Below are 57,671 nucleotides of genomic sequence, written 5' to 3' on the forward strand. Positions count from 1 at the left end.
TTAGTTTTCTGAATCTCACTAAATTACACACAAGGATTATTCACATCATGTGGATAATTTTCTGTTTTTCCTCGCCCTTTATCGCTTAATCGCTGTTTATTGCATTCCTGTTACATTCATATAAAACTATACTTTTATATTCTCCGATGTATTGTTACAAATATTTTATGTTTTATCCACACTATCCACACCGGAGCACATATATTTTTTTATATCCCGTTTTATTGTAAAAAAAGAGTATCATCAAATATTATCAAACTTTGGGGTTTTTATTTTTTTCAGCGAGAGCTGGCTCTGTTACCGGTTTTTTATCGTTGTCAACATTTTTGTGTCTTCGGATGTGTATATGTGAATAACTTTTGTGGATTTCTTTAAAAAAAACGACCCGCCCCCTTGACTTAAAAAAATTTTTATGCCTGGCTGAAAAAAACATCACTTCCACGCCCGAAAGAAATCGTATAAATTTATTTTTTGGTCTTTAGCTGATTCATGATAAAATCTCTAGTTGGAAGAATCTCTATTTCATCTTCTGTTGGAGTGAACCGAATGGATCTAGACATTATTTGGAAAGAGTACTACAAGTACTGCATGGAAAAGCTTGGTACTGAGGACAAGACGGCGGAGATATATCTCCAGACATGCATGCCGCTCTCGCTTGACGACGGCGTGCTGACGCTGGACGTCGCCACCCAGTTTGCGATGGATCAGATAAACTCGAGATACCTCGCAAGAATGAGGGAACTCCTCATAGAGACCAGCTTCGGCACGGATGTAAGGCTCAGGGTATCTTCCGACCAGCCGGAGGATACGAGGGTCCAGGAACCCCAGCCCAAAGCCCAGCCGCCAAAGCCAGCATCCGGGCGCAACGGACTTAATCCGAATTATGTCTTCTCGACATTCGTCGTCGGAAAGTCAAACCGGCTTCCCCATGCCGCCAGCCTTGCCGTCGCTGAATCTCCCGGAAACACGTACAACCCCTTTTTCATCTGGGGAAAGGTGGGCCTCGGCAAGACCCACCTCATGCACGCCATAGGACATCATATTGAGGCAACAAACAATAACACAAAAATACTTTATGTCAGTGCCGAAAAATTCACCAACGACCTGATCACCGCGATAAGAAACAACACCAATCAGGAGTTTCGCGCGCGTTACCGCGAGCTGGATGTGCTGATGATAGACGACGTGCAGTTCATCGCCGGCAAAGAGCAGACGCAGGAAGAGTTTTTCTGGACGTTCAATACTCTGCACGACGCGAAAAAACAGATAATAATAAGCGCCGACCGGCCCCCCAAGGACATAGAGGGGATCGCCGACAGACTTGTGTCGCGCTTTGAATGGGGGCTCGTCACCGACATACAGCCGCCTGATCTTGAGACGCGCGTCGCCATACTGCAGAAAAAGGCCGAGATGAAGAAGTACATGAACATCCCGGAGGATGTCATTATGTTCATCGCGCAAAACATACCGAGCAACATACGCGAACTCGAGGGCTCGCTGAACAGGATCGTCGCCTGTTCGGACCTCAACCACGAGCCAATAAACATAGAGAACGCCAGCGTCTGGCTGAAGGACCTGATCAAGGAGCACCCGGTCGGAACGGTGAGCATCGGCCTGATACAGCAGATGACGGCGGAGGCCTTCGGCTTCTCCGTCGAAGAGCTGCTCTCCAAGAAGAGGACGGCAGACCTTGCCCTCGCGCGCCAGGCGGCGATGTATGTGGCGCGCAACAAGACAAACGAGGCGCTGATCCAGATCGCCTACGCCTTTAACAAGAAGGATCATACCGTCGTCATCCATGCCTGCAGGAAGATCGCCGAACTGATAAAGACCGACCTCAGGATACGCTCTTTTGTGGATAACATTGTGAATAAGTTATGATTTTTTGCGCAAAAATGGTGTGCTGATTTGTGGGCAGTTTTAGATTACGAATTTTCCACACAAAAATTGTGGATAATGTGAATAAGTTTGTGAATTAACAAAAAGCTTTTGCACATTGAAAAATTGCGTCACGGCGGGGCATAAAGTACTTTTCCACATTTCCACAGCCCCTACGACGACGAATACGATTTTATTTATAAATAAGGTGTATTAATAGGAGGGCTCGTCTATGAAGCTTACAATCAACAAAAAGCAGTTCCTTGCAAGCTGGGGTCTCGCCGAAAGAAGCACGTCCGCCTCCGGGTCGGTAAGCATTCTCTCGTCAATCCTCGTCAAGGCCGGCTTTGAGTCGGTACTGCTGCAGGCAACCGACATAAAGACGTCGATAATCTGCTTTGCGTCCGGTGTTACCGTAAATGAACCGGGAGAGGCCGTGTTTCCCATCAAGATGGTCAGCGACCTCTTTAAGAAAGCGCCGGGAGAGGAATTTACCGTCGAGGTGAACGAGGGAAGGGTCACGCTGAGAGCCGGCAGGAGTAAATATAACTTCTCAAGCTACCCCGTGCGTGAATTTCCCGCGCTGCCCTCCTCGGACAACGCCGGCGTCTTCTGCAGGCTGTCGGCGGCGGACCTCGCTAAGGTGATCGACGAGGGGACTCTCGCGGCCTCGACCGGCGAGGAGTTTCCGCTCTATCTCTCTTCGGCAAATCTGCAGATATCGCAGAACAGGCTGAGCATCATCTCCACCGACACGAGAAGGCTCGCTATTTCTTCCGCGCTGGCGGCCGACGGCGTCGAAGACGCGGCCGCGCTGCTGCCGATGAAGGGTGTAAAGGAGTTGCAGAGGATTCTCGGCTCGCTGAATCCGGAGACGGAGGTAAAGGTACTGTATGACAGCGCGCAGTTTTATTTCAAGACCGATACGCTCGAATTCACCGTCCGCCGCGTGGAGTCGAAGTTCCCGCCGTATGAGAAGATACTGCCGAAAAACAGCACTCTCAACGTCGTTACCGACAGGGGCTCCCTTATATCGGCCCTTGAGCGCGTCGACGTCATCGTGCGGGATTTTAACCGCATGGTGGTCCTCGACATCATCCCCGGCGCGGAGATCGTGCTGCTCGCCAAGGCCCCTGATTTCGGGCAGGCCAAAGAGGAGATAGGCGCCGAGGCCGAGGGCGAAAAGCTGAGGATCGCCGTCAATTCTAAGTTCTTCCTCGAGGCCCTCAAGGTCATGAGGGACCCGGAGGTAAAGCTTTCTTTCAACGGCCAGGCCGGACATATGGCGGTAAAACGCGGCGACAGCGACGATTTCTTATGTCTCATCGCGCCGATCAACCTCTCTGAGGAAGAACTCAGGATGTTTGATATGGAGCAAAACGGGACGGATGGGATTTAGCCGGGTTCGATTCAATAATTTTAAAAACCTTGAGCCCCGGGAGATGAGATGGTCCCCGGGGCTGAATTTACTGACGGGGGAAAACGGCGCCGGCAAGACGAACATCCTCGAGGGGATCAACATAATATCCGGGTGGGGGCCGCTTGAACGCGGCACGAAGGCCCTCTCCATGCCGACCTGGGGGAGCGGCTCGTCTGATGTGCAGCTGACGGGAGAGCTTGAATCCGGCGGGATAATCCGCGTTAAAATTTCGCGCCGCTACATGCTGCGGCTCGACGACAAGGCCGTTACCGCCGCCGATCTGCGCTGGAACATCCCCGTGCTGACCTTCCTTCCCGACGACATGTCGATCGTGGAGGGATCGTCGGTATTTCGCAGAAGGCTGCTCGATATGCTGCTGGCCCTGATACTCCCCTCTTACGCGATGAGGCTCGCCGAATACCGGCGCGGCGTCCGCCAGAAGGCCTTCTTTCTCAAGCGCGGCATGCCGGCGATGATCGCCGACCGGGCGCTTCTGCCGTTAGCCTCCTGGATATGGCGTATGCGCGAAGAGGGGGTAAAACTGCTCTCGTCGTGCCTCGAGGGGATGAGCGAATTAACGCCGGCCAGGATCACGCTCTCGCTGAAGAGGGGCGGAGCCGGTTTTGACGACGACTGCGAGGACGACTACACGAAGGCGGTCATCGCGAACAGGGGCCGCGAGGCGGCGGTAAGATTTCCCGTCGTCGGGCCGCACCGAGACGATATCATGATCACTGCCGGCGACAGGCCGGCCTCCGAGGCGTTGAGCCGCGGCCTCAGGCGCCGTACGGCGATAGCGCTGATGCTCGCCGCGGCCGACGGCGTAAAGAGAAAGATCGGCCGCGATCCGGTGCTTTTGCTCGACGAAGTCACGGCGGAACTTGACTCTTCCGGACGTTCGCTTCTCTTCGAGGCGCTGCTCTCGCGCGGGACTCAGGTGTTCGCGGCTACCGCCGAACCCTTCTGCGAGAATTTTCCCGGCCTCATTCACAAAGTTTCCGGAGGACGGATAACGGAAAGCCGCGAAAACCGATAAAACTACGGAATTTTTTTATATTTTACGAAAGGCGAAAGATGCGGATAAACGACAGATATGACGTAATAACCATCGGCGCGGGACACGCCGGATGCGAGGCGGCGCTGGCCGCGGCGAGGATGGGCGCGCGCACGCTGCTCATATGCCTGTACCTCGACAGCATCGCGATGATGCCCTGCAACCCCTCCATCGGCGGACCGGCCAAAGGACATATGGTGAGGGAAATAGACGCCCTCGGCGGCGAATGCGCGGCGGCGGCGGACGACGCCACGCGGCATCTGCGCTGGCTGAACACCTCTAAAGGGGCGGCTGTGCGCACCCTGCGCGCGCAGTGCAGCCCGAGGCGCTACAGCGATCATTACCGCGCGGCGCTGCTGTCGGAAAAGAACCTTGAGCTGCACCAGGCGCAGGCCGCGGAGCTCGTCATCGAGCGCGGCGAGGCGCGCGGCGTCAAAATAAAGACGGGACAGATATTTTACGCTGACTGCGTGATACTCGCCACCGGCACATACCTCGATTCAAAGATACATATCGGCATGACCTGCCATAAATCGGGCCCGCTGGGGATGGTAGCCTCGACGGAATTCGCGCGGAGCCTGCGCAAAAGCGGCCTCGAGATCGGGCGCCTGCGTACCGACACGACGCCGAGGCTGCATTTCGACACGATAGACTGGGATTCCCTCGACTGTCAGCGCAGCATCGCGGAGCCGCAGGCCTTCTCCCATTTTGGGCCGAAGCGGGTGTATGACGAGATGATATGCGGGCTTACGCGTACCAACGCGGAAACTCACAGAATAATCAAAAAATATTTTTCCGAATCCCCCCTCTATATGGGCAGGCTGGATACGGAAGGGCCCAGATATTGCCCCTCCATCGACGACAAGATAATGAAGTTCCCCGAAAAGGATACCCATCCCATCTTTCTCGAACCGATATCCTCCGAGGGCCGTGAGGTCTATGTCCAGAATTTTTCCACCTCGATGTGCCTTGAGGCGCAGTTTGAAAGCATAAAGACGATCAAGGGATGCGAACACGCCCATATCCTGCGTCCCGGCTACGCCATAGAGTATGATTTCGTCATTCCCACGCAGCTGAACCCCTGGCTGGAGACGAAGCCGGTGAAAAACCTGTTCCTCGCGGGACAGATAAACGGCACCTCGGGATACGAAGAGGCGGCGGCGCAGGGGCTGATCGCCGGCGTCAACGCCGCGCTGCGCGTAAAGGGGGAGGAGCCCTTCGTGCTGCGGCGCGACGAGGCATACATCGGCGTACTGATAGACGACCTCGTGACGAAGGGGACGGGCGAACCATACAGGATGCTCACCAGCCGCTGTGAATACAGGCTCCTGCTGCGCCACGACAACGCCGCCGCCCGCCTCTGCGGGGCCGGTCGCCGCGTCGGGCTCCTTTCAGACGAAAAATACGGACGCTTCCGCGCGATGGCCGAGGCCGGAGAGGCCGAAGAGATACGTCTTGAAGGATTGAAGATCCCTCCCACCGCCGAGGTCAACGAAAAACTGGCCGCGATATCCTCCTCGCCGCTTGACGAAGGGATATCGGCGAAAAACCTTCTGCGGCGTCCGGAGGTAAGCTGGGCCTTCATCGCCGCCCTTACCGGCTCGGAACTCGATCCTGAATACGGTGAAAAGATCGCGAACGAGCTCAAATATGAGGGCTATATCAGCCGCCAGCAGAGGCAGGTCGAAAAATTCCGGCGCATGGAACAGCTTAAAATACCGGCCTATATCGATTTCGGCGAGATCCGCGGCCTCTCCGCCGAAGGATGCGGAAAACTTGAAAAAATCAGACCGGCGACGCTTGGCCAGGCCTCGCGCATCCCCGGAGTGCCGCCGACCGATATACAGCTTTTGTGGGTCGCGATAGAGAACGGGCGCAGGAAACAGAATGAAAAAGGTTGACGGAGCCAGAGCCGCCGGCGATATATTCAGAGAGGTGACAAAGAGCGGGGGACGGCCCGCGGCCGACTCCGAAAGATGGGCGCAGCTCTCGCTCTCCGTCAAACTCGCCGAGCTGGAAGAGCGCTGGGAAGAGATCGCCGGCTCGCCTCTGGCGCAAAAGAGCCAGCTCGCCGTCTGTGAATTCGCGGGCGAGGTGATGACGCTCACAGTCAACGTCTCGGAGCAGAGCATCCTGTCGGCGGTGCGGTTCCGCCGCGCACAGGTTGAAAAGCGGCTGGCGGCGTTCTTCGGGTGCAAAAAGATCAAAGTGGACTTTCGCGTCGGGCCGGTAATACGGCATTCGCAGGCCCAGCCGCCCCTGCCGTCGTACAAAAGGCGCGCCCCCGTCGTCCTCTCCGAGGAGGACGTCGAGGCGGAGAAGCGGGATTTTGAGGAATCCGGCCTCTCCGGGGAACTTGCGCTGAGAATGGCGCGCGTCAAGCTTTCACTGGAAAAACTTTCGCGGAGATCGTCAGGTTAACGATAAATACATTTTTATACCTGTAATCAGACGGAAAATAATAATAAAGATATGTATTTTTACTCTTATATACACAAAAGGGATAGTTTATGATAGAATTAGTGTGGGTAATTAAAAAACAATATAAAAATCTAATAATGGAGGAATAGAAATGAAAATCGGAGAAGTAATGAGAGACGGAGATTTTAAAGCTGAGAAACATGTGCCGACGATAGAGGCCCCCGAGAAGGTAAAATTGGGAGAAGAGGCGCTCGTAAAGGTAATGGTGGGACAGGAGATCAAGCACCCGAACACCCCGCTCCATCACATCCGCTGGATCCAGCTCTATTTTAAGCCCGACGACGCCACCCCCGTCATCGAAGTCGCGAAGTTTGACTACAGCGCCCACAGCGACACGATGAATCCAGACATGCCGGGCTGCGCAGCGGCCGATCCGGCCAGCTGCGTAAAAGTCAAGCTGACAAAGTCCGGGACGTTCATCGCCGTCAGCTACTGCAATATCCACGGCCTTTGGGAGAGCGCGAAGAAGATCGAAGTCGAGGCGTAGCCTCTGATTTTTAGAGCCCGGTCATGGGCCGCGGCATTCCGTTTGGGATGCCGCGGCCAAGTCTTTTATAAAAAATATAAAAAGGGCTTTTCACAAAGATAAAGAATTACGGGGCCCGCACGTTATCAACATGTTAATCCACCATTATCTTCAACTTATCCACATCATCCGGCAAAAAAGGTACGCCTTTAGTCCCCTGACAGTGCAAAAATACGGGCTTGCCCACATATATGTACACATTTTGTGCATAACTCTGTAGATAAGTCGGTGTACAGATGGCGCGCTTTACTTTATTTTGCCGTCTCAGGCAAGCTGAAAATTATCCAAAGTTCCGATAAATTTTCACGGGAGGCTGAAGCGGACGCCTCGCGTTTATAAAAAAACCCCGCCGCTGTTTTGTATTCCAGCGGCGGGATTTTTTATATCGCTTTATCCGTTATGCGCGCTTTGCGATCGCGGCTCCGAGCACAAGCGTCTCTTTTCCGGTGTTCTCTATGCCGTGCGAGCGCCCCATGCGGCAGAGCATGATGTCTCCCGCCTTTACCTGCCGGCTTTCGTTCTCTTCGGTATATAGGCCCTCGCCGCCCATGACGAAGTATACCTCTTCGTTGTCGGCGTGCAGATGATAGCCTACGGACGCTCCCGGCTCCAGTTCAAGGCGGGTCGTCATTATAAAGGCGCCGTCCTGGTCCGGGATAGTTATCGGGAAGGCCAAAGCGTGTCCCTTTCCGCTGCCTCCCAGTTTTTCTCTCTTTATGCCCTCTTCCTGGTTTTTTAATATCATCTTAGAGTCTCCTTTTACATTACATTTTTGTTTCTCTCAAAGGAAATTATATTACCTTGACGGCAGATGTCTATTCATTTTTTGAAGGTAAAAGAGTTAATTATTATTGACTTTTAGTGACTATTATAGACGCGGAGCTGCGCGGCAGAATACGGAAAAGCTGCGAAGAGAAAATTGCGGCCGCTAAAAAATAAGACAGGCCGGCGGCGACAGTATCTCCGTATAGATGAAAGACCGGCTGCCGGCAGTTTTCGTCTTCGCGCGGCTCTCCTTTAATTTCAAAAGGCCCTCCGCGTGATAAAATTATCAGCGGGTTTTTAAAGAAAAAATCAGGCAGAGAGCAAAGATATCTGCCTGTGATCTGGTGCGGTCCGCTCATTTTTTCTATCAGGGGGAGAGAGTAATGCGTTCAAAGGTATATTTCACGAATATGAGGGCGACGCCGGAACTTAATCTGCTTCAGAAGCTCGCGAAGCTGATAAAGAGCGCCGGCATCGAAGAGATCGATTTCAAAAAGCAGTTCGCGGCGATAAAAATACATCTCGGGGAGCCGGGAAACATCGCCTATCTGCGCCCGAACTTCTCAAAGGTGGTGGCGGACCTCGTCAAAGAGCTTGGCGGTAAGCCCTTCCTTACAGACAGCAACACGCTCTACGTCGGCCGCCGCAAGGACGCGCTCGAGCATCTCGACGCCGCCTACGAGAACGGCTACAACCCGTTCTGCACCGGCTGCCAGGTGATCATCGCCGACGGCCTCAAGGGGACCGACGAGGCCTTGATCCCGGTAGAGGGCGGCGAATATGTCAAAGAGGCGAAGATCGGCCGCGCCATCGCCGACGCCGATATCGTCATCTCGCTATCCCACTTCAAGGGGCACGAACTGACCGGTTTCGGCGGCGCGATCAAAAATCTCGGCATGGGTTCGGGGTCGCGCGCCGGCAAGATGGAGATGCACAGCGACGGCAAACCCGACATCGACGAGGAAAGGTGCATCGGCTGCGGCCGCTGCGCGAGAAACTGCGCGCACAAGGCTATCTCGATCAAAGCCGGCAAGGCGCACAACGACCACGGCAAATGCGTCGGCTGCGGCCGCTGCATCGCCGCCTGTCCCTTCGACGCCGTGCAGCCCGACTGGGAGGGCTCTAACGACGTCCTCAACAAAAAAATGGCCGAATACGCGAAGGCCGTCATCCAGGGCAAACCTAACTTTCATATCTGCCTCGTCATCGACGTCTCGCCCTTCTGCGACTGCCACGCGGAAAACGACGCCGCCGTCACGCCCGACATCGGCTTCTTCGCCTCCTTCGACCCGGTGGCGCTCGACCAGGCCTGCGCCGACGCCGTGAACAAGGCTCCCGCGATATCCGGCACCTATCTGACGGACAAACTTCACGAAAACGGCGCCGACGCCGACCACTTCCACGCGATGCACCCCGACACTAAATGGCGGGTTATGCTCGAACACGCCGAAAAGCTCGGCATCGGCACGCGCGGATATGAGCTTATAGAGGTGTAAAAAATCAGAGGCGCGCACCGGCGATCGGCGATGCGCGCCTCTGATACATACATATAACATAATGCGCCTGTGAATAAAAAAGCAGGCGGGACAGGATTTCTTACAACGCGTCGAAGATTATCTTCGCGGCGATCGCGAGGAGGACGCCGCCTCCCAGGTATTCGGCCTTTTTGCCGAAGGTGCTCCCGAGGCGTTTGCCGACGAGCGCGCCGAAGATCGAAAGGGAAAGGGTGATGATCCCCGCAAGCACGGCGAGGGTCAGCGCCGAACCGCCGGTGCTCTCTATCGAAAAGCCCACCGCGAGGGCGTCGAGCGACGTCGCCAGCGCAAGCACGGCGACGCTTTTAAATGTCACCGACATACAGCTTTTGCCGCCGTTTTCGCAGTCCCGCGCCTCCTTTATCATATTGACCGCCACCCATATTATGAGCGCGGCGGCGATCCACGGCGTCCAGATATCGAAGAAGCCGCTCAAATGTTCGGCGATCTCGCCGCCGAGCAGCGGCATAAAGAACTGAAAAAAGCCGAAGGCCGCGCCGAGAATGAGGGCCTCGCGCAGCCGCAGCCGTTCATGGCAGAGGCCGATGCAGATCGAGACAGAAAAGGCGTCCATCGCGAGAGAGGCCGCGGTCGCTCCGAGCGTAAGATATTCTCCGAACATCATTATCTTTCCTGCCTCCTGAGCCAGCGTTTCCGATAGAGGTCGCACACCGATACGAAAAGTACGAGGATGAGCGGGCCGACGAAGATCCCCAGGAATCCCCAGACCATGACCCCGCCGAAGAGCCCCATTATTATCAGCAGGGTCGGTATCTCGCCGCGGCCGCTGCGGCCGCCGCTGATAAGGAACGGGCGCAGTAGGTTGTCGATCGTGCCCACGACCAGGAGGCCCCAGACAAAGAGGATCGCCGCGTTTTTAATGTCTCCCGTCAGGGCCAGGTATATGGAGCCTGGGACCCAAACGACAGCCGTGCCAGCGGGAAACATGCCGAAAAAGAACATCAGCATCCCGAAAAGCGCCGGGCTGCCGAGGCCGACGAACCACCAGCCGACGCCGCCGACGAGGGCCTGCAGCGCGACGGTGAGGATGATGCCGTAGACGATGGAGTTCAAAATGCTGCCGGTGCGGAAGAAGAAGGCCTCGTTCTCCTCAGGCGAAAGCGGGACCACGCTCTTCACGTAATTGACGATCTTTTCGCCGTCGCGGATGAAGAAAAAAGAGATCATCGTAGCTATCATCGCGTTGAGAATAAAGCTCGAACCCTGTTCGATAATATGGGCGGAGAGAGAACTGAGGAATTTCGCGGACCATTGGGCGAAGAACTGGAGGGCGGTTTTTACGGCATCGGAATTTTCCAGGAAGGAGGTCAGATAATCCGCGGCCCATAAGGGCAGCCACGCGGGGAAGTCAAAATCCCTGCCGCTGTAAGCCTGATGCTGTATCTTCGCGAGAAGCTGCGAGAATTTGGCCCCCATGCCGGCCGCCTCGCTTCCTAACGTCGAGAGCGCGTATAGGACGGGGACGATACAGATCAGCAGAAGCAGCGCCAGCGTAACGCCGGAAGCGACGCTCGGAAAGCGGTTCCGCATCAGCCGCCGGCTGATCAGGCGGTATATCGGCATCGATATGAAAGAGAGCACCGCCGCCCAGAGGATCGGCGTCGATATTGGAGCCGTTATATCCCAGGCGAGAAAGGCGAATAGCACAAAAAATATTATAAACGGCATATTGTCGCCGCCGAAAAAATTTACCGATTCTTCATGAGGTCTCATATAATAAAATTCCTCTCGATGTTATAATAAGATGCGGAGAATATTATACATCAACCAGATAGAGAAAGAGGTGGGTGTTTTGAGCATGCCGGCGGAAAATTTATATTACCGGGAAGAGGAAGGCCTTGTACTTCCCGGAAGCGCCGATAGATCGGAAACTGATATGTCATATGAAGCGGAACCGAAATCCCAAGCGGTCTTTAAAAAAGCGATAAAGGTCATAGCCGTGGGCGGCGGCGGCGGAAATGCCCTCAACCACATCATATCCCGCGGCATTGAGGGCGTTGATATGCTCGCCGTGAACACCGACATCCGTTCGCTTGAAATGTCGCTCTGCGATTCAAAGATAATCCTTGGAGAACAGGTCACGAAAGGGCTGGGCGCGGGGGCGATACCGGAGATCGGTGCGCGCGCCGCGCTTGAGTCGTTAAACGATATCCGGGCATACCTTAAAGGTACCGATATGGTCTACCTGGCGGCGGGAATGGGAGGCGGCACGGGAACGGGCGCCATCCCTATAATCGCGCGCGCCGCGAAAGAAATGGGCATCCTCACGGTGGCGGTCGTGACAAAACCCTTCTCGTTTGAGGGGAAGCGCCGCCGCCGCTATGCGGAAGAGGGGATCGAGAGACTGTTCCCCGAGGTCGACGCGCTTATCGTCGTGCCAAACGACAGGCTGCTCGACATCTCCCATCGGGCGACGCCGATCACGGAATCATTTTCCCTTGCCGACGAGATACTCCGCCAGGCGGTGCAGGGCGTTACCGACCTTGTCACGCGCCCCGGACTTGTGAACGTAGACTTTGCCGACCTTAAGACGGTCATGAAGGGCGCGGGACGCTCCGTGATGGGGATCGGCTCCGCAAGCGGCGAGGATTGTGTCATAAAGGCCGTGAAAAACGCGCTTGAAAGCCCGCTGATGGAATGTTCGATGTGCGGAGCGAAGGGCGTGCTGATGAACATCACTTACAGGGGCGAACTGCCTCTCTACGAAATAAGCCGCGCCGCGGAGCTTGTGGAAGATGTCATCTCCGACGACTCCAACTTTATCTGGGGCTGCGTCTCCGATCCGCTGATAGAAAATGATGTCGAGATAACGGTGGTCGCCGCCGGCTTCGACGAATCGCCGGCGCTGGACGTTATCCCGCAGGCGGCGAAAGAAGAAAAGCCCGCGGCCGCTCCTGAACCGGCGCTGACGAAGAGCGTCGCCGTGATTTATGAAGAGGCCGAAGCCGCCGCGCCGGCCAAAGAGACGGCCGAAACGGCGCCGGAGCCGCGGTATGAACGGCGCCGGCCGATTGAGCGGGATGCCCATGTCCCCGCCTGGCTGCTTGAGGAAGAACCGGCGGAGGTCAAGGCCGCCGACGGCCGGAGGCCGACGAACTACACAAGGCCCTCCGCATACGAAGCCTACGAAAACCCGACCTTCGTCCGCCGCGGAAACAGCCTGAAAAAGCCGCAGTAATCGATCAGCCCGCTCTCTTAAAAACGTTATCAGTCAAAAATACCGGAAGCTCTTTCCTTTATAAGGAAGGGCTTCTTTTTTGTTTTCGCCTAAAAGTCTTTTGCGGGCGGGTGATATAGGTCAATAAAAATCAAACTAATAATACACATTTATAGTGTGGATAGTGTGGATAAATCGGCGTTTGCTTTGGCGGCGCGGGTAAAAAACCTTGCCGAATGATATAATATAAGGGTTTCGTGAAGAAGAAACAGCCACGCCATTAAACGGAGGAATAAAAAATGTCCGTCAAGACAGACGCAGAATTTGATTATGAGATATGTTCAAGCAAGATAAGGCCGATAGCCGAGGCCCTCATAAAGAAATATGACGAGCTGCACCACATAGATCCAGACAAAATACTCTTCGTCGTCAATCACAAGAGCGCGGGAAGCAAGAAGCAGATGACGCTCGCGAAGACGACGAGGATCTCGCCAAAATGGACGGAGCTGATCTATCAGCTCGGCTCCTGCTCTTATTTTTATATGATAGAGTTTTACGCGAAGACGACGGCGACGATGGACGAGAGCCAGATGGTGGCGCTCGTATATCGCGAGCTGCGCCGCATCGGGCCCGAGGGCGAGATACTTACCCCCGACGTGCATGACTGGTGGCAGATACTGATGGGGCTCGGGCGCAAGTGGTTTTATCCCGACAGCACATGTCCCAACCTTCTCGACGACAACGTCGACTGGAAAAAGCTGATGGGGACCTACTACGAGGAGATACATCAGGGCGAATAGCGTCCCACAAAATCCACATATTTTCAACACATAAACGCTAAATATAGTCCATAAAACCTTCACATCGGCGGCCTATACTCTGTTTATCGAGATCAAAGCAGAGGATGGTGCTGATGATGAAGGTTTTTTTCAATAAGATTAAGAAAATCACAGTGATCGCATTGACCGTGACGGTCGTTTCGGCCGGGAGCGCCCTCGCCGCCCCCCGGGGCCCCTGGATGCAGCCGAATAACCCGGGACAGGCGGCGCAGCGTTTCTACCGCGCTCCGCAGCCAAAGCCGGCGCCTCATATCGCTTTTGCTCCCGCGCCGGCTCCGCGCCGCCACGACGGCGGCTCCGGCGACACTGCCAAAGCCCTTGCCGTCGGCGCCGTCATCGGAGCTGTCATAGGCAGCCTCGCCGCAAGTTCAAGATAGATGTTATAAGTAAAAGCCCGATTGCCGCAAAAGTCGTTTCGCATTATTTTTGCTGTGGCCAATCATAGACGACAGCGATTTCAGAAAGGTGAGGAGGTGTAAAAATGAGATTTCTAAACAGATCCGCGGCGGCGCTGACGCTGCTGCTCTTTGCCGCCGGCGGAGCCTTCGCCGCTCCGCCGGGGCCGCCTCCGGGCCAGAAGATGCCGATGGGGCCGGGGCCGGTAAGGATCAACGGCTCTATGCCGGCAATGCGGGGAAACGGCGGGCCGCGGCCGGGAGGCCCTGGCCCTCTGATGCGTCCGATGCCGCCCGGTCCCGGAGCGATGAGGCCTGGCGGGCCGCCGATGGGGCCGGGCGCGGTAAGGCCGGTGCCCCCGCGTCCCAACATGGGCCACGGGCCCATGCGGCCCCCTGTCGGCCCAGGACCGCAGCTTCCGAACTACCGCGGGCCGGGCTGGCAGGCGCATCCGCAGCCCTATTACGGTCCCTATCGTCACAGGGACAGGGACGACGACGATAACACTGGCAAGATCGTGCTCGGCGTCATCGGCGGCCTGATTCTTGGAGGGATATTGAGCAACGCGGCCGGCAGTTCCAATTAAGCGCCCGGCCGGGCGCGGGCCGGTGAAAAGCGGCAGGGAGCGGATTACGTCCGCCGCCCTGCCGCCCTTGTCTCTCTTCCCGCCTCCCGCGCCGCGGGAGATGCCGGAGCTTATCAGGAGCCCAGTTTTATCCTTTCGTACCGCGGTTCAAGTTTGTCGTCGGCGGTAATGGAGAATATTTCGAGTATCGGCAGCCGCCGCCAGATTATTTCCCCGCCCTCTTTCAGGGTCAGCTTGAGGTCGCTGAGTCCGAGTATCCCGTCTCTGCCGATGTCGCAGGAGGCGGAAGCTCCGGCTGCGAGCGGTCCGCTGAGCCTGTTCGGAGACCAGCTTTCCCTGCCGGTTTGAGATAGGAAGAGCCCCGTTATCTCGCGCCCGCTTTTATTGACTATCTCCAGCGGCGCGCCTCCTCCCGAGCATTCCGCGGCATAGAGCGTTCCCGCCGCCATGAACGCAGAGATCAGCGCCGCCGCCAATAAGATAAAAATTTTCCGCCGCATTCTTCCTCCGCCCCCTTCATTAAAAGTTAAAATCAGCGCCAGCGCTCGCGCACCAGCGGAACCTCATCCCATCTCAACTCCGTAAGAAACGACCGCTGCGCCATCTCCGAAAGCGGAGCCTCTATCTCGGCTCTCATCGAAAACGGCACCTCGAGCCGCATGACGACCTCGGCTCCGTATTCGACATTGACGCGCTCTTCGGAGAATCCCCACTTGCGCAATGTGGAGGAGAGCGTCTTTGAGTAGTCGTAGCCGCACCGCAGCAGAAGCGCGTTGCTGAATTCCATCTCCACGGCCCCCGCCCGCTCGATGGCGAGCTCGGCGGCAGCCTTGTAGGCGTCTATCAATCCCCGCACGCCCAGCTTTATCCCCCCGAAGTAGCGTGTGACGACGATGAGCGTATTGGTAAGCTCGTGGCGTTTGATCGCCCCCAGGATCGGGCGTCCCGCGGTGCCGGCTGGTTCGCCCGCGTCGGAGCAATGTTCGAGCGCCGCGCCGCCGCCGATGCGGTAGGCCCAGCAATGGTGGTTGGCCTTCGGGTAGAGCTCGGGGAATTTTTTGATCATCTCCGCCGCCTCGTCGGCGTTCAGCGCGATCCTCACGGAACCGATGAAACGCGAGCGCTTCTCGGTGAATTCCGCGTCGCAGTCTTTGCGAGGCGCGCGGAAGATGCTTAACCGATCGTCGGCCATATCGCCTTCAGCCTGGAATATGCCGAGGCGAGCGACTCCGAGACGACCCTGACCTCGCCGATGACCGGCATAAAATTCGTATCGCCGTTCCAGCGCGGCACGACGTGCATGTGCAGGTGCTGGTCGATGCCGGCTCCGGCCACCTTGCCGAGGTTCATCCCGATGTTGAAGCCGTGCGGCTGCATCAGGGCGGTGAGCGCCTTGACGGATTTCTGAACCAACGCCGTCATCTCGCCGAACTCCTCCGCCGAGAGGGAGGTGACGTCCGCGGTGTGCCGGTAGGGGACGACCATGAGGTGCCCGGGATTATAGGGGTAGGCGTTCATTATCACGAAACAGTATCTTCCGCGCTCGACGATCAGGCGTTTCTCGTCCTCGTCAAGCTTTGGAAAATTGCAGAAGATGCAGCCCTTCTCCTGCGGGTCGTTGTTGTCTGAGTTTGAAAGTATATACTGCATGCGCCAGGGTGCGAAAATTTTATCCATTACATATACCGTCCTTTCCCGCGATTCCTTGTGCGGAAGCTGCGGCTTCTCCCGCGTCATGCGCCGCGTTAAAACCCGCCGCGGAGTTGAATTCCGTTCGGAGGCCGGAAGAGCCGCCTCTCAGCGTCTCTCCGTTCATGCCTTCATTAATTGCATATACATAATTATATTGCTTTTAATGGTTTTGATGGAGCATTTATCATAAAATAATAATATAATAAAGGAGAGACCACAAAATAAGGAGGAAACGGGATGAAATTCAGCAGAAAAATCATGATCTTCGCGCTGCTTGCGCTTCTTGTCGCCGGCGCGGCGCAGGCCGCCTTCGCCGAGACGGCGCATATGAGGCGCATCCGGCTTTCGGCCGATCTTATCAATAAGATGGCCAACGAGCAGGACGCCGACGCGCTTGCGGACGTCATAAAATCCGGCAAAGGCGTCGCCATCTTCCCCGCGGTGACGAAGGCTGGGCTCGGTATCGGCGGACAGACGGGCGAGGGCGTCGTCTTTCTCCGCCAGTCCAACGGCAGATGGAGCGGACCGGCCTTTATGGGGATATCGGGAGCTTCGATCGGTTTCCAGATCGGCGTGCAGTCGGTAGGACTGGTGCTTGTGATCACCAACGAACAGGGGCTGCGCGCCTTCACGGGCGGCAACAGCTTTAAGCTCGGCGCGGACGTGGCGATCGCCGCCGGGCCGGTGGGGCGCGACGCCTCCGCCGCGACGGACGGACGCGCGAAGGCCTCTATCTACAGCTACTCCATGTCAAAGGGGCTCTTTGCCGGCATCTCCATCGACGGCTCGGTCATAAACCAGAACCGCGATGCGAGCAAGGCATATTGGGGACGCGATATCTCCGCGGCGAACGCGCTGAAGAAGCCCGCGACGGACAAACGGGTAGCGCCGCTGATCAAGGCGCTCAACAATCTCGTTAAGAAGGCGCCAAAGTAACTCCGGGCGGACGCGTTGTAAATCGGCGTTTATAAAAATCGGCGCGAATAAGCACCGTATGCGTCATAAGCCGGCCCCTGAGTGTCCTCGCCGTATGGAGAATACGGCTCCGGTACTCAGAGACCGGCTTATTTAGCCTACGGCACTTCTTCGCGCCGATTTTTTGTTATTATGCAAAACTGCTATCGTTGATTTCCTTTGGGAGAGGGGAAAGATAAATAGCGATTTAGCGCCTTTAAAGGCTCCCTCTTAGAGGGGGCTCCCGCCGAAGGCGGGTGGAGGAGTCTTGACCTTGGTTTTGTTTTTGGCCTTCCGCGGCTTGCGCCGCGGGCACTGTGTGGCGCGGAAAACATGCGCCGCGCAGTGCAACACTCCTTCCGACCCGGCGCAAAATCGCGCGCCGGCCCACCTCCCTCGGCGAGGGAGGCTTAAAAATATAAATCGCTGTTTACCGTTCACTCCCAATCGCGTAAATCCCAATTTATCCTCTGTTTTGATCTGTTGATCCGGCGCCCCAATACGGCAAAATTGCCGCCCGCGGCTAAGGCAATTTGCCCTCATCCGCGCACCCTTTCCGAGGTAAAACTATAGTCATAAAGCAGGAAAGGGGAAACAAAAATGAAAAAACTTATAGGAATTTTTTGTTTCATGATAATAGCGGTGTTCACTGTTATATTTGTCAACGAGGCCTATGCCGCGGAGACGCCGCTCTACATGAAGCGAATCGATATGGCGGCGGATCTTGTAAATAAGATGGCGCTGCAGGCGGATGCCGCGGGGATGGCCGATACCATCCGCTCGGCTAAGGGCGTGGCGGTATTCCCGGACGTTGCCAAAGCCGGTTTTATCATCGGAGCCGAAGAGGGGCAGGGGATCGTGCTGCTGCGCACGGAAAACGGCGGCTGGAGCGGTCCGGCCTTTATGGGAGTGTCGGGAGCATCGGTCGGCTTTCAGGTGGGGGCCGAGTCTATCGGGCTCGTGCTGGTGATAAATAACGATAACGGCCTGCACGCCTTCACCGGCGGCAACAGCTTCAAGCTTGGCGCCGACGTAGCCGTCGCCGCGGGCCCGGTCGGCCGGCAGTTTGGCGCCTCGACGAACGCGCCGCTCAAGGCCTCCCTCTATAGTTATTCGATGACGGAGGGTCTCTTTGCGGGGATCTCTGTCAGCGGCTCCGTCATCAATCAGAACAGGGACCTCAACCTCGCCTACTGGGGAAAGCGGATGACCGCTCAACAGGCGCTCGCGGAGCCGGCGACCGACTCGCGGATACTGCCTCTGGTGAATGCGCTGAACGGCCTGACGGAGAAAGGTAAATAGGGGAAAATACAGCGCCGGGCAAAACGGCGCTTTATAACATAAATGGACATGGTAAAAAAGCCGGAAAGCCTTCCCGCAAAGGAGAGGCTTTCCGGCTTTTTAAGCTTCGGCAGCAGCTATAGCAGCTCTTCGAGAAAAGCTTCGGCCGCCTCTCCGCGCGGAAGCTCGTCTCTTTCGAGCTCGTTGATTATGCGCCCGTCGCTCAGGATCTTGAAGCGGGCTCCGAGCTTCCTCGCCTGCGCTAGGCTGTGCGAGACCATGATCACCGGTATCCTGTCTTTGAGTCTGTCAAGATGCTCCTCGATGAGCTCCGCCGATTTTCTGTCGAGCGAGGCCGTCGGTTCGTCAAGCAGAAGGATGTCGGGTTCGAGCGCAAGCGTCCTCGCGAGGCACATCCTCTGCTGCTGGCCGCCGGAAAAACTTGCGGCGTGCCGGTTTAAGCGGTCTTTCACCTCATCCCAGAGGCCGACGTCGCGAAGGCTTTTTTCCATACGCAGCTCGGCCTCGTCTTTTTTGAGATTCAGCGTCAGCTCAAGCGGCAGCGTCATATTTTTTCTGAAAGAGAGCGGCAGCGGATTCGGGCTTTGGAAGACCATGCCGACGGAACGCCGTATCCGCGTTAGATCCGGTGCCCCGCTGCCATAGATCGGCCTCATGCCGCCCATTATCGCCAGCCGCACCTCTCCCTCTCCCTCGTACCCGGCGAAGCTTTCATTCAGCCGGTTCAGGGCGCGCAGCAGCGTCGTCTTGCCCGATCCCGAGCGTCCGAGCAGGACGGTGACGCCGTGCCGCGGAATATCGGCGGTGATGCCGTGCAGCACCGTTTCTCCATTGAAAGATACGCGCAGCCCTCTTATCTCGGCGCAGTTTTCCATCACGTCAATATATCCCCTTCCAACGGCGCTCCATACCCCTCTGGCAGAGCCAGGCGACCCCCATCAGGAGGGCCGAGAGCAGCAATAAAACCAGCGAGGCGCCGAATCCGCGCAGCAGTTCGCTTTCGTCGGCGTACTGCGCCGCGGTGTAATAGATCAAAAAAGGCAGGGCCTCAAACTTGGCGGCGAGCCCCGCCGGCAGCCCGGAATTTACAACGACGCCGGTCAGCATTATGACGGCGGTATCCTCCGCCGCGCGCCCCATGGAGAGGATCATCCCTCCGAGAATGCCGCGGGCGGCGGCGGGAACCAGCAGGCGGCGCAGGATCTGATTTTCCGAAAAACCCAGCGAGGCACCGGTCAATTCAAGCATCGGCGGCAGACTTTCGATCGACGAGCGCGTCGTCACGACGAGCGCCGGCATCACAAGCAGCGCTAGGCAGAAGGCGGCGAGAGAGATGCTCGTCGTCGCGCCGGGCGCCAGCGTGTGCCGCAGCGCGAGGATCAGCACGAAGCCGAAGAGGCCCATCACAATGGAGGGGACGCTTGCCAGCAGATTTATCGCGAGCGACAGCGTTTCTTTCGTGCGGCCCCTGGCGAACCGCGCCAGATAGATGCCGCAGCCGATCCCCGGGACCGCCGCCATAAGCATCGTGAGGAGGACCAGGCAGAATGTGCCCGCGAAAGCCGGCCAGATGCCCTCCCAGACGGGACGGAGCCCCATCATCGCCTCTAAGGGGGGCGTATCGCCGAAAAAGAGCCGTGTGCCGAGAACGGGAAGCCCCTTATCGGCGAGGAAAAAAATCAGCGCCCCGCAGGCTCCGGCCACATAGAGCGCCCCCGCTCCGGCGATCATCCGGCAAAATAATAGCCGCCCCTTCACCTTGTATTCCTCCCGCGGCGGACCGCCCTGAAAATAATATTCGCCCCCGTGCTCAGCACAAGCAATATGCCGCCGGCAACGAAGAGGGAATAATAGGCCGTGCCGCCGACATCCGAGGAGAGCACGAGCCCGATGTGCGCCGTCAGCGTGCGGATCGCTTCAAAGGGCGAGGTCGGATACTGCACGGCGTTGCCGGCCAGCATCGTGGGGATCATCGTATCCCCCGCCGCGCGCCCGAAGCCTAGCAGCGCGGCTCCCCACAGCCATTCCCGGCACGCCGGCAGCACGACGCAGACGAGGTGCTCGGCGCGCGAAAGGCCGAGGGCTTCGGCGGTGAGGCCGCTCTCGCGCGCGACCTGCGACACGGCGCTCTCCATCGTCAGCACCATCGTCGGCGTGATGAGCAGCGAAAGGACGAGCGCGGCCGTGAACCAGGAAAAGCCGGAGCCGCCGAGGCCGTCGCGTATCAGCGGAACGAGGAGGAATACGGAGGCGAAGCCGTAGACCACCGTGGGGATCGCCGTCATGATGCGCAGGAGTGACGAAAGCAGCGAGGCGCTGTATTTTCCGCCAAAACCATATATGTGGCAGATACAGCCGAAGGCGACCAGCCAGCCAATGGCCAGCGAAGAGAGGGAGAGCGCCGCTGTCGCCGCGATCATCGGCAGGATGCCGAATTCCTGCGTCTCGGGATGCCAGACGGAGGTAAACAGAGTGGGGCCGCTCATGAAGAGTCCCTCGGCGGCACAAAAGGTTATAAAGACGAAGACGGTCGCCAGCAGCGCCGTGACGTAAAAAGCGGAAGCCCGCAGCCAAAACGGGGTGTTTGGAGAATCTATCATCATAAAGCCGTCCTTTGCAGGAAGGGGACGCCGAAAGGTTTTTCCGGCGCCCCGCAGTGTTTTTGCTACTTTCTGGGAAGAGGGATGTAGCCGCTGTCCTTGATTATCTGCGCGCCCTCCGGCGAGTAGATGTAATCGATGAAGAGCGCCGTAAGTCCCGCCGGCTTACCCTTGGTGTTCATGAAGAGGTCGCGCACGACGGTATACTTGCCGCTCGCGGCGTTCTCCTGCGTCGCGGTCATCCCCGCGAGCTTGGGAGCCTTGACGGAGCTGTCGATGTGGCCGATCCCCACGTAACCGATCGCGCGCGCGTCCTTGGCGACGGCGGTCTTCATCGCGCCGTTGGAATTTACGACGTTGGCCTTGGCCGAAACATCGCCCTTCTTGATCGCCTTGTCGGTGAAGACCTCGCGCGTGCCGCTGCCGTCCTCGCGTACGTAGAGGTTGATCTCCGCGTCGTCGCCTCCGACCGCCTTCCAGTTGGTGATCTTACCGGCGTAGATGTCGATAAGCTGCTCGAACGAAAGCTCGGCGACCTTATTGGCTGGGTTCACGACCACCGCGACGCCGTCGATCGCGAAGGGGAACGTCTCAAGGCCGTACTTCTCGACCTCGTCCTTTTTCAGCGGGCGGCCGGTGTTGCCGATCTCCACGAGCCCTTCGCCGACCTGCTTGACGCCGACGCCGGAGCCGCCGCCGGCCACGGTGATGCGGATATCGGGGTTGACGCCCATGATGCGCTTGGCCGCCTCTTTCATGACGGGGATGTGCGCGGTGCCGCCGGCGATGTCGATCTTGCCCTTCCGGCCCTTAAAAACGTCCAGAGGCGAGGCGGCGAAAGCCGTCGCCGCAAAGAGGCATATTACCGCCGCGATGAGAAACTTCTTCATTGAGAAACACTCCTTATGTAATTTTTATGTTGTTTATTGCAAAAAACCAAATAACAGACCAACAACAGGCCGCCGCCGCGAGGGGGCCGCCGTGCCGCAACGCAATATCAATGCAGGGGGGATTCCTTATATCAGTGGGCCGGGGACAGAGTCAATCTTGTTCAAGGGAGAAAACTGGACGAAGGGCGTGTCCGGCGGCCGTGCAATGCATCCCGTGCATTTTATCAGCGCTAGATCACGTCATCTTTTTCCACCGTCCTTAAAATCGTTACATTACATTTACTCATGTAATATCACACTGAACCAGATAAATGTCAATGCAGGATTCTGCCTTAAAGTTGAGATTTAGGCATAAAAACAAAAAATAAAAGAGAGCCCGCCGGAGAAAGGCCCTCTTGATCCGGTTTTGCCGCGTCGTTCGGCGGCGGTTACAGCTCCGAGGTGCAGTGCGGGCAGCGCGTCGCCTTTTCGTTGACCTCCGAGAAGCAATAGGGGCAAAGGCGCGGCGGCTGTGCCGGCTCCGCTGGTTTCTCCGCCTTCAGTTTATTGGCGAACTTGATGACCATGAAGATGGCCCAGGCCTGGATGAGGAAATTGATGACCGTGTTGATGAAGACGCCGTAGGCGATCACGGGGATATTCTGCGCCTGCGCCTCGGCGAGCGTCGCCGCGTGCGTGCCGGAAAGGCTGATGAAAAGGTTTGAAAAATCTATCCCCCCGACCAGCAGCCCGATCGGCGGCATGAGGACGTCATTGACCAGCGAGGTCACGATCTTGCCGAAGGCCGCGCCGATGATGACGCCGACCGCCATATCCATAACATTGCCGCGCATGGCGAATTCCTTAAAATCATTGAGCATGCCCTTCATAAAGAAGCCTCCTGTCGTTCTTTTTTCAGTGATAAAAACTTCGGATTTTATGATACCACAACGCGGATAAGAACAAATCGGGCATATTCCTTATTCAGCCCGGCTTTTTGCGCGAAAACAAGAAAGCGGCGGGAGGAAGCGACTCCCGCCGCGCGGATATGACGCGGCGGCTTTTACGCCGTCAACGTGTATTTTTTGAAGGCCTTGTCTATCATCGTCACGCAGAGATACATGCCGATGATGCCGGCGATGATGTATATCCAGTTGATGTACATGCCGAAGCCGACGGAGATGAGCAGACTGCCGGCCGTTCCGAATACGCAGCCCTTGAGGACGCTGTGGTCGATCTCCTGGCCGTGCTCGTTGAATCCGGGAAGCAGCGGCTTCTGCTCGGAGGCGGTGGCGAAGGAGACGCCGGCGATGGCGATCAGCGAAGCGGCGACGCCCCAGACTATCGGCAGCGGCAGCTTCAGATAAACGCCGGCCGAGCAGGCGAGGCAGCCGGCGACCATTCCCGCGACGCAGCCGGAGCCGGTGCAGCGCTTCCAGTAGAGGGCGCACATAAAGGGCAGGAACATCATCGACGAGAAGGTGCTGTAGCCGACGGCGACAATTGTAAGTATACCTTTGAACTGCAGCACGAGCAGCGAGGCGGCCACGGCGATCAGCAGGGTCAGCAGGCGGCAGCAGAAGAGTTTCTGCTTTTCCGTGGTGGTCTCGGGAAGCGCCGGTTCGACGATATCCACCATCAGGCAGAGGACGCAGACCTGAAGATAGGAGTCGAGCGTCGAGATGGTAGTGGCAAGGATCGCCGCGACGAAGAGGCCGATGAGGCCGTGCGGGAGCACTTCGGAGATGAGCGCGAAGAGGACGCCGTCAGTATTCTTTCCGATAATGGCGGGGTCTACGAGCATCGCGGCCCCGAGGCCGAGGAAGGTGACGACGCCGGCGAAGAGCGTGCAGTAGGCAAAGCCGAGCATACTTCCTTTGACGGAGGTCTTTTCATCTTTGGCGGAGATGAAGCGCTGTACATGGGTCACGTCGCAGCAGGAGGCGAGCAGGCCGGAGAGCAGGTAGCCGAGCCACCACATGTTCGGCCGTAGCGAGAAGAACTGCGCCGCGTCGAGGGTACTGTGCATCGCCTGCGGCGTAACGCCGTGCATCAGTATCATCGAACCTGGCAGGACAATGAAGATCATCGGCGTCATTATCAGCCACTGGAAGACGTCGTTGTAGACGACGGAGACGAGGCCGCCGATGCTGACGTAGGTGAAGGAGACGATGATCCCGATGACGAGCGCCAGCTCATAGGTCATGCCGTATTTGCTGAACATCAGGTGGATCAGCAGGCCGAGAGCCGCCATCTGGCTGCAAAGTATCGAAAGCGCGAGCCAGGCTCCGGCGACGCCGGAAAGTTTTCTCAGCGCCGGCTTTTCAAAGCGTGCGACGAAGACGTCGCCGATGCTTGAAATATCCAGCTTATCGGCGCATTTTCTCAGCTTGCGCGCCATGCCGCAGGCGATCGAGAACCACGCGCCCAGGCTGTAGCACTGTCCCGGGATGAGCGTGCCGCAGCCGTTGACGAATGCGCCGCCGCTGTAGCCGAGCAGCGCGCCGGAGCCCTTCATTGACGCGCCCTGCGTGCAGAGGGTGGCGAAGACGCCGAAGGATTTTCCGCCGACGAGGAAGCTGTCCGTGCCGGAATCGCCGCCCTTAGCCTTTTTCAGCTCCCTTGTCTTTTTGCAGCTGAAATATATTCCGTTTCCGATCAATACGCAGAAGTAAAGCACCAAAACTATAATATCCAAACTGTTGGTCCTGAGGTAATCCATTGCTCCCATATGCGGCTTCCTCCCTTAATAATTGCGATAAAATACTGCGCGCAGCGACCGGGAGCGGCGTCAAAGGAGGCGTGAAACGCTCCCCGGATATAGCCCCGGCACAGCCGCGAAAAAAAGAATTTTCCGGCTATTCGCTGACAGTGCGCTGAATGTTTCCGTAGTGCACGGGGTTTACACCCGTGACTTTCAAAAAGGTCTTTGAAAAATGGCTCTGGTCCGTGAACCCAAGCTCGTACGTTATCTGAAGCAGCGGCATCCCGTCCTCTATCATCTCTTTGGCCTTGTTTATCCGCAGCTGATTGATGTAGGCGTGGGGCGAAAGCCCGATCTCTTCCTTGAAGAGTCGCATGAGGTAAAAGGGGCTGATGTGGGCGATCTTCGCCAGCTCTTCGATGTTGGGCGCGGCGGCGAAGTTATCCTTGAGATACTCTTTAACGGTCAAAATGTGCGGGGACCTCACGAGCATACGCGAGAGCACGAAATCCGGCATACGCGAGAGCAGCTTCTCGGAGCGGCCGATGATCTCGCCGATGTCGGACTCCGAGCCGGATTCGATGCCGCGCTGTATATTCAGATAGTCTTCCCACATCGTAAGATCGGAAAAACAGGAGATCGTTAAATTTTCTCTCGCGATGGCCGTCTTGAGCTCGTTCGACAAATATTCTTCCTTCACAAAGACGGTGCGGTACGAACAGCGGCCCATCTGAGGGGAAAAATTAAAATTATGCGGAACGTCGGGGCCGAGGATGAGAAAATCTCCCGGTTTCAGATCGAGCTTGAACTCGCGGAAATTTACCGGCAGAATCCCGTCCTCGACGATGCTTATCGTATACCCGTGGTGCAGATGAGAGGCGGCTCTTTCGGCGGGGAGATTTTCCGCCGTCAAAAAATCCATGCCGCGAAGAGATTTCCTCCTCCACAGTCTCCTGACGGGCCTTCTCTTTTCTCTCATATGCACTCCCCCTAACGGACACGGCCGCCTGCCGGCGTATTGTCGCCGGCAGGCGGAATTTTATTTTGCAACCCTTTCCAGAGCATTAAGTATTATATTTTTTCGCTCGTTATATTCTGTTTCCCGGTCTTCATTTGGCTTTGCAAGCGGGTGAGGGATCGATACTCCGTGGACGACTCTGTTGCTTCCGAATGTGTGCGCGATGGGGTCGATGGCCGTGATGTGCGCGCAGGGGATTCCCGAACGTTCGACTTCCTTTGTTATTGCTGCGCCGCAGCGTGTGCACGATCCTCAGGTGGAGACCATGATCGCGGCGTCGACGCCCGCTTCCTTCAAAGCTCCGGCGATTCCGCGCCCGAAGGCCTCTCCGTTAAGCAGGGACGCCCCCGTGCCGACCGTCGTGTAGAAGGTCTCGTGCATCTTGCCGATGACGCCCTCCTTTTCAAGGCCGCGCATCACGTCCACCGGCACGATGCGGTTGGGGTCGGCGTTCGCGAAACTGGTGTCATAACCGCCGTGTATTGAGATTATTTTGCCCGCCTCAAGCCGCTCGCAGCCCGCGGCGGAGTAAGCGCCGTACTTTGTGGCGGACGAGCTTTCGATCTTGTCCGGATTGCCGGCGGGAACGATGCCGCCGGTGTTGAGCAGCGCTACCGTGGCCTTGGCAAGATCCTTCACAGGGGGCGCGATCGCGACCTTTTCCGGTATCTCCTGCAAATATTCGGAGACGAAAGGCTCTCCGCTCATCTTCTTCAGCAGCATGTCGACGGCGCGCTTGCCGCCGTTCTCGGCGCGGAAGAAATTTTTTCTCACATGGCGGTGGAAATAATTTTCAAAGACGGCGGAGCCGAGCGGCTCTTTCGCGAGAAGCTTCCCGACGAGCGCCGCCATGTCTTCCAGCGCCGGCTTCATCGCCCTTACGGAATTTCCCGTCTTAATTATGTACATATCGTCGCGGAACATCTCGACGGCGGGGCTTTCGTTGTTCATTCCGGCTATCCCCGGGATGCCGAGAAGCTCCTGAGCCTTTTTGATGACGTGGCCGCAGGCGAAGCCGTATCTTCCGGCGTAGAAGGAGGGGCCGGCGATGATGAGATCCGGCTCTTCCCGCGCCAGCACCTCGGCGAAATCCGCGAGGACCTCGTCCGTATGCTCGGCGAAATAATTGTCTCCGCAGACGTAGGTCATGGAGATGTCGGCCTTGCCGCCGAAAAGCTTTTCTAGCTGCACTCCGGGCCCCATCGCGCCGGATACCGCCTTCGGCTCGAAATCTGCCTTGTCCTCCCCGCCGACTCCGGCGAAGAACTGATTGATATAGTGAAGGATTTTATATACCATCCCTGCGCCCCTCCTTTAAATCCAGTCCGCCGACAGGCGGCTGATCCCGGCCTGCGCGCATGAGCAGGGGATGTGGATAAGCTCGGTGTAAAACAGCCCGCTGTCCTCCGGATGGCTGTCGATGACGGCGCGGATGATATCCATCGAATCCTCGTTGCCGATAAATGTCTCCAGCGCCTTGGGTACGGCGAGGAGCTGGTGCATATTGCCTACGCTCACCATCGCGCCGCACTCCGGGACCCAGTCCGCGAGCCCGGGGCTCCTGCCGTCGCGGCCGCCCATCTCGTCGGAGATGATGACCGTCTTCACGCCCTCGTCTTCCAGAGCCTTGACGTTGAGCATGATATCTTCGTCAGGATTGCCGTGGCCCTCCGTGACGAGGATCGCGCCGCTTGCGCCCATCATCTTCGCGAGCTTCGCCGTAAAGGCGCTGGCGCGGAGCTTACCCTCCATCGTCGTGACCTCGTTATGCACGATGACGCCGAGAAAGCGGACCTTCTTGCCGTGCTGTTCGTAAAACTCTTCGATCACGGGGCTGTTCTGGACCTCATACATATACTGCTTGTCCGCGCAGACCGTGCAGTGAGCGCCGAGGAACGTCGTCACCGCGCCGTCGAGCACCTCGTTGGGATGGACGACGGTCGGTATCAGCGTCGTGCCGGCAAGCTGCCCGTAGACGTGAAAATCGATGATCTCGGGGTTCTGGGCCAGCAGCTGCATGACATATACGACGCCGGGCAGCCTCTCGTCGGCCTTGCCGAGCTCATACGTCCTGACCTCGTCGGCCCTCGCATCCGAGCAGCTTTGCGCGAGATAGACGGCGAGGCGGAAAGAGGCGAGGCGGCAGGCTTCATCCGTCGTCAGCGTCTCTTCCTTTAAAACCTCGGGCTTTACGCGGGCGCAGAGGACGACGTTGAAAGTCTTTGAAAATGGCGAATAAGCCGCGGCCGGTCCGCTCATATCCACCAGCCCGCCCGTTCGGCATTTCGCCTCTTTATCGCCGCTCTCCGTTACGAGCACGGCGCAGTTCTTCAGCGCGAGAGTCTCTCCGATCCCCGCCTGCTCCATATCTCCCACAATACCAGGGAACATCGATCCCTGCCGTGAAAGCTTACATCTCGGCTCGACTGCGGCCTTGACCGGCAAGATCCTGACACTCTCCCCCGGGCGCGCAATGTGCAGTGAAAAAGAGGCTACGGCCGGAAAAACGCCGCAGGCTTGGATCGCCTCTTCCTTGTTCACATAAAGAACGCCGTCGCTGACGGTTGTCTTTTCTCCCCACTCAAGACCCTTGATATACAACTTATGAAAATCAAGCTTCACAACGACCCTCCCTTCCCATCCCTTCGCCATGCCGGCGTATGGCGGGAGACGCTTTCATATAAAACTGAGAAAATAATATATCGAAGGAACGGCAAGGTCTTGTAAAAAAATGCAATACAGATAAAAATATACGATTTAAATATATTGGCGATTAAAAATCATCACGTAAAACGGTAAATCGCGGGGTATGATGAACATGCGGACAGACTTTCACTCCCTCGGGCAAAAATATTTTGCGTAAAAAGTATACTGTAAATAATATAAAAAAGGAAGAGAAACTATAGTTTCACTTCCCGAATTAAAAAAATACGACGGCAAAAACACCTTCCGGCGGCATCCTAAGAAAACAGAGGAATCAAGCGCCGCACCCCGTACAGCCGCCGCAGGCGTCGGTGCGCGTGCCGGAACAGCCGTCGGGTTTTGGCTGAGGCTTGCTGTGGCGGCAGCCTCCGCCCTCCGTCATCATCTCATAGACGGGGAGATAAATGGAGATGAGGGCCTCGACATTCTCGCGGCAGCCGCGTCCCGAGGGATTGCGCTCCGCGCATTCATTATCCGCACAGAGCGGCGTCGCCTTGGCCATCGCCTCATAGCTGTGCGCGCCGTCCATCATCGCGTTGAGGATCATATTCTTCGTCGTGCCAGTGACCGTACAGACGGGCGTGTCAGCCTTCGCGTCGCGCCAGAGGCTCACCAAGTCTATCATGAAAGTCATTCCCTTCCTGTTTTTATACATTATAGTCCATCGGCGGCGCGGTTGACTCTCGTGAAAAAAGCAGTTATAAAACATAAGACTAATATATATGGCCATGGGGAGGCGGATGCGGTGATCGAGACGGAAAGGCTCATAATGCGCGAAATAACCGAAGCGGACTTTGAGGCCGCGTCACGGATACTCGGCGACGCCGGGGTGATGTACGCCTGGGAACACGGATTCTCCGAAGAAGAGGTTCGCCGGTGGATAGGGGAATGTATCAGGCGCTACAAAGACGACGGCTTCAGCTATCTCGCCGCGGTCGAAAAAACGAGCGGCGAAATTATAGGCTTTATCGGCCCTCTCGTCGAAACTATCGAGGGATGCCGCCATTTCGGCGTCGCCTACATATTGATGAAAGAACGCTGGGGCATGGGCTACGCGACGGAGGGCGCGAGGGCCTCGCTGGCCTGCGCCTTTGAACGTCTGGGAGCGGAACGGGTGATCGCCGTGATACGCCCGGAAAACAGCGCCTCGCGCGGTGTCGCCGAACGCCTCGGTATGGAGATAGAGGGGCGCTTTATAAGACATTATAGGGGAAAAGAGATGCCGCATCTTATTTACGCGATTTCAAAGGAAAAATGGAAGGCGGCCTCGGAGATCGCGCCGCCCTCCGCGGGGTCTGTTTAAATATCCTCCGTCAGCGAGCAGATCGGCACCTTGTCGATCACCTTGAAGCCGTAATTGATATAGAAGGGCAGCCCTGCCTCCGTCGCGAGGAGTACGAGGGGCTTGCCCTTATGCGCGAGAGCCGCCGTGAGGCCGTCCATCAGGCGCAAGGCGAGGCCGCGGCGGCGGTGCTCCGGCAGGGTGGCAAAATAGTAGAGGCCGACGGTGTTCTCCGTCTCGTGAATGAGCGCGGTCGAAAGATATCTGCCGCCGGCCTCAAGCGCGAAAGCCATGTTTGACTCGTGCGCGGCGAGATAGGCCCCGTAGCCCCTGTAGGAATCCGTGTCAGCGGCATCATCCCCGCCAAAGGCGTACCAGGCGGCCTCTCCCCACCGCCGCGCCTCTCCCTCAGTTATCCGTGAAACATCCTTTGGCGGCTCTCCCGCCCGCATACTCTCGGCGGGGAGATACATCGAAGTATATATCCGGCGGCGCAGCAGCCCGCGCTCCTCGAAAATCTGCGCGAGGCCGTAAGGGGTCTGCGGCAGCCACGGCGCGACGAACTCCGCGCGGCGTTCGCTGAAAAACGATAGCGCCGCCGTCACATCCTCGTTCCCCGCGCCGATGCCGAAAATTGCGTAATTCTCTCCCGCGTAGGGCTGTCCGCTCGCGGCGGCCAGCGACGGCGCGGCAAAACGGAGCAGCGAACCGCCCGGCGCGCTTCCGAGCATCGCGGCAAAAGAGAAAAAGTTTTCGTCAAAGGCCTCTATTCTATTCATAAAAATACCTCGCTTATCCATATTTCATTCTTTTATAATTAAATAGCCTAAACTTAAAAACAACAAGGGCGGATTACATATCTCGTATAAAAAAGCGGAACCGGCGGCCGGCCGCGCGAGTCTCTTTGTGTCCGCGGCCAATCGATACCTTACAGCGCCATCTTACTCTATAATTCTGGTAACCGGCAACACTTGCGATACCTGTGGGAGGATAAAGCTGATGAAAGAGAAAAAGAATAAAAAACTTACGGAGGGGGAAGGTTTTTCCCTCTCGCGCCAGGGGCCGCTCGGAATATCGCTCGGAGCGCTGCTGGGAGCGGAAAAGACGGCGGAACCGGCGGTTTCCGACGCGGCCGATAGCGGGACGGAAACAAAAAAAGCCTCGCCGCCGCCGGCCCGGGAGAAAACGCAAACCGAAACGAAGATATCAAAAGTCTCCCTGCGCCGCGAACGCGCGGGGCGCGGCGGCAAGACCGTGACGATCGTAATGCTGCCGCAGGACTACCGCGGCGACACGGCGGCGCTCGCGAAAGATCTGCGCAAAGCCCTCGGCTGCGGTTCCGCAATGGAAGAGGGAAAAATCGTCCTCCAGGGCGACATCATGGAGCGCGTGGAGGCCTGGTTCCTTAAAAAAGGGGCGGCAAAGGTAACAAAGAGCGGATAAAAGCGTAAAAATAATTTGATTTATGTTGACTATATATTGCCGCCTCGGCACGGAGGCCGGAATGACAGAACAACAAACCCGGGCCGCTGGTGGGCCCCGGGTCAAGCCCGGGGCGACGGAGCGTCGGAGCCGGCATGACAAGCTAAACCGGCGTTTATAAAAATCGGCGCGAATAAGCACCGTATGCGTCATAAGCCGGCCCCTGAGTGTCCTGCGGCAAACGCACCCGCATGCCGCGGCAATGTGGATAATTTAAAAAGAGTTCCCCGCCAATGGCGGGGAACATTGCCTTGCAATCGCCGTATGGAGAATACGGCTCCGGTACTCAGAGACCGGCTTATTTAGCCTACGGCACTTCTTCGCGCCGATTTTTTTGTTATTATGCAAAACTGCTATAGTTGATTTCCTTTGGGAGAGGAGAAAGATAAACTGCGATTTACCGCTCTGTCCTTCCGTCGCTCCGGCCTCCGAGCCGGAGCCAGGGGGCGTTGGTTTTTGCTTTACAATCGATGTTGGAACAAACCTGAAGCCACTAGATGCCGGGTCAAGCCCGGCATGACAAGATAAACCGCAGTTTAACGCTGTGCCCTTCCGTCGTTCCGGCCTGCGAGCCGGAGCTGAGTGGCGTTGGTTTTATATGCGCTGGCGGAGCAAAAACATCAAGCCGCTGGATTCCCGATAGGAGCATTCGGGAATGACGGGTCAACGGCGCTGGATTCCGGCTCGGAGGCCGGAATGACGGAACAACAAACCCGAGCCGACGGAGCGCCGGAGGCCGGCATGACAAAACAACAAACATAAAGCCAGTCTTACACTTCCCTTTTTACGCCATTTACCTGATTTGATGTATAATATCGTAGGGTGAGAAGCGATGAAAACCTTGAGAATGATACCTATTATTATATTGATCTTCCTTGCCGCGTTTCTCGCCGTGCGCGCGGACTCCCTCGTCTGGACGCCGCCCGTTGCCGATCCGGCGCCGGAGACGAACGGCGACGTCGTTATCACAAAATTCGACGAATGGAACCCCTATACCTACGCGTTCGCCGTCGAGGCTGGGCAGGCCACGGAAGAGGAAATAATCGAAGAGCTTGACGCCGCCAACTGTTACGCCTATGGCAGCGACGGCTCCGGCGCACGGCATGAATTTGAAATAAAATGGACGGCCTCCGGCACGGACATGACGAAAGCCGGCGTCTTTAAAATTACCGGCGAACCGGTCATCGCCGACGGCTTCTCCGTCGCTGCCGGCACGGAAACGCCGCACCCCTTCATCCCCGTCTCCATACAGGAAAAAGGCAAACCGCAGCTCAACGTCTTCCACACGGCAAGGGCGGGGTCATACACCTTTCCCTGGGTGGAGCCGCCATGCGATCCCGAGGAAATGACCGTCTGGATCTCCGAAGACGGCGGCGAATGGACCGAGCTTGAACACGACGACTGCATCTCCGTCTTCAAAACCAACCTCGTGCTCTACGGCTTCCTGCTCAAAGACGGCTCCTCCTACCGGCTCCAGGCCGACTACACCGGCGGCCGCACAAACATGTTCTCATTTACCTTCGACAAAAACATCGTCGAATACAACTTCTCCGGCGGCGACCGCGACGGAGGGGACCTCGACGCGGCGGCTCCGCCTGAGGTCGAACAGCCGGTCGGCGACGAAGATGACGGCGTGGACGATGCCGGCGGCGACGCCCCCGTCGTCGATACTCCGGTCATAGGTACCGAATCCTCGGCGGCGGCCTCGGCCGCATACACCGGCAAACGCATAGACTTTATGCGCGGCGGAGAGGGCGGCATCAGCGTCTCACGTTCCACCTTCGACCTTGAAATACCCAAAGAGACGCTGGACGCGCTCGCGGTCGGCAAAAACGACACGCTTTCAGTCTCCGTGACGCGCGGCGAAAACGGTGAAATAACCGTCGCGCTCGCGAAAAACGGCCAGCCCGTAGACGACGCCGGGCCGCTCACCCTCTCCATCCCCTATGAGAGCGGGCAAAGAACGGAACCGCCGCTCCTTCTGGACTCCGGCGTAAAAATCGCCGCGAATCCGGACGCGCAGGAGGAAAACATGGCCTCCTTCACCGTGAGCGGGCCGGGTACGTACACCCTTGACGAAAGCGGCGGCAAGGCCGCCCCGAACGAGAGCCAAAGTTTGGATTTGGCGAACCTGGGCGCGCTGGCCATGAGCTTCCTCTCCGTGGCGGCCTACGCCGTCCATAAAAGATTTATATGAACCCGGGGCGGGTGCCCCTCGCGCTGCGTGTCGCGGCCGCGGCGGCGCTCTCCGCGCTCTTTTTTATCCTTATCTGCAAATTCGACAATAAATACACATATCCGTCGCCTCAGCCCATCGGCGGCGTTCTTTGGCTTGACGCGGCGGCCCTCAAAAAACACCCCGCCGGCTTCCTGCGCGACGGCTGGATAGTCTACCCCGGAAAATTGCTCACACCGCGCGAAATACGCGAGGGAAAATGGCGCAGAGAAGAAATACGCATCGGCGGCGGCGCGCTCACCGACGGAAAATCACCCGTCGGCGCGGCAACATACCATCTGCGGATACGGCTGCCCGAAGAAGAGCGCGGCTACGCGCTCGAACTGCCGGAGATATTCTCCGCCTACAAACTTTACGTCAATGGCCATGAAACGGAACAGGTCGGCGACCCCGCGGCGGGGCTCGAACTTACCGGCGCGCGCCTCATAAGCTTCCGCGCCGCCTCATCCGCCGACATCGTAATCGCGGCGGCCAACAGAAACCACTTCTACGGCGGCCTCGTCTACCCGCCGGCATTCGGCGAAACGCGCGCCGTGCAGCGGATTATCCTCGCCCGCCTCGCAAGAGCGCTCGCCGTCGTCGCCTTTGCCCTCGCGTCGGCCGCGGCGTCGCTCTACTTCGCCGTTGCGCTGGCATACGTTCCGGCGCGGCTCTACTCGCTGCTCTGCCTCGCATTCATCGGCAGCTCAAGCTATCCCATCATCCACGCGCTCTTCGACCTGCCGCTGCGTCCCTGGTACGCGCTGGAAATATTCTGCGGCTACCTCGCGATCGCCCTCGCCGTCACCCTTCACAATAGAATATGCGGCGTAACGGGCCGCTGCGCCCGCGTGGTGGAATGCGCGGCATACCTGGTGGCCGCCGCCTCCCTCGCCTACGGCCTCCTCTCGCCGCGCCTGCCGTTCGCCGCGGAACTCTTCCCGGAAATGATATTCCTCTACAAAAGCGCCGTCGCGGCATACCTCATAAAAGGCGCGATCGGTGCGGGTACGGCCGGCAAAACGGAATCCTCGCCGCTGCCTTTGCTCTGCGCCGACGTATTCTTCGCCGCTTCCATCCTCTTTGACAGGATATACCCAGAATTTGAGCCGATAATCACCGGCTGGTTCCCAGAAATGGGAACATTCGCTCTCGTCGCCGCCATCGGCATTCAGCTCTGGCGCGACCTGGCGCAGGCATGGCGAGAACGCCGCGCACTGCGCGAAAACGAACGCCGCGCCGAAAAAGAGCTCGGCATCCACCTCTCATACATCGAAGCCCTGCGCGAAAAAATAGACGAAAACCGCCGCTTCCGCCACGACCACCGCCAGCTCCTCCACACACTGACGGCGCTTGCGGCGGGAGGCGACGAAAAGACGCTCCACGAATACATCAAAAACCTTGAAAACGCCGCGCCGCCCGCCTCCGCCGTCAAATACTCCGAAAACGCCGTAATCGACGCGCTCATCGGCCACTACGCCGCGGCGGCGAAAAAGAACGGCCTGCCTTTCGACGTGATCGCCCCCATCCCCGCAGACTTCGCCCTCAGCGACACGGAACTTTGCCGCGTGCTAGGCAACCTGATAGAAAACGCCGCGGACGCCGCAGCCGGCGCGAAAGCCCCATACGTGCGCGTCTCCGGCTCCGAAACCAACGCGCAGAGCATCATCATAATAGCAAACAGCTACGGCGGCACAATAAAAAAGAGAGGCGGAAAATACCTCTCCTCCAAACACGAAGGCGCGGGACTCGGCATCGCCTCCGCGCAAAAAATAGCCGAACAAAACGGCGGCTCGCTCATCATCGAAACGACGGAAAAGACCTTCACCGCCACGCTGTTCCTGCCGAAAGCGGGACGGTAAACTGCAATTTAGCGCCCTTCCGTCGCTCCGGCCTCCGAGCCGGAGCCTAGGCGCTTGGGGTTTTTGCTTTACAATCGATGTTGGAACAAACCTGAAGCCTCTGGATGCCTGGTCAAGCCCGGCATGACAGGATAAATCGCGCTTCTAAGCGCCGATTTTCATTGGTTCAGATGCTGCGCTTCATGCATCAGCAGAAAACTCTTTACGTCAAGGCCGCCGCCGAAGCCGACAAGTTTTCCGTCCGAACCTATGACGCGGTGGCAGGGAATTATGATCGCGATCGGGTTCCTGTTGTTTGCCAGCCCCACCGCGCGAAAACCCTTCGGCGAACCCACGGCCCGCGCGATATCGCCGTAGGTCGTCGTAGCGCCGTAGGGTATCCGCAGCAGCGCCTCCCAGCAGCGCAGCTGGAACGGCGTTCCCTTGGGTGCGAGCGGGAGTTCGAAGCTCTTACGTTCTCCGGTGAAATATTCGCCTAACTGCCGGCACGCCTCGGCGAGAAGCGGCGTTTCACTCATCATCAAGTCTCCGCCGGGGTGGGTGCCGCTGCTGGCGAAATGCAGATCGGTCAGCTTACCATCATCTTCGCCAAGCGTCAGAGTCCCGACTCCGTCAAAATAATATTTCGCGTAACATTTCATGACGACACCCCATTTTTTTTGGTTTGATTGACCAGACGACAATATATTAATCCATATCGCCAGGTTTTATATACTGTTTATTATGCACAATTTTTCTCAAACCTATTATCTCTTTTATACCAACTTTTGTCATAAATCAATAAAATCATATCCCTCTGGGGTTTTCTCCATTTGACTTCTTAAAAATTTTTGTTTAGACTATATTCGTTTTCTTAAAAAGAAAAATTTTTATCTTAGGAGAACAGGGAAATTATACCTTATAATCTGGAAATACGATAAAAAACCATAAAAAAGACGGCGTGACACGAACGGAGCTCTCCGAGTTCCGTGAGATGCGGCCGGCGGTTTGGTACTTTACAGCATTTTCGCCGCATAACAACGTGAAGAACACCGCAGCTCTTTATAGAGATAGATTTATATGATTTTTTATAAATAATGTATAATATATCGTGGATTATGTTATTATCTGTTTTTCGGCATTGCGATTTCACCGCGTTAAAGTTCTGCCTGATCTATTTCATACAGGCGGACAATTTTTGGACGTAACCGGATAAAGAGGGCGGCGGCATTTTTCTAAGTTCCTTTTTATCTCTTTATTTATAATTTTTCTATTATCAGTTATCTGATAATAGAATGGTTTTAAAAAAACAAAAAGAGGAAATGCCACGGGGGACTGGTATTTCCCGATTTCGGATAAAAATATATTGAATGAAAAAGAGGGAAGTTGAAATGGGAGGAAAAAAGACAGAGCTACTACAATTCCAGACAGAGGAAGGCCGGAAGTTCGAACTTCCCGTCGCTTTGGTGATCGGCGACGCCGAAGGACCTGACGCGGTCGTCACCGCGGGAATACACGGAGGCGAATTCTGCGGCGTGCTGGCGGCGGTAAAGCTGTTTCGAGAGCTATCTCCGTCTGATGTCAAAGGCAGCGTAAAGATAATCACCGTGTGCGATACCTCCGCTTTTGAATCGCGCCGCGTGTCGCTTTCTCCCTTGGGCGGCGACAACCTGAACCGCAACTTCCCGGGCAGGACGAAGGGAGATCACAGGGATATGCTGGCGGCAAAAATTTTTGACGAGATAAAGGGCGCCGACTATCATATGGATCTTCACTGCGGCGAAGTGCTGGAAAGGTCCGCGCCATTCGCAATATATCATCGGGGCCGAAAAGGCGATCTCAACGACCGTTCACATGAGATGGCCTATTACTATGGCCTGCCCAATATCATGATTACTGAAACGGATGGGCGCTGGTCGGACAAAGGCACCTGCTACGCAAGCGTCTACGAAAATATCGGCATTCCCTCAGTCTTGTTCCAGACCGGAGGGCTGGGGATCGCCTCGGCCGACAACGTGAACACCCACACCGAGGGAATAAAAAACGTCATGCGCCGTTTCGGGTCGTTACGCGGCAGCGTCCAGCCGGTAGGACGGCCGCAGATATTTGAAAACATGGAGCTGGTGTGCACAAAGGGAAGCGGTATCCACTACAGAAGGGTCAACGTAGGAGACGCCGTCAAACGCGGCCAGATGATAGGGATGCTCACCGACTATTTCGGCACGCCGACGGAAAAGATCCTCTCGCCGATCGACGGCAAGGTCCTGTTTATATCCGAAAGCTCCGCGATGTCCGAAAGGGACTTCGTCGCCGCCATCGGAGTCGGCCGCTGATGGGTGTGTCCGAAGTGTAAAAGAATAAAAACTGCGATTTATCTTGTCATGCCGGCACTGGTACTCCGTCGCCCCGGGCTTGCCCCGGGGCCAAGCGGCTCTATGTTTTTGCTCCACCAGCGCATGTAAAATCAACGCCACTTGGCTCCGGCTCGGAGGCCGGAGCGACGGGAGGGCAGAGCGGTAAATCGCAGTTTATCTTTACCCTTTCCTAAAGGAAATCAACGATAGCAGTTTTGCATAATAACAAAAAAATCGGCGCGAAGAAGTGCCGTAGGCTAAATAAGCCGGTCTCTGAGTACCGGAGCCGTATTCTCCATACGGCGATTGCAAGGCAATGTTCCCCGCCATTGGCGGGGAACTCTTTTCAAATTATCCACATTGCCGCGGCATGCGGGTGCGTTTGCCGCAGGACACTCAGGGGCCGGCTTATGACGCATACGGTGCTTATTCCCGACTTCGGCACTTTTCTCAAAATACGATAATACGAACCATTAGTGAAATAGTGATTAACAAGTAGCACCAACAACTTCCAAATGTACCCCAAAAAGAGGGCAAAAAACCCAAAAATGTAGTACCTAGTGAATACTACCTATTGCTTTTCTCCCGGTTTTTAGATATAATGTCTTTATGTATATAAGAGCGAATAAATCACCCAACAGCCCAAGGAAGGCAATACAGATCGTTGAATCGGTGCGGCACGGTAAGTCTGTCTCGACCCGGATCATCCAGCATATTGGCGTGGCTTATTCAGATGAAGAGGAGCAGCAGATGAGGGCTCTTGGAGCTAAGATCATCGAATCTCTGGAGCAGGAGAGGGCAAAGAAGGCTTCAAGCCAGACTCTTCTTTTTGAACCTTCCGTCGAGGAGGCGGAAGAAGGGATCTGCAGATATGAACGCCCGGTCGAAGATGGCGCGTATATAAAGATCTCGGATATGGTGAATGAAGCGACGATCATAGAGGGGCCGATGAACGCGGCAGAAAAGCTGTACGATCTTTTGGGGTTGGACCATATTTTCAAAAGCAGCGCGCGTGAGATGGGCAAGGTCTCTCTCTTGAAGCAGGCGCTTGCCAATACTATGGCTCACCCCTCCAGCAAGCGTGGCATGGTGCAGTGGCTTCGCGAAGCGTGCCGCAGCGAAGTCTCTGTGGACCGTATGTATCGACTCATGGATACTCTGTGCGAACGGGAAGAAACGGTAAAGAGGATAATAAAGAGCCAGACAGAGGGTCTTTTCGCGTCAAAACCGACGCTTATCCTCTTTGACGCTACCACACTATATTACGAGAGCTTTAAAGAGGACGGTCTGCGGCAGTGTGGTTACAGCAAAGACGCAAAATTCAAAGAGACGCAGATAATAATGGCGCTGGCGGCGACGACGGAAGGGCTGCCGCTGTGGTATGAAATATTCCCAGGGAAAACGTGGGAAGGAGATTCAATAAAGTCGTTCGTCTCAGACTGGCGCAGAAACGTTTACGAGGAAAGCGGAGGCGTAGTGGTAGCCGACAGCGGCATGCTTACCAAAGAGAATATGGCAAAACTCAACGAAGAAGGGCTGAACTATATCGTAGGCGCCCGCCTCAAATCGATGAAGAAAAGCGAGAAGGCAGAGATACTGGAGCTTTCGTCCTATACGTCGTTTACAGCGCCGGTTCATTGTTTTGACGAGGCAGACTCAGTTTCAGACACAGAAAACAAACGTATCCTTAAATACAAAGTAATGAAGCTGGAAGGCGGACGGAACCTGCTTGTCACCTGGGACAGCAAAAGAGCCGAAAAAGACGCCTGCGACAGGGAAGAACTTCTCACAAGATTGGAAAAGAAACTTAACGGCAGCGGTAAAGTAAAAGGGAAAAACCTCATAGGCAACAGAGGGACCTCGCGCTTCCTTAAAGTTGCGGAGGGAGAAAACGAAGCCAGTTACGAGCGTGACACGGTAAAAATAGAACAGGACGGCAAATGGGACGGCCTGCACGGAATAATGACCGATCTGCCGCTCGGGACGGAAGAAGAGATAAGAGAGGCGCTCTCCCGCTACCATTCATTATGGAAAATAGAAGAGAGCTTCCGCATATCGAAGAGCGACCTTAAGATCCGTCCGATGTATCATTGGACGGAATCCAGGATACGCGGCCATATAGCGCTCTGCTACATATCCTTTGCGATGATGAGGCAGCTTCAGAAGAGACTGCTTCTTCAGCAGCAGGACCAGATGAGCGTGAAGCGAATCAGGGAGGCATTGCTCGGCGAAACGTCTGTAATAATAAGAGACAAAAGCAACGGAAGGCGTTTGCGCGTCCCGATGGAACAGACGTCAGAGATGAAAAAGATAAACAAAGTGCTTGGTATCAAACGCACCACCGTTCCGAGAGAAATAACGTCCATGGTCCAGTACAGGAACCGGTATAACTCCGTACAGTAAAGAAGAGCGTAAAAGAAGCGGAGTCCTCATAATTCATAATAATGAAAAACACAAGGTGCTGCATGCCCTACTAGTAAATGTAGTACCTTGTGTTTTTGAAAAGGCTTGATATCACCGGATTCGTGAGACAAAAGTGCCAAAGTCGGGAGAAGTGCCGTAGGCTAAATAAGCCGGTCTCTGAGTACCGGAGCCGTATTCTCCATACGGCGATTGCAAGGCAATGTTCCCCGCCATTGGCGGGGAACTCTTTTCAAATTATCCACATTGCCGCGGCATGCGGGTGCGTTTGCCGCAGGACACTCAGGGGCCGGCTTATGACGCATACGGTGCTTATTCGTGCCGATTTTTATAAACGCCGATTTACAGGATAAAGGCGACAAAAAATCCTACCGCGCTCACCGCGGCGGCCGCTGCCTCTTTTATACCGACGGGGTAGCGCTTGTAGCCGCTCTCACGGCGGCGCAGCTCGAAGCCGCGCAGTTGGGCGGCGACGGCGCTGTTTTCTATTTTACGGACGCAGGAAAGCAAAAGCGGCAGGCAGAGAGGGACGATGAGAGCCGCCTTTTTCAGCGGGTTGCGCACCTCGAAGTCTATCCCGCGCGCGCGCTGCGCCTCCATTACCTGAGCCATTTCCGAGGCTAGGGTGGGGATGAATTTAAGCGTCGCGGTCAGCGCGAAGGCGTACCGGTAGGGCAGGCGGCAGTTCTGCACGAGGGAGTTCGCGAGGTCGCCGCGCTGCGTGGCGGAGAGCGCCAGCATCAGCGGCAGGGAGGCGGCGATGAGCTTTGCCACCATCAGCAGCGAAAAGCGCAGCCCTTCGTCGGTGATCATCAGCGGCCCCGCCGCAAAGATCACCTGTCCGCCCCTCGCGCAGAGAAGCTGTATCACGAACAGCAGCGTTGATATTTTTACAAGCAAAAGGGCCATTGACAGAGCCTTCCTGCCGAGGCCCGAGATCGCCGCGGCCGCGACCGTCAGCGCCGCGATAAAGAGCGCGCCCGTGATGCTCTTCACGGCGAAGGCGGCCATGCCCGCCGCGAAGGCGATCAGTATCTTTACCGAAGGATTCAGGCGGTATATGAAACCGTCGCCGCCCGCGCAGTCAAAAAGTCCGTTCATCTATGCCACCATCCTCTTTTTTCTCTCTTTTATGATTTCTGCCATCTCGTCCACAGAACCGGCCTTCGCGAAGTCACCGCCGAGAATATCGGCCAATTCGCGCATTTCGGTGCGGCGCAGCGAGGATCTCTCCATAAGCTCCCCGTCTGACAGCAGCTCCGCCGCCGGGCCGTGAGCCCTCACCGCGCCGCCTCCGACAACCAGCATCTCGTCGGCGGTCTCTTCGGCAAGCTCCATGTCATGCGTTACCATCAGCACCGTCGCTCCCCGCTCCCGCGCCTCTCTCAGCTTACGGGCGACGAAGCCGTACTGGCGGCAGTCGAGTCCGGATGTCGGCTCGTCGGCGATCAGAATCCTGGGCCTGCGCGCCAGCACCGAGGCCAGCGCAAGCATCTGACGTTCGCCCCGGCTCATGTAGAAGATCTCCTGATCCGGTGAAAATCCGAACTCCTCGATCATCTCCGCGGCGGCGTGTTCGGCCTCTTTGACGTTGGAACTTATGCAGCGCAGGCCGAACATTATCTCCTCATAGACGGTGGCGCGGCAGATCTGGCGGTCGGGATTCTGGAACAAAAAGCCGGTGAACGCGGCGAATGCGGCCCCCTTTTCCTTTGAGGTGCAAAGGCCGTTGCTTACGATCTCCCCGCCCGTGGGGCGCAGCAGCGCCGCCGCGAGGCGGCAGAGCGTCGATTTACCCGCGCCGTTCTCGCCGGCCACGGCGGTGAAGGAGCCGTCCGCGAGATGGAAAGAAATGTTTGAAAGCAGCGGGCCGTCTCCGTAGCTGTATGAGACATTCCTAAACTCTATCATTGCATATCCCCCTCACCATCGCCGCCGCCCGCGGGATATCGAGCGGCATGTCCCCGTCGTATAGCCCCTCCGCGCGGAGCCGCGCGCCGAGCTCTATCCGGCGCGGGCGCATGACGCCGGCCGCGGCGAGCGCCGCCGTATCGTTCATCACCTGCTGCGCCGCGCCGCAGAGAAGCGCGCCTCCGTCGTCCATCACGATCATCTGTGTCGCGAAACGGCAGAGCGTGCCCACCTTCTGTTCCGCCGCGATCACCGTCATGCCGCGTGAGTTGAGCGCGGCAAGGGCGTCGTAGAGGCTCTCGGTAGCCGCCGGGTCGAGCTCGGCGGAGGGGTTGTCAAGGATAAGCACCTGTGGCGAAAGGGCCAGCATCGCGGCAAGCGCGGTCTTTTGCCTCTGCCCGCCGGAGAGAGAAGATATCTTCCGTCCGCGCAGCGGCGAGATGGAGAGCATCTCAAGCGCCGCCGCGAGGCGCGGCTCGATCTCTTCGCGCGGCACGGCGAAGTTTTCCAGGCCGAAGAGGAGCTCTTCCTCCACCGTTTCGCAGATCATCTGGCTCTCGATATCCTCCCCGACGAAACCGACGATATGCGCGATCTGCTGCGGAGCGGTGTCGAGCGTGTCCAGGCCCCCCACCTTCACCGCCCCGAAGAAACGGCCGCGCAGGTAATGGGGCACGATCCCCGCCATCGCGCGAAGCAGCGTGCTCTTCCCCGAGCGGCTCGCTCCCGTCACTCCAACGAAAGCTCCGCGGGGAATGCGCAGCGAGATCTCGTTCAGCGCGCGCCGCTCAGAGCCGTCATAAATGAATGAGAGGTTTTCGACGGAGATCATCGGGCGCCGTCCCTATCTTGCCGCCGCGCGCATTTTGAGGGCGGCGGAGACCGGTATGTAGAGCACCTGTACGATTATGCTGTTTACGGCGGCGGTGCCGAAGATTATCCCCGCGAAGACCGCGAGCGGCGCGGGGGCCGTCGTGCCGCCGGAGAAGAAGAGCGCGTAAAGCAGCGCCATGAAGACGCCGCCGCTCACCACCGTCGTGACGAAGGTCGAAACCGCCGGCATGAGGAAGCCGCCAGCGCGGCCGTCCATCCTGGCGAAGAGCGCCATTACAAGCGCCCCCGCCAGCTCGCTGGGGAAGTTGAGATATGGTGTGCCGGGGAAAAACTGGCAGACCGCGCCCGCGAGCAGCCCGATTATCGCCGCCTCCTTAAAACGCGGCCGCACGAGGAGTATCGCGAGGCAATACATGGCGATGATGAAATTCGGCTTCATCCCCGCCGAAAATATCGAACCGATGAAAAACTTCATCACCGCCCCCGCCGCCAGCAGTACCGCCACCAGCATTATCTGTGCCACGGAAAGCCCCGCGGACCTCTCTTCCACCATTGCCGTTCTCTCTCTGCCTGTCTCTGTGCTGTTCATTCTTATCTGTCCTTTCTGATCTTGTCTGTTCTAAAATCTCTTGTCTATAAAAAAATCTGTCCTTCGGCATGGATCTCTCTCATGCCGAAGGACAGATTGATTTTTATCTGCGGTGCCACCTTCGTTGGCCGTATACACGGCCCGCTCGCAGAGCGCTAACACGCTCCCGCGCTTTTAACGCCGCGCCCGCGTCGTACCATACTCGGGGAAACCCCTTTCCGTACGCCCTCTGCGGTCCATTTACCCCTCTGCCGTTCCCGCGGTTTCTCACCATCCCCGCTCTCTGTAAGGCGCATATAGAGATTTTATCTCCGCCTCATCGGTTTCCGTATTCAACTTGTGTGTGAGGATACTACCGGGAAAATAATTTGTCAAGCAATTTGATAATGTTTTTCCGCTGTTAATTGCACTGTTAATTGCACGTGATTTAGCGATGCAAATTTCGCACCCGCAGCGTACCTGAAGAAAAACACAATAAGAAAACGGGGCTCTCCGAAAAAACCGGAGGCCCCGAAAGTTGTTGCTATCGCAGATTTTTTAATGGCGGGCCCGACCGGAATTGAACCGATGACCTACTGCTTAGGAGGCAGTCGCTCTATCCAGCTGAGCTACGGGTCCGCTTGCACAAACATTAGTCTATCACGACTTCCGCGGTTGGCGCAATACTTTTTACAAAATTTCGCGGCGTTCCGGCTCCGTTCACCGGTACCGGACGGCGCGCCGGCCGCTTATAGCTTGATGTTGGCCGTTTTCTGCTTTCCGCCGTCGGAGAAGGTGATCTCCACCGCCGCGTCGGCGTCGGCGCGGCCCTTTATGTATGCGCCCATCTGTTCAACTCCGACCTGGGCGGTGCTGTAGCCGTCGATCTTATAGAGCACGGCCCCGTTTTTCAGCCCCACGTAGGCTGCCGCCGTCGCCGGCGTCACGTCGCGCACGAGCAGGAAACCTTCGGGGCTGCGCGCGTCGTCCGCAACGGTAAAGCCCATCATCCTGGCGGCGCTCTTCGCCGGCGCCGCCGGCGCGGGAGGTGTGTACTGCGCGGTGCTGCTCTCCGAAATACTGTACTGGGGAGCGTTCACCGTCACGGTGACGTTCTGCCGCGACTGGTCCACGGTATAGAGTATCGTTAGCTCCTGCTGAAAACCCGCGACTTTGAGCACGCTGACGGGGGTGCGGGCGTCAAGAAACGTTGCCTGCCCCTGCGCCTGCCAGTAGCTGTTGAGATCCTGCAGGGCATATTCTGGCCCAGCCTGCGATATTATCTGCATCACGTGGGCGCTCTGCGTCGAGGCGATGTCACGGGCGGCGTTTTGGACCTCCGCGACCTTACGTTCGTAGGCCTGCTGCTTGGCGATCGCGTTCGCCTCGGCCTGCGCCTGCGCCTGGTTATTCAGCATCGTGCCGAGGAGCACTCCGATCCCCAATCCCCCGCTGAACCATCCGGTATCCCAGCGATAGCTGTCGTATCTGTGATATCTGTCGTATCTTGGCGGCGGTGGCGGCGGAGTCGGCCTCCATCCGGGTGCCGGTCCCGGCCTGTATCCCGGAGGGGGTCCCGGCGGCATCGGACGCGGCGGCATCGGGCGCGGGGGAGGCCCTGAACCGGGCCTGGGTCCCGGGGGCGGTCCCGGTCTGGGTCCCGGTCCGGGGCCTGGTCCTCCGTTGTGATGCGGCGGGGGGCCGGGCGGGTTCGCGGCGGCCGCCGCGGCGAAAATAAGCGTCATGAGCAGCGCCGATATTATTTTTTCACAGCATTCATCTCCTTTTCGTTTTTCACGGGTTTACTCTGTTATTCAGTCCTCTTTGTAGGAGGCCGTCAGTTTATGGAACGCTTCAAGGTTTTTCGGTATATTTTTGCGCGCGATGCCCACCAGCAATGTCACCTTGGATGATTTAAAAATCACCGCCTGGTAGATGAGGGACTGCGGTTCCCCCTCGGTATAGGCTACGGTGACGATCGCCGGCAGCCCGTTTACCGTCTCCTGCGTCCGGGATATTATCTCCAGCTTCGCTCCCCGTTCGACGTCGGCGATGTGTTCTTCCGCAAACGATCCGCGTTTTTCCGTGGGGATGTATTGGCCGGGAACGTGCGAGATGACATAGAGAGCCTGGTCGGGGTCCTGTGTCGGAATGCGCCCGTCCTTCGTGTATATCAGCGAATCCTGCCGGAAACCCGCGATGCGGAAGGGCGTTCCCTTCGTATTGACGTTTGCAGGCAGCGTGGCCGCCGCGGCCGGCCGTCCCGTTCCGTCCGCGGGCCACCAGGAGCTCTTTATGGTGTCCAGCATGGCCTGCGCCGCTTTTGTGTCTTTGGCGTTGTAGGCTCCGCTTATCATCCAGCATGTATCGGCCCCGCGGTCGACGATGAGCACCCATTTCCCGATCACGGTCTTGCCGTTGGGCTGGAATATTTTGAGAAGTTCCGCCGCGCTGCCGTTCCAGATGAACGAGGAGCGCGACTTGACCTCCATATTTCCCTTCTTCAGGCAGTCGTTGGTTATCTCATCCAGCAGCCGCGTGTAGGGCATATGGAGCAGTACGGCGTCCAGCGAGACCTTTTTAGCATTGTCGGCGACGCCTGATTCCGTTTTTTTGAAGTTGTAGCCCGCGCGCGGCACCACGGCGACGGGGATCTCAAAGTAGTTTTTATGAAGAGGGCTCTTCGCGACATCCATCGCTTTCGGCACGGAAGCGCCGGAGGCGGGAAACACCGTGAATCCAAGCAGCAAAAGCGCCGCCGGGAGCCCTTTGTATTTTATCCGCATACCATTTTCCTTTCGCCGGGCGGCAGTTAGTCTTCGGTTCCGGGCACGGCGTTTTTCAGCGCGTCAGGGATGCCGCCGGGAATGATCTTTTTCAGGAGCTCGTCAAAGAAACCTTTCACGGCCCCCGTCTGGATCGAACTTTTCAGTTCGTCGGCGTATCCCTTCGCCTCTTCCGAGCCTATCTCCTCAAGCGCCGAGATCTCGGACCTGGCCGCCCCGAAGTTCTTTTCGTTGACGTATATTTTTCCCAGTTCGTACCTGGCGGCGGCGTTTCGCGGCTCCAGGGAGATGACCTTTTCAAGGCTGCCCTTAGCCGCCGTGATGTCGCCGAGCTTCAGGCGCGCTTCGGCGAGGTGAAAGAGCACCGCCGCGTCGGGGCGCAGCGAGTAGCGCGCCGCCTTTTCCAAACAGAGCGCGGCCTGGGTGTAGTCGCCTCTCTCCAGGCTGGCCAGCCCCTGCTCGACGTTATGTTTTCTCAGCGTGCCTATCACGAGCCACGCCGTCGCGGCAAGCATCGCGACGACGATCATTATCACCAGGACCGTCGTTATACCGCCCCTATTTTTTCTCATCTTACCGCCGCCTCCTGTTGGGCGCAAAGGCCCCGGATGTTTTTACACCGCCGCTTTGAGCAGCGGCAGCCAATTGTACTGATACATTCGCATACGCCCGTTCGCCGGCTCCAGTACGTGGATGCCGCAGTAGTCCTGCGAGAAGAAAAACATGTCGTTGAGGTCGAGGCCGAAACAGCGCGCCATTATGCTCCATATCGCCGCGCCGTGCGCCACGATGAGGATGGCGCCGCTCCGGCGGGCCGACAGTATCTCCTCAAAGGCCGGCACCGTGCGCCGCTGCAGCTCGCCAAAGGTCTCGCCGCCGGGAGGAGCGACCTCCGCGAACTTCACGCCGCGCGCCTCGTATATCTCGCGGAACTGCTCCCGCACCTCGTCGTAGCCGCGTCCTTCCCATTCCCCCAGGTTTACCTCGCGCAGGGCGGGGACCGTCGTTATCGGAAGGTAGGGCGCCACTAGCCGGGCCGTCTGCTGCGCGCGTATCATATCGCTTGCGTACAGATAATCAAAGGTAATTTTACCTTTCAGATATTCCCCTACCTCTTCCGCCGCCGCGATCCCCTGGGCGGAGAGGGGGTAGTCTGTCTGTCCGTAATATACCCGGCCGTTCATCGGCAGTTCGGGCTTAGCGTGCCTCATCAGGTATACGCGCCTTTTTTCAGCCATAACTTTTACCCTTTCAGGGCCTCGGGCCCATTTCATTCTTTATACCGCTCCATTTTATCATCACGTTGTGTGTTTTTTATGGCCTCGGCGTAAATCCGCGGCGCAAAAAGGCAAAAAAGGGCCCTCCGGCGCGATTGGGCCGAAGGACCTTTGTCGGTCTTTTATGCGGAAGAGCTTATTTGCCTTTGTAGAAGCGGCCGAGCGCGTCGGCGCCCATGATCGCCGCGTAGACTTTGTCCGGCGTCACCTCGAAGGGCATGTTGTGGATCGTTTCGGCGGGAGCGCAGGTCGCCTCCGCCGCCGCCATGATCTCTTCGGGCTTCGGGTCGGTGATGCCGATATCCTCAAGGCAGACGGGCAGGTCCACGTCGAGGCAGAAATCGATGACCTCTTCGATCTCCTTGGTCGGCGCGTCTTCAAGCACGAGCTGGACAAGCGTTCCGAAGGCGACCTTTTCGCCGTGGTAGAACTGGTGGCTCGCCTCAAGGACGGTCAGCCCGTTGTGTACGGCGTGCGCCGCGGCGAGCCCCCCGCTCTCAAAGCCGATGCCGCTGAGGAGGGTGTTGGCCTCGATGACGTTTTCGACGGCCCTGGTGCAGACGTGGCGTTCGACGGCGAGTTTCGCGCGCAGGCCGTTCTCGATCAGCGTGTCGTAGCAAAGCTTCGCAAGCGAGATCGCGGCGTTCGTCGCCTTGCCGCCGGCGCAGGTGCCGGAGTCGGAGGCCTTTACCGCGCGGGCCTCGAAATAGGTCGCCAGCGCGTCGCCCATGCCGCTGACGAGCAGGCGGGCGGGCGCCGCCGAAACGACGTCGGTGTCGACCAGCACGAGATTCGGATTCGCGGGCAGGAAAAGGTACTCCTCAAAGACGCCCTCGTCGCTGTAGATGACGGAGAGCGCGCTGCAGGGGGCGTCGGTCGAGGCGATCGTCGGCACGATGACGACGGGCTTCTTCGCGTAGTGGGCGACGGCCTTTACGGTGTCGAGTATCTTGCCGCCGCCGACGCCGATGACGACGTCGCAGTCGCCCATCTTCCCGATGAGGCGGTTTATCTCCTTTTTGCTGCACTCGCCGCAAAATTCTTCAAAGAGCGGCGTCGTCGCGCCGAAACTCTTTGTGATGGGTTCTTTTACACGTTTCATGCCGGAGGGGCTTACCAGAATAAACGGCTTCGAGCCGAGTTTTTCCACATAGCCGCCGAGCTTTGAGAGCTCGCCCTTGCCCTGTACATATTTGCCGGGAGCGATAATGATGTTTGACATAAAAATCATCCTTTCTCAAATTGATAAGTCATCTCTATGCTACATAGGAGGGAGGCCGCAGCCTCATTTCCCTTCGTCGCGCTTTTAATATCGATTATATTTTATCGATATCAACGAGTATATTTAAATCTTTCGTACCAATTGTGTCAATATTCACTTTTATATAGCGCTATGCCATTATCGCGATAGCAATTTTTTGCAGATGAAACAGAAAACAGGAAAAGAAATCAGAGGGCTCCCCGGAAGGCTCGCGCGTCCCGGGGAGGCGCGGGACAGGTATTTATCTGTTTTTTACCGACTGCTTGGCGTGGAGGATGGAGATGATCCCGTCCACCAGCCCCACCTGCGGCACGATTATCGTCGGCGCGCGGCAGAGTTTGCTGACGGTGAGGAATATTTTCAGCGCCGGAATGATGACGTCGGCGCGGTAGGGGTTGAGTTTGAAGTTTTTTATCCGTTCCTCAAAGGTCATTTTTTTCAGCGTGTCGTAGAGCATCCTGAGCTCGACGAAGTTCAGCGGCTCGCCCACCCGTTTGTTGAGCAGCTTTTGCGCCTTGTTTATGTTGCCGCCCGAGCCGATCATGCGCAGATTCTGATATTTATCGCCGATCTTTCGCAGCTCGCTTTTGAAGAGTTCTTTCTCCTCCTCTTTGACGGCGTTTTTCAGCATGCGCACCGTTCCGAGCCGGAAAGAGTGAGACTCCGCGACGCGGCCGCCGGCGTAGACGACGATCTCGGTGCTGCCGCCGCCGACGTCGATGTGGAGGGAATCTTTCCAGTTTTCGCCGCCGGCCGTGGGAACGCCCGCCGCGTATATTATTTCCGCCTCCTCAAGGCCGGATATCACCTCCACGGAGATGCCGCTCTTTTCCCGGATCTCCTCGAGGACCTCGCCGCCGTTTTTCGCTTCGCGCATCGCGCTGGTGGCGCAGGCGCGGTAATCCTTCACATCGAAGGTCTTCATGAGATGGGCAAAGCCCTGCATCGCCTCGCAGAGCAGCGCGCGCCTGCGCGAGCTTATCCGCCCCTCGGTGAAGACGTCCTCGCCGAGACGCACGGGTACGCGCAGGAAAGCGACTTTCCGGCATTTCTTCGCGTCGCATGATTCTTCTATATTGCAGATCAGAAAGCGGACGGCGTTGCTCCCGATGTCGAGCGCCGCTATCGTATTCATATCTCTCATTGTTCTTCGTCCCCCTTTTCGGCGGCTTTCTTGTAAAAATCATGGAGGGCCAACTGTGAACGGCATCTCTCTTTCCCTTCGCCCTTTACGTATTCGTTGGCTCCAAATACAGCCATGTCCCGGGCCTTGACGTTGTCGCCCCATTGCATTTCAAAGACCTTTTTCAGCTGTCTGCGGATGGCGGGATCGTAGACCGGCGTGCCGACTTCGATGCGGCGGTTGAGGTTCCGCGTCATCCAGTCGGCGCTGAGAATAAAATATTTCTCCTCGCCGCCGCCGCAGAAGATCGCCATCCTCGCGTGTTCAAGGTAGATGTCGATGATGCTTATCACCCTGATGTTCTCGCTGAGGCCTTCGACTCCCGGCTGGAGGCAGCAGGCTCCCCTCACGATGAGGCTTATCCTGACCCCGGCGCGGCTCGCCCTGTATAGCAGGTTTATCATTTCCGGGTCGGTAAGGCTGTTGAACTTCGCCTTGATGTAGGCCTTCCTGCCCTTTTTCGCCTGTTTTATCTCCTCTTCCGCAAGCTCCTCGAAGCGGGCGCGCATATTGTAAGGCGCGACGAGGAGCTCCTTACAGGAAAGCGGCTTGTGCGAGACGATGGAATCAAAGACGGCGCGCGTCTCAGATACGATCTCGCGGCGGCAGGTGAGCAGGCCGAAGTCGGAATAGATCTTCGCCGTCGATTCGTTGAAGTTGCCGGTGCCGATATAGGCGTAGCCTTTGACGCCGCCGCGCTCACGGCGTTCTGCGAGTATCAGCTTGCAGTGCACCTTCAATCCGGCGACGCCGTCGATGACGCGCACCCCCGCGCGCTGGAGGATGTCGGCGTATTCGATGTTCTGCCCCTCGTCGAAGCGCGCGAGCAGCTCCATGATGACGGTGACGCGCTTGCCGTTTTTCGCCGCCCCGATGAGGGCGTTTATCACCTTGGAATGCTCCGCCGTCCGGTAAAGGGTGATGGAGATGCTTTCCACCTTCGGGTCGATCGCCGCCTCGCGCAGGAAGTCTATCACATGGTTGAAGGTGTGGTAGGGGAAGTGGAGCATCACGTCGCGCTTCGCGGTCGCCTTGAAGACGCCGGCGAAGGGCGCGATCGCGGGGTGGCGCATCGGCGCCGGCAGCTTCTCTTCGAGGCGCGGACAGACGCGCGGGAATTTCATGAGATCGCGCTTGAGATGATAGCGTCCGCCGGGGTCGAGAGAGGGGCCGAGCTTCAGGGACAGCTTGGATACGATCAGTGAGAGGAGGTCCTCCGGCATATCGCGGTCATAGATCAGCCGCACAGGATTGCCGCGGTACCTGTTTTCGATGCCCTCCTCCATCTTTTCCATCAGGCTCTTGGAGATGTCGCCGTCCATCTCGATCTGCGCGTCGCGCACGACGCGGAAGGTGTGCGCGCTGATCGTCTCACAGCTGAACATAAAGAATATCTCGCGCAGACAGAGCCGGATTATGTCGTCAAGAAAGATGATGTCGCGGCGTCCCTCCGCCGAAGGCAGCTCGACGAAGCGCGGGCAGGCGCTGCTCACGGGGATCTGAATAAAGGCGTAGCGCACATTTTTGCCCTTGCCGCCGGTCATCTTCACCGCCAGGTAGATATCGCCGTCGCCGATAAAGGGCATCTTCGTAGTCTTGCGGATCAAGAGCGGCACGATGCGCTCGCTGACGACGGAGGCGTAATAATCGGCGCAGAACTGCTCCTGCCCCTCCGTGAGCCGCCGCTCGTTCACCACGTTTATCCCGATCTCCGCCATCTCCGCGAGAATGCCGTAATATATTTCGTCAAACTTTTCCTGCGACTCGGACATACGCGCGTAGAGCAGGGGCAGGACCTCGGCTGCGGCGCGCGCCTTAGCGGCCTGCGCCCCCTTGAGTCCTTTGAGGCGGCTCAGGCGTATCAGCTTCGCGACGCGCACCTTCACGAATTCGTCCTGATTATTTGAAAAAATCCCGAGGAACTTGAGCCGCTGCATCAGCGGCACGCTCTTATCCTGCGCCTCCTGCAGCACGCGGTCGTTGAAGACCAGCCAGCTCAGCTCTCTGTTGTTCATTATCATCGTCGGATCATCTCCTGTCTGGAGCCTCTTCTCTAACATCATTATCACCATTATTATCTTAAACCACGCAGCAAAGCGCACAGTAAAAAAAACGTTAAAATATTGTTGCGTTTATGTAACTTGCGCCAGCCCCCTTTGAACCGCGGCGCCCGGCGGACGGGACACGTTTCCCGGCGCGGCGAGATCGCGCGAACATTTCATCATGTTAAATCTGTGCTTTGAAGAAATTAAAATATAGTCTATAATAATGAGTTACAATGACGGAATTTTTAGTCATGGGATGAGATGGAACCTGTTAGGAGGGACGCTATGAATTACGGAGATTTCTATAGGAGTTTCGACCCGGCCCCATTTTATGAAGAGCGCGGCTGGCTGATCGGCGACGGGCGTATCGGGGGAAAGGCGAAGGGGCTCTCTTTCGCGCACCATATTCTGGAAAAGAACGGGCTGCTGGAGGACGTGCATCTGCCAAAATATTCCTTCGTCATCACCACCTCGGTCTTCGACGAATTCATGGAGCAGAACAACCTCTGGGAGAGGCTGATGAATCTGCGCGCGCACTCGGACGCGCCAGAGCTTTACAAAATATGCGAGGCGGCCAGCCTGCCGCCCTCGCTCGACGGGCCGATCGAAAAGATACTGGACCTGATAGAGGTCCCTATCTCCGTGCGTTCCTCCTCGACGCTTGAGGACGACGTCAACCTCTCATTCGCGGGAAAATACGCGACGCGCTTTTCATCCAACGCCGGTTCGCGCGAAGAACGCCGCGCCGAACTCGTAAGGGCGATAAAGATCGTCTACGCCTCCACCTACAATCCCGCCGCGCGGGAATACAAACGCAAGCACGGCATCCAGTGGGGAGGGGAGCGCATGGCCGTCCTGATCCAGCCCATCGAGGGACGCCGGTACGGGAACATGTTCTATCCCGAGCTTGCGGGAGCCGCCTTCTCGAAGGTCTTTCGCCGGCCCTCGCCGCGGATCAGGAAAGAGGACGGCGTCGTGCGCATCTGCTTCGGCCTCGGCACCCGCACCGTCGACAGGGCCTACGCCAGGACATTTTACCTGACAAACCCCAACCTCCGCCCCGAGGGGACGAAGCCCCATGAGATAGTGACCCATTCGCAGGAGCACTACGACTATGTCGACATCGAGCACCGCAAATTCACCTCGCAGCACATTTCCGTCACCATCAAGGACATCCTGAAAAAACACCGGATGGCTCCCACCTACCTGCAATGGTTCGACGACAACGCGTTCCACTGGATACACACAGATCCAAGCAACATGAACGCTCCGCGCCCGGTCTTCACCTTTTCCGAGCTGCCGAGCCGCTGCCCCAAACTCTTCACGCGGCTCAAGAAACTCCTTTCGCTGTTTGAAGAAGAGCTCCAGCTCCCCGTGGACATGGAGTTCGCCTATGAGGTGAGCGACGACCGCTTTACGCTCGTGCAGCTGCGCCCTCTCTCCGTCTACGACGACAAGGGGCGTGTGGAGATCCCCGACACGCCGCCGCGGAAGACCATCCTGCGCGGCGACCGCATGGTCGCCAACGGCAGACTGGAATGCACGCGGCACATCGTCTTCGTCGATCCGGATATTTACGGCAAGCAGGCGGACTTCGCCGACATCGCGCGCGCCGTGGGAGAGATAAACGACAGGCTTGACGGCGAGCGCTACATCCTCGTCGGCCCGGGCCGCTGGGGCAGCTCGAACCCGCTGCTCGGCGTGCCGGTGCGTTACAACGAACTCTCCAACTCCGGCTGCCTCGTGGAGCTCGGCATCCCGCAAAAGGGCATGGCCCCCGAGCTTTCATACGGGACGCACTTCTTCCTCGACCTCGACGGGGACAACATCCTCTATCTGCCGGTATTTGACGGCGTGAAAAACAACGTATATAACAGAGAGTGGTTCGAGAGTCATCCGTGGCAGACGATATCACACCCAGCCGTAAGACACTACGAAGGGTGCTTTGACGTACTGCTCGACGGAGACACGGAGACCGGAATCGTAATAGACAAGACCCCGGAAGGCAAGTGATAACATGACCTCTGCAGACCGAGCAAGAGAACTCTACTTTGAATGGCAGCCGCATGACGACCCTGAGTTCGCACCGCTGATCTGCGGGCGCGGCACGATCGGGGGAAAGGGACGTTCGCTGCTCTTCGCGCTGCGGCAGCTTCGCGACAGCGGCGACGAACAGATGAGCAGGACGAAGGTGCCGCGCTCCATATACCTCAGCATCGAGATCTTCCACCAGTTTCTCGAAAAGGTGCCGCGCCTCGGCACGCTGCTCGCGAACAACGATCCGCAGGAGATCGAGCGGGTCTTCCTTGAGACGCCGCTGCCGGAGACGGCCGGCATGTACATCCGCACCTTTCTTGCGGATATGCACGACCCCGTCGTCATCCGCAGCTCAAGCCGGCTGGAGGACGACGTAAAACATTCCTTCGCCGGCAAATACCTGACGAACTTCCTCGGCAACAACTGCGGGAACCTCGAGGCGCGTGCCGCCGCCGTCGAAAACGAGGTGCGGCGCATCTACTCGCGCACCTTCTTCCCCGCGGCCGCCGACTACCGGGCGCGCCACGACCTCGGCGACGACGATATGGGAATAATCATCATCCGCATGGCGGGCCGCTGGCGAGGGCGTTATTACTACCCGACGATGGCCGGCGTCGGCTACTCGCAGAACTTCCGCCGCTGGACGACGCGCGTAAAACAGGACGACGGGCTTGTGCGCATGGTCTTCGGCATGGGCACGATGAGCACAAAACGCGGCTACGCGCGCACGGTGTCGCTGACCAATCCGATACTGCGCCCCGAAGGCTTCGCCCCCGAGAGGATATCGGCGATCGCGCAGGAGTCCTTTCACGTCATCGACGAAGAGCGCCCCAACCAGATAACGACCCTTGATATCAAAAAAGAGTGGAAACAGCTGCTCACCTACCATCCCGATTTTGCCGCCTACGCGCAGATATACCGCTGCGACGAGGGCGAAGGCTGCTTCTTCCAGATAATGAAAAATATGGCCTCGCTCTCGCCGGGAACGAAGGTCTGCTTCACCTTCGACAGCTTCCCGCGCATGTATCCGGACTTCTACAAACGCATCAAAAAGACGCTGAAGCTGCTGGAGGGCAAGATGGGCGTTCCGGTCGACATGGAATTCGCCTTTGAGCCCACGGAGGACTCCTTCTGCCTTATCCAGGCGCGTCCCTTCTGGTCCAACAACCACCTCGAGGGCGGCATCCCCGCGCTCTCGCCGAAGCAGATCCTGCTGCAGGCCGACCGCATGGTGACACACGGCGCGATACCGCAGATAACCAAGATCGTCTACGTGGACTTCAACCTATACTACGCCCAGCGCGACTTCTACGGCACGGCGCGCCTCCTTGGCGAGCTGAACAGGGCCTCGGACGGAGAGCCCTACCTCCTCGTCGCCCCCGGGCGCATCGGCTCCAGCAACCCCGAGCTTGGCGTGCCGGTACAGTACAGCGAACTGACGAACTGCCGCGGCATGGTGGAGCTCGGCATCCCGCGCCTCGGCTTCATGCCGGAGCTCTCCTACGGCACGCACTTCTTCTCCGACCTCGAAGTCGACGGCGTCCTCTACATGCCCGTCTTCGCGGGAGAGGACAGAAACATCTTCAACACGGATTGGTTTGAAAGCAAAAGCTGGGAACCGTGGTGCAGCCCGGCGATACGCGTCTACCGCGGCAACTTCGCCGCCTACATGGACGGCGAGACCAACCGCGGCGTGATCGTCGACAAAGACATGGGAGAAGAGAACGGCGGCTGACGGCAAAAATTTTAAGCGGCGGCCCCGGCCGAGCCACCCCCAAAGGGAGGCGCGGCCGGGGCCGTTGTTTGGCTCACGCCTTTTTATCTTATAAGCCGCGGGCGGAATTCAAATATTCCAACGGAGAGAGCGAGTAAGCGTATATATAGAAAATGACCGTTAGTTTGAAACGGACCTCGGGATCGTCAAGGTTTTTGCCCAGCAGTGCCGCGATCTTGTTGTAGCGGTATTTCATCGAGTTGTAATGCAGCCAGAGTTCCTTAGAGACGGCGGTGAGGTTCCAGCTGTGGCAAACAAAAGTATGGAGCGTCATCATCAGGCGGCTCTGATGCGTTTCGTCGTACTTTATTATCTCCTTCAGGCAATCGGCGGCATAGGCGCTAAAGTCGGCGGACTCCGACAGCGCGGCAAAAACCCGCCAGAGGCCAAGCTCTTCCCACCTAAGGACGGGAGGAACGGCTCCGCGTATGAGGCCGTGTTTCACCACAAAGAACGCCTGCGAGAGGCAGCGCGGGATGTCGCCGTATGACAGCCCTTCGCCGCTCCAGCCCCAGCATATTCTGCCCTCGGAAGATATCTGTCCCTCTCGCGCGGAATGTTCCCATAGTGTGATAAGGTTGGTAACGATAGTTTGACGCATTCCGCGGCCGTTATGGAAGATGATGAAGTTCTTTACCCGTTCGTCCCCGGAGACAAAAAATTTGACGCCGGCGCCCTCCGCAATACCGCGAAAGCGCTCCAACAGCCTGGCCTCCGCCGGGCCGCCGAGCTCCGAGAAGAAGGATGCCGCGCAAAACCCTTTCGATAGTTCAACGCCGCCCTCTCTGAGCATTCCAAGGCAATACGCTTCGTCTTCCTCTTTGGCGGCAAAGAGCTTCGCCGTGAAGGAACTTTCCTCCCCGCCATCGGCCAGGCAGCGCGTGAATTTACTGAGATGGCAGACCGCCAGCGCATCGGCCACAAAGGGAGCTTCCGCCTGACAGGCGCACTCACTTCCGGCGGGAGACGCGGCTACAAGCCAGCCAAGCCGGCATGACTGCCTAGTCACCTCCCAGGCGGAATAGATGCGCAGCAGCTCCATGACCGGATATAGCTGAAGCTCTTCATAAAACTGCGGTTCGCCCCGCGTACAGCAGATAGCTTTAGTGCGCGCGTCGATATAGGCAAAATCGAGGCCGCTCCAGTCACGAAAAAGCGAGAGGACGCGCTGAATGTCGCCGCTCTCAAGCGCGGTGCGCATCGTATCCCGTAAAAAGCGGTCACGATCTTTCTCCGGCAACGTCCCTCACTCTCCCATACTCTAAACTCTAATTAAATCGTTCCCTTATTATTGGAACAAGCCCTTTAACGACTTCGGAGACCAATCGTTCGCCGATCTCCGCCGACGCGCCCTCAGCCGGCGCATACATGCCGGACGGCGGACGCACCTCCTGCGGCTGGGGGAAAATTTTATAGGGCAGCGGTTTAGGAATGACGCCGGCGTCCGCCAGATCCGCCCTCACTAAATCGGGATAAAGGGCGAGCATTATGGAGGTCTCCGTGAGCGCCGCGTGCTCGGCAACCCAGCCGGGCCATCGATCGGCGAAGAGCTCGCTGATAAGCTCGTCCCCGATAAAATCCCACCAGTTGACCGACATCACCCGAACATCATCGCGCCCCTCCGCAGCCAGCTCTATCCCCTCGAGAATGAACGAATAACTTTCAAGATGACCGTTCAGCAAGACGACCTTTTTTATCCCCTGCCGAAAGAGACCCTTTATGATATCACGAACCACAAACGTGAGGGTATTCCCGTCAAAGTTCAGCGTACCGCGCCAGCCGTCGCTCTCTTTCGCGTAAGTATGGAAAAGAGGCGGCAGCATCACAAGCCGCCCGGCCACATCGCCGGCCCCCGGAAGAGAGGCGATACGGTCGGCCATCCCCATCGCGATATAGAGAT

General features: G+C 57.3%; 52 protein-coding genes and 1 tRNA gene (1 of these 53 running past the window's edge). 21 read left to right on the forward strand and 32 right to left on the reverse strand.

The window, feature by feature from the left end; all coding sequences use genetic code 11:
* Window positions 1–546 precede the first annotated feature (546 nt).
* The 6 genes from dnaA (at window position 547) to CLOEV_RS00030 (ending at window position 7,320) form a co-directional block, all read left to right on the forward strand.
* Window positions 547–1,881, forward strand: a complete 1,335-nt coding sequence (gene dnaA, locus CLOEV_RS00005; RefSeq protein WP_034441191.1) for a chromosomal replication initiator protein DnaA — start codon at window positions 547–549, stop codon at window positions 1,879–1,881.
* 229 nt (window positions 1,882–2,110) lie between these two features.
* Window positions 2,111–3,277: a DNA polymerase III subunit beta gene (dnaN, locus tag CLOEV_RS00010; protein ID WP_008708498.1), complete on the forward strand. Its 1,167-nt coding sequence runs from the start codon at window positions 2,111–2,113 to the stop codon at window positions 3,275–3,277.
* Window positions 3,267–4,334 (forward strand): DNA replication/repair protein RecF, encoded by a 1,068-nt coding sequence (recF, locus tag CLOEV_RS00015; RefSeq protein WP_034441194.1) that lies wholly within the window; start codon window positions 3,267–3,269, stop codon window positions 4,332–4,334. The genes dnaN and recF overlap by 11 nt, the downstream gene beginning before the upstream one ends.
* Before the next feature lie 38 nt (window positions 4,335–4,372).
* On the forward strand, window positions 4,373–6,253 hold the full coding sequence (mnmG, locus tag CLOEV_RS00020) for a tRNA uridine-5-carboxymethylaminomethyl(34) synthesis enzyme MnmG (RefSeq protein WP_034441196.1): 1,881 nt from the start codon (window positions 4,373–4,375) through the stop codon (window positions 6,251–6,253).
* On the forward strand, window positions 6,240–6,773 hold the full coding sequence (locus CLOEV_RS00025) for a DciA family protein (RefSeq protein WP_008708501.1): 534 nt from the start codon (window positions 6,240–6,242) through the stop codon (window positions 6,771–6,773). Before mnmG ends, CLOEV_RS00025 begins: the two co-directional genes overlap by 14 nt.
* Before the next feature lie 151 nt (window positions 6,774–6,924).
* The gene (locus tag CLOEV_RS00030) at window positions 6,925–7,320 is read left to right on the forward strand and encodes a class II SORL domain-containing protein (protein WP_008708502.1); all 396 of its coding nucleotides are present in this window, start codon (window positions 6,925–6,927) and stop codon (window positions 7,318–7,320) included.
* 436 nt (window positions 7,321–7,756) lie between these two features.
* Here CLOEV_RS00030 and CLOEV_RS00035 read toward each other — a convergent pair whose 3' ends face one another.
* Window positions 7,757–8,104, reverse strand: coding sequence for a cupin domain-containing protein (locus CLOEV_RS00035; protein ID WP_034441199.1), 348 nt, complete (start codon window positions 8,102–8,104; stop codon window positions 7,757–7,759).
* 403 nt (window positions 8,105–8,507) lie between these two features.
* Here CLOEV_RS00035 and CLOEV_RS00040 point away from each other — a divergent pair, with 403 nt between their 5' ends.
* Entirely contained in the window at window positions 8,508–9,620 is a 1,113-nt protein-coding gene (locus CLOEV_RS00040) for a DUF362 domain-containing protein (RefSeq protein ID WP_008708504.1), read from the forward strand.
* A 100-nt stretch (window positions 9,621–9,720) separates the two neighbouring features.
* Here CLOEV_RS00040 and CLOEV_RS00045 read toward each other — a convergent pair whose 3' ends face one another.
* Both CLOEV_RS00045 and CLOEV_RS15545 read right to left on the reverse strand, forming a co-directional pair.
* The gene (locus CLOEV_RS00045; RefSeq protein ID WP_008708506.1) at window positions 9,721–10,284 is read right to left on the reverse strand and encodes a manganese efflux pump MntP; all 564 of its coding nucleotides are present in this window, start codon (window positions 10,282–10,284) and stop codon (window positions 9,721–9,723) included.
* A complete protein-coding gene (locus tag CLOEV_RS15545) occupies window positions 10,284–11,393 on the reverse strand; it encodes an AI-2E family transporter (protein WP_051484731.1) in 1,110 nt (369 codons plus the stop codon). Before CLOEV_RS15545 ends, CLOEV_RS00045 begins: the two co-directional genes overlap by 1 nt.
* Window positions 11,394–11,478: 85 nt before the next feature.
* On the opposite strand from CLOEV_RS15545, the gene ftsZ reads away from it, so the two are divergent.
* The 4 genes from ftsZ (at window position 11,479) to CLOEV_RS00070 (ending at window position 14,658) form a co-directional block, all read left to right on the forward strand.
* Window positions 11,479–12,858 (forward strand): cell division protein FtsZ, encoded by a 1,380-nt coding sequence (ftsZ, locus tag CLOEV_RS00055; RefSeq protein ID WP_034444894.1) that lies wholly within the window; start codon window positions 11,479–11,481, stop codon window positions 12,856–12,858.
* Between the two features lie 278 nt (window positions 12,859–13,136).
* On the forward strand, window positions 13,137–13,637 hold the full coding sequence (locus CLOEV_RS00060) for a putative metallopeptidase (RefSeq protein ID WP_008708512.1): 501 nt from the start codon (window positions 13,137–13,139) through the stop codon (window positions 13,635–13,637).
* A gap of 113 nt (window positions 13,638–13,750) precedes the next feature.
* Entirely contained in the window at window positions 13,751–14,053 is a 303-nt protein-coding gene (locus tag CLOEV_RS00065; protein WP_156938335.1) for a hypothetical protein, read from the forward strand.
* 104 nt (window positions 14,054–14,157) lie between these two features.
* Window positions 14,158–14,658: a hypothetical protein gene (locus CLOEV_RS00070; RefSeq protein ID WP_051484734.1), complete on the forward strand. Its 501-nt coding sequence runs from the start codon at window positions 14,158–14,160 to the stop codon at window positions 14,656–14,658.
* Between the two features lie 113 nt (window positions 14,659–14,771).
* On the opposite strand, the gene CLOEV_RS00075 is transcribed toward CLOEV_RS00070, so the two are convergent.
* From CLOEV_RS00075 to CLOEV_RS00085, 3 genes are read right to left on the reverse strand one after another with little or no spacing between them, the layout of a single operon-like run.
* Window positions 14,772–15,158 (reverse strand): hypothetical protein, encoded by a 387-nt coding sequence (locus CLOEV_RS00075; RefSeq protein ID WP_034441203.1) that lies wholly within the window; start codon window positions 15,156–15,158, stop codon window positions 14,772–14,774.
* Window positions 15,159–15,190: 32 nt separating this feature from the next.
* Window positions 15,191–15,850 (reverse strand): IMPACT family protein, encoded by a 660-nt coding sequence (locus CLOEV_RS15550; RefSeq protein WP_008708517.1) that lies wholly within the window; start codon window positions 15,848–15,850, stop codon window positions 15,191–15,193.
* Window positions 15,832–16,335, reverse strand: a complete 504-nt coding sequence (locus tag CLOEV_RS00085; protein WP_034444901.1) for an HIT family protein — start codon at window positions 16,333–16,335, stop codon at window positions 15,832–15,834. Before CLOEV_RS00085 ends, CLOEV_RS15550 begins: the two co-directional genes overlap by 19 nt.
* Window positions 16,336–16,587: 252 nt before the next feature.
* Between CLOEV_RS00085 and CLOEV_RS00090 the strand changes: the two genes are divergently transcribed.
* A complete protein-coding gene (locus tag CLOEV_RS00090) occupies window positions 16,588–17,286 on the forward strand; it encodes a lipid-binding SYLF domain-containing protein (protein ID WP_034441205.1) in 699 nt (232 codons plus the stop codon).
* A 618-nt stretch (window positions 17,287–17,904) separates the two neighbouring features.
* Window positions 17,905–18,606 carry a lipid-binding SYLF domain-containing protein gene (locus CLOEV_RS00095; protein ID WP_245591089.1) on the forward strand — a complete coding sequence of 234 codons (702 nt, stop codon included), beginning with the start codon at window positions 17,905–17,907 and terminating at the stop codon, window positions 18,604–18,606.
* 116 nt (window positions 18,607–18,722) lie between these two features.
* Here the strand turns inward: CLOEV_RS00095 and CLOEV_RS00100 are convergent, their stop codons facing one another.
* The 10 genes from CLOEV_RS00100 to CLOEV_RS00145 all read right to left on the reverse strand — a co-directional run bounded on the left by CLOEV_RS00100 (window position 18,723) and on the right by CLOEV_RS00145 (window position 29,125).
* On the reverse strand, window positions 18,723–19,481 hold the full coding sequence (locus CLOEV_RS00100) for a phosphate ABC transporter ATP-binding protein (RefSeq protein WP_034444907.1): 759 nt from the start codon (window positions 19,479–19,481) through the stop codon (window positions 18,723–18,725).
* A gap of 4 nt (window positions 19,482–19,485) precedes the next feature.
* Window positions 19,486–20,364, reverse strand: coding sequence for a PstA family ABC transporter permease (locus CLOEV_RS00105; protein ID WP_034441206.1), 879 nt, complete (start codon window positions 20,362–20,364; stop codon window positions 19,486–19,488).
* Window positions 20,361–21,209, reverse strand: coding sequence for a PstC family ABC transporter permease (locus CLOEV_RS00110; protein WP_232196828.1), 849 nt, complete (start codon window positions 21,207–21,209; stop codon window positions 20,361–20,363). Before CLOEV_RS00110 ends, CLOEV_RS00105 begins: the two co-directional genes overlap by 4 nt.
* Before the next feature lie 62 nt (window positions 21,210–21,271).
* Window positions 21,272–22,096: a phosphate ABC transporter substrate-binding protein gene (locus CLOEV_RS00115; RefSeq protein WP_008708527.1), complete on the reverse strand. Its 825-nt coding sequence runs from the start codon at window positions 22,094–22,096 to the stop codon at window positions 21,272–21,274.
* A gap of 428 nt (window positions 22,097–22,524) precedes the next feature.
* The gene (gene mscL, locus CLOEV_RS00120; protein WP_034441209.1) at window positions 22,525–22,965 is read right to left on the reverse strand and encodes a large conductance mechanosensitive channel protein MscL; all 441 of its coding nucleotides are present in this window, start codon (window positions 22,963–22,965) and stop codon (window positions 22,525–22,527) included.
* A 173-nt stretch (window positions 22,966–23,138) separates the two neighbouring features.
* A complete protein-coding gene (locus CLOEV_RS00125) occupies window positions 23,139–24,806 on the reverse strand; it encodes a sodium:solute symporter family protein (protein ID WP_034441211.1) in 1,668 nt (555 codons plus the stop codon).
* A 127-nt stretch (window positions 24,807–24,933) separates the two neighbouring features.
* Window positions 24,934–25,758 carry an AraC family transcriptional regulator gene (locus CLOEV_RS15555; protein ID WP_084482121.1) on the reverse strand — a complete coding sequence of 275 codons (825 nt, stop codon included), beginning with the start codon at window positions 25,756–25,758 and terminating at the stop codon, window positions 24,934–24,936.
* 60 nt (window positions 25,759–25,818) lie between these two features.
* Window positions 25,819–27,096 carry a glycine/betaine/sarcosine/D-proline family reductase selenoprotein B gene (locus CLOEV_RS00135; protein WP_245591090.1) on the reverse strand — a complete coding sequence of 426 codons (1,278 nt, stop codon included), beginning with the start codon at window positions 27,094–27,096 and terminating at the stop codon, window positions 25,819–25,821.
* A gap of 15 nt (window positions 27,097–27,111) precedes the next feature.
* Window positions 27,112–28,419 carry a glycine/sarcosine/betaine reductase component B subunit gene (locus tag CLOEV_RS00140; protein ID WP_034441215.1) on the reverse strand — a complete coding sequence of 436 codons (1,308 nt, stop codon included), beginning with the start codon at window positions 28,417–28,419 and terminating at the stop codon, window positions 27,112–27,114.
* A gap of 355 nt (window positions 28,420–28,774) precedes the next feature.
* Entirely contained in the window at window positions 28,775–29,125 is a 351-nt protein-coding gene (locus CLOEV_RS00145) for a hypothetical protein (RefSeq protein ID WP_156938336.1), read from the reverse strand.
* 120 nt (window positions 29,126–29,245) lie between these two features.
* On the opposite strand from CLOEV_RS00145, the gene CLOEV_RS00150 reads away from it, so the two are divergent.
* Entirely contained in the window at window positions 29,246–29,803 is a 558-nt protein-coding gene (locus CLOEV_RS00150; protein WP_051484739.1) for a GNAT family N-acetyltransferase, read from the forward strand.
* On the opposite strand, the gene CLOEV_RS00155 is transcribed toward CLOEV_RS00150, so the two are convergent.
* Window positions 29,800–30,561: a GNAT family N-acetyltransferase gene (locus CLOEV_RS00155; RefSeq protein ID WP_034441217.1), complete on the reverse strand. Its 762-nt coding sequence runs from the start codon at window positions 30,559–30,561 to the stop codon at window positions 29,800–29,802. The genes CLOEV_RS00150 and CLOEV_RS00155 overlap by 4 nt on opposite strands.
* 220 nt (window positions 30,562–30,781) lie before the next feature.
* Here CLOEV_RS00155 and CLOEV_RS15560 point away from each other — a divergent pair, with 220 nt between their 5' ends.
* From CLOEV_RS15560 to CLOEV_RS00170, 3 genes are all read left to right on the forward strand, one after another.
* Window positions 30,782–31,225: a translation initiation factor gene (locus CLOEV_RS15560; protein WP_051484741.1), complete on the forward strand. Its 444-nt coding sequence runs from the start codon at window positions 30,782–30,784 to the stop codon at window positions 31,223–31,225.
* Window positions 31,226–32,096: 871 nt separating this feature from the next.
* Entirely contained in the window at window positions 32,097–33,461 is a 1,365-nt protein-coding gene (locus CLOEV_RS00165) for a hypothetical protein (protein WP_156938337.1), read from the forward strand.
* Entirely contained in the window at window positions 33,458–35,341 is a 1,884-nt protein-coding gene (locus tag CLOEV_RS00170; protein ID WP_034441220.1) for a sensor histidine kinase, read from the forward strand. Before CLOEV_RS00165 ends, CLOEV_RS00170 begins: the two co-directional genes overlap by 4 nt.
* Before the next feature lie 158 nt (window positions 35,342–35,499).
* Here CLOEV_RS00170 and CLOEV_RS00175 read toward each other — a convergent pair whose 3' ends face one another.
* A complete protein-coding gene (locus CLOEV_RS00175; RefSeq protein ID WP_008708557.1) occupies window positions 35,500–35,982 on the reverse strand; it encodes a methylated-DNA--[protein]-cysteine S-methyltransferase in 483 nt (160 codons plus the stop codon).
* Window positions 35,983–36,711: 729 nt separating this feature from the next.
* Here CLOEV_RS00175 and CLOEV_RS00180 point away from each other — a divergent pair.
* Window positions 36,712–37,653, forward strand: coding sequence for a M14 family metallopeptidase (locus CLOEV_RS00180; protein WP_008708558.1), 942 nt, complete (start codon window positions 36,712–36,714; stop codon window positions 37,651–37,653).
* A gap of 630 nt (window positions 37,654–38,283) precedes the next feature.
* Window positions 38,284–40,077 (forward strand): IS1634 family transposase, encoded by a 1,794-nt coding sequence (locus CLOEV_RS00185; protein WP_084482124.1) that lies wholly within the window; start codon window positions 38,284–38,286, stop codon window positions 40,075–40,077.
* Between the two features lie 360 nt (window positions 40,078–40,437).
* Here CLOEV_RS00185 and CLOEV_RS00190 read toward each other — a convergent pair whose 3' ends face one another.
* From CLOEV_RS00190 to ppk1, 12 genes are all read right to left on the reverse strand, one after another.
* A complete protein-coding gene (locus CLOEV_RS00190) occupies window positions 40,438–41,196 on the reverse strand; it encodes an energy-coupling factor transporter transmembrane component T family protein (protein ID WP_034441223.1) in 759 nt (252 codons plus the stop codon).
* On the reverse strand, window positions 41,197–42,006 hold the full coding sequence (locus CLOEV_RS00195) for an energy-coupling factor ABC transporter ATP-binding protein (protein ID WP_034441225.1): 810 nt from the start codon (window positions 42,004–42,006) through the stop codon (window positions 41,197–41,199).
* On the reverse strand, window positions 41,993–42,838 hold the full coding sequence (locus CLOEV_RS00200; protein WP_034441227.1) for an energy-coupling factor ABC transporter ATP-binding protein: 846 nt from the start codon (window positions 42,836–42,838) through the stop codon (window positions 41,993–41,995). The genes CLOEV_RS00195 and CLOEV_RS00200 overlap by 14 nt, the downstream gene beginning before the upstream one ends.
* A gap of 12 nt (window positions 42,839–42,850) precedes the next feature.
* Window positions 42,851–43,429, reverse strand: coding sequence for a tryptophan transporter (locus CLOEV_RS00205; RefSeq protein WP_008708563.1), 579 nt, complete (start codon window positions 43,427–43,429; stop codon window positions 42,851–42,853).
* Between the two features lie 541 nt (window positions 43,430–43,970).
* Window positions 43,971–44,047: transfer RNA gene (locus CLOEV_RS00210), tRNA-Arg, on the reverse strand.
* Between the two features lie 110 nt (window positions 44,048–44,157).
* A complete protein-coding gene (locus CLOEV_RS15565; protein WP_051484744.1) occupies window positions 44,158–44,853 on the reverse strand; it encodes a S41 family peptidase in 696 nt (231 codons plus the stop codon).
* 369 nt (window positions 44,854–45,222) lie between these two features.
* Entirely contained in the window at window positions 45,223–46,194 is a 972-nt protein-coding gene (locus CLOEV_RS00220; RefSeq protein WP_008708565.1) for a hypothetical protein, read from the reverse strand.
* A gap of 26 nt (window positions 46,195–46,220) precedes the next feature.
* Window positions 46,221–46,766: a tetratricopeptide repeat protein gene (locus CLOEV_RS00225; RefSeq protein WP_008708567.1), complete on the reverse strand. Its 546-nt coding sequence runs from the start codon at window positions 46,764–46,766 to the stop codon at window positions 46,221–46,223.
* Window positions 46,767–46,808: 42 nt separating this feature from the next.
* Complete coding sequence (locus CLOEV_RS00230) at window positions 46,809–47,432, reverse strand: histidine phosphatase family protein (RefSeq protein ID WP_051484745.1); 624 nt, start codon at window positions 47,430–47,432, stop codon at window positions 46,809–46,811.
* A 175-nt stretch (window positions 47,433–47,607) separates the two neighbouring features.
* Window positions 47,608–48,693 carry a glycerol dehydrogenase gene (locus CLOEV_RS00235; RefSeq protein WP_034441229.1) on the reverse strand — a complete coding sequence of 362 codons (1,086 nt, stop codon included), beginning with the start codon at window positions 48,691–48,693 and terminating at the stop codon, window positions 47,608–47,610.
* 280 nt (window positions 48,694–48,973) lie between these two features.
* On the reverse strand, window positions 48,974–49,876 hold the full coding sequence (locus CLOEV_RS00240) for a Ppx/GppA phosphatase family protein (protein ID WP_008708573.1): 903 nt from the start codon (window positions 49,874–49,876) through the stop codon (window positions 48,974–48,976).
* The gene (ppk1, locus tag CLOEV_RS00245) at window positions 49,873–51,936 is read right to left on the reverse strand and encodes a polyphosphate kinase 1 (RefSeq protein ID WP_174401620.1); all 2,064 of its coding nucleotides are present in this window, start codon (window positions 51,934–51,936) and stop codon (window positions 49,873–49,875) included. Before ppk1 ends, CLOEV_RS00240 begins: the two co-directional genes overlap by 4 nt.
* A 309-nt stretch (window positions 51,937–52,245) precedes the next feature.
* Here ppk1 and CLOEV_RS00250 point away from each other — a divergent pair, with 309 nt between their 5' ends.
* The gene (locus CLOEV_RS00250; RefSeq protein WP_034441231.1) at window positions 52,246–53,973 is read left to right on the forward strand and encodes a PEP/pyruvate-binding domain-containing protein; all 1,728 of its coding nucleotides are present in this window, start codon (window positions 52,246–52,248) and stop codon (window positions 53,971–53,973) included.
* A gap of 4 nt (window positions 53,974–53,977) precedes the next feature.
* Complete coding sequence (locus CLOEV_RS00255; protein WP_051484748.1) at window positions 53,978–55,732, forward strand: PEP/pyruvate-binding domain-containing protein; 1,755 nt, start codon at window positions 53,978–53,980, stop codon at window positions 55,730–55,732.
* Window positions 55,733–55,820: 88 nt separating this feature from the next.
* On the opposite strand, the gene CLOEV_RS00260 is transcribed toward CLOEV_RS00255, so the two are convergent.
* Together CLOEV_RS00260 and CLOEV_RS00265 are read right to left on the reverse strand one after the other, a co-directional pair.
* Window positions 55,821–57,011: a PucR family transcriptional regulator gene (locus CLOEV_RS00260; RefSeq protein ID WP_034441233.1), complete on the reverse strand. Its 1,191-nt coding sequence runs from the start codon at window positions 57,009–57,011 to the stop codon at window positions 55,821–55,823.
* A 28-nt stretch (window positions 57,012–57,039) separates the two neighbouring features.
* Window positions 57,040–57,671, reverse strand: the 3' portion of a protein-coding gene (locus CLOEV_RS00265) for a creatininase family protein (protein ID WP_034441235.1). The gene runs 100 nt beyond the window's last position; 632 of the gene's 732 nt are visible here — the last part of the coding sequence; the start codon falls outside the window, past its right edge; it ends in the stop codon at window positions 57,040–57,042.

Origin of the sequence: Cloacibacillus evryensis DSM 19522 (genome assembly GCF_000585335.1) — a bacterium.
GTDB lineage: Bacteria > Synergistota > Synergistia > Synergistales > Synergistaceae > Cloacibacillus > Cloacibacillus evryensis.

Coding starts and splice junctions, on each gene's coding strand:
- dnaA (WP_034441191.1), top strand. CDS start 547: ATGGATCTAGACATTATTTGGAAAGAGTACTACAAGTACTGCATGGAA.
- dnaN (WP_008708498.1), top strand. CDS start 2,111: ATGAAGCTTACAATCAACAAAAAGCAGTTCCTTGCAAGCTGGGGTCTC.
- recF (WP_034441194.1), top strand. CDS start 3,267: ATGGGATTTAGCCGGGTTCGATTCAATAATTTTAAAAACCTTGAGCCC.
- mnmG (WP_034441196.1), top strand. CDS start 4,373: ATGCGGATAAACGACAGATATGACGTAATAACCATCGGCGCGGGACAC.
- CLOEV_RS00025 (WP_008708501.1), top strand. CDS start 6,240: ATGAAAAAGGTTGACGGAGCCAGAGCCGCCGGCGATATATTCAGAGAG.
- CLOEV_RS00030 (WP_008708502.1), top strand. CDS start 6,925: ATGAAAATCGGAGAAGTAATGAGAGACGGAGATTTTAAAGCTGAGAAA.
- CLOEV_RS00035 (WP_034441199.1), bottom strand. CDS start 8,104: ATGATATTAAAAAACCAGGAAGAGGGCATAAAGAGAGAAAAACTGGGA.
- CLOEV_RS00040 (WP_008708504.1), top strand. CDS start 8,508: ATGCGTTCAAAGGTATATTTCACGAATATGAGGGCGACGCCGGAACTT.
- CLOEV_RS00045 (WP_008708506.1), bottom strand. CDS start 10,284: ATGATGTTCGGAGAATATCTTACGCTCGGAGCGACCGCGGCCTCTCTC.
- CLOEV_RS15545 (WP_051484731.1), bottom strand. CDS start 11,393: ATGAGACCTCATGAAGAATCGGTAAATTTTTTCGGCGGCGACAATATG.
- ftsZ (WP_034444894.1), top strand. CDS start 11,479: ATGCCGGCGGAAAATTTATATTACCGGGAAGAGGAAGGCCTTGTACTT.
- CLOEV_RS00060 (WP_008708512.1), top strand. CDS start 13,137: ATGTCCGTCAAGACAGACGCAGAATTTGATTATGAGATATGTTCAAGC.
- CLOEV_RS00065 (WP_156938335.1), top strand. CDS start 13,751: ATGATGAAGGTTTTTTTCAATAAGATTAAGAAAATCACAGTGATCGCA.
- CLOEV_RS00070 (WP_051484734.1), top strand. CDS start 14,158: ATGAGATTTCTAAACAGATCCGCGGCGGCGCTGACGCTGCTGCTCTTT.
- CLOEV_RS00075 (WP_034441203.1), bottom strand. CDS start 15,158: ATGCGGCGGAAAATTTTTATCTTATTGGCGGCGGCGCTGATCTCTGCG.
- CLOEV_RS15550 (WP_008708517.1), bottom strand. CDS start 15,850: ATGGCCGACGATCGGTTAAGCATCTTCCGCGCGCCTCGCAAAGACTGC.
- CLOEV_RS00085 (WP_034444901.1), bottom strand. CDS start 16,335: ATGGATAAAATTTTCGCACCCTGGCGCATGCAGTATATACTTTCAAAC.
- CLOEV_RS00090 (WP_034441205.1), top strand. CDS start 16,588: ATGAAATTCAGCAGAAAAATCATGATCTTCGCGCTGCTTGCGCTTCTT.
- CLOEV_RS00095 (WP_245591089.1), top strand. CDS start 17,905: ATGAAAAAACTTATAGGAATTTTTTGTTTCATGATAATAGCGGTGTTC.
- CLOEV_RS00100 (WP_034444907.1), bottom strand. CDS start 19,481: ATGGAAAACTGCGCCGAGATAAGAGGGCTGCGCGTATCTTTCAATGGA.
- CLOEV_RS00110 (WP_232196828.1), bottom strand. CDS start 21,209: ATGATGATAGATTCTCCAAACACCCCGTTTTGGCTGCGGGCTTCCGCT.
- CLOEV_RS00115 (WP_008708527.1), bottom strand. CDS start 22,096: ATGAAGAAGTTTCTCATCGCGGCGGTAATATGCCTCTTTGCGGCGACG.
- mscL (WP_034441209.1), bottom strand. CDS start 22,965: ATGAAGGGCATGCTCAATGATTTTAAGGAATTCGCCATGCGCGGCAAT.
- CLOEV_RS00125 (WP_034441211.1), bottom strand. CDS start 24,806: ATGGGAGCAATGGATTACCTCAGGACCAACAGTTTGGATATTATAGTT.
- CLOEV_RS15555 (WP_084482121.1), bottom strand. CDS start 25,758: ATGAGAGAAAAGAGAAGGCCCGTCAGGAGACTGTGGAGGAGGAAATCT.
- CLOEV_RS00145 (WP_156938336.1), bottom strand. CDS start 29,125: ATGATAGACTTGGTGAGCCTCTGGCGCGACGCGAAGGCTGACACGCCC.
- CLOEV_RS00155 (WP_034441217.1), bottom strand. CDS start 30,561: ATGAATAGAATAGAGGCCTTTGACGAAAACTTTTTCTCTTTTGCCGCG.
- CLOEV_RS15560 (WP_051484741.1), top strand. CDS start 30,782: ATGAAAGAGAAAAAGAATAAAAAACTTACGGAGGGGGAAGGTTTTTCC.
- CLOEV_RS00165 (WP_156938337.1), top strand. CDS start 32,097: ATGAAAACCTTGAGAATGATACCTATTATTATATTGATCTTCCTTGCC.
- CLOEV_RS00170 (WP_034441220.1), top strand. CDS start 33,458: ATGAACCCGGGGCGGGTGCCCCTCGCGCTGCGTGTCGCGGCCGCGGCG.
- CLOEV_RS00175 (WP_008708557.1), bottom strand. CDS start 35,982: ATGAAATGTTACGCGAAATATTATTTTGACGGAGTCGGGACTCTGACG.
- CLOEV_RS00180 (WP_008708558.1), top strand. CDS start 36,712: ATGGGAGGAAAAAAGACAGAGCTACTACAATTCCAGACAGAGGAAGGC.
- CLOEV_RS00185 (WP_084482124.1), top strand. CDS start 38,284: ATGTATATAAGAGCGAATAAATCACCCAACAGCCCAAGGAAGGCAATA.
- CLOEV_RS00190 (WP_034441223.1), bottom strand. CDS start 41,196: ATGAACGGACTTTTTGACTGCGCGGGCGGCGACGGTTTCATATACCGC.
- CLOEV_RS00195 (WP_034441225.1), bottom strand. CDS start 42,006: ATGATAGAGTTTAGGAATGTCTCATACAGCTACGGAGACGGCCCGCTG.
- CLOEV_RS00200 (WP_034441227.1), bottom strand. CDS start 42,838: ATGATCTCCGTCGAAAACCTCTCATTCATTTATGACGGCTCTGAGCGG.
- CLOEV_RS00205 (WP_008708563.1), bottom strand. CDS start 43,429: ATGAACAGCACAGAGACAGGCAGAGAGAGAACGGCAATGGTGGAAGAG.
- CLOEV_RS00220 (WP_008708565.1), bottom strand. CDS start 46,194: ATGCGGATAAAATACAAAGGGCTCCCGGCGGCGCTTTTGCTGCTTGGA.
- CLOEV_RS00225 (WP_008708567.1), bottom strand. CDS start 46,766: ATGAGAAAAAATAGGGGCGGTATAACGACGGTCCTGGTGATAATGATC.
- CLOEV_RS00230 (WP_051484745.1), bottom strand. CDS start 47,432: ATGGCTGAAAAAAGGCGCGTATACCTGATGAGGCACGCTAAGCCCGAA.
- CLOEV_RS00235 (WP_034441229.1), bottom strand. CDS start 48,693: ATGTCAAACATCATTATCGCTCCCGGCAAATATGTACAGGGCAAGGGC.
- CLOEV_RS00240 (WP_008708573.1), bottom strand. CDS start 49,876: ATGAGAGATATGAATACGATAGCGGCGCTCGACATCGGGAGCAACGCC.
- ppk1 (WP_174401620.1), bottom strand. CDS start 51,936: ATGATAATGAACAACAGAGAGCTGAGCTGGCTGGTCTTCAACGACCGC.
- CLOEV_RS00250 (WP_034441231.1), top strand. CDS start 52,246: ATGAATTACGGAGATTTCTATAGGAGTTTCGACCCGGCCCCATTTTAT.
- CLOEV_RS00255 (WP_051484748.1), top strand. CDS start 53,978: ATGACCTCTGCAGACCGAGCAAGAGAACTCTACTTTGAATGGCAGCCG.